At 69.6% G+C, this 56,492-nt stretch carries 56 protein-coding genes, 1 tRNA gene and 1 pseudogene (1 of these 58 running past the window's edge); 21 read left to right on the top strand and 37 right to left on the bottom strand.

Annotated features, from left to right (window positions below):
* Positions 1 to 157: pseudogene (locus tag AWB89_RS28470) on the bottom strand (PE family protein); its annotated part reaches 137 nt to the left of the window's first position; the annotation flags it as partial.
* A gap of 187 nt (positions 158 to 344) precedes the next feature.
* Between AWB89_RS28470 and AWB89_RS15955 the strand changes: the two are divergent.
* Complete coding sequence (locus tag AWB89_RS15955) at positions 345 to 698, top strand: hypothetical protein (protein WP_085103339.1); 354 nt, start codon at positions 345 to 347, stop codon at positions 696 to 698.
* A 54-nt stretch (positions 699 to 752) separates the two neighbouring features.
* Here the strand turns inward: AWB89_RS15955 and AWB89_RS15950 are convergent, their stop codons facing one another.
* The 3 genes from AWB89_RS15950 to AWB89_RS15940 form a co-directional block, all read right to left on the bottom strand.
* Positions 753 to 995 carry a hypothetical protein gene (locus tag AWB89_RS15950; RefSeq protein WP_142282552.1) on the bottom strand — a complete coding sequence of 81 codons (243 nt, stop codon included), beginning with the start codon at positions 993 to 995 and terminating at the stop codon, positions 753 to 755.
* 265 nt (positions 996 to 1,260) lie between these two features.
* Positions 1,261 to 2,481: a PPE family protein gene (locus tag AWB89_RS15945; protein WP_085174946.1), complete on the bottom strand. Its 1,221-nt coding sequence runs from the start codon at positions 2,479 to 2,481 to the stop codon at positions 1,261 to 1,263.
* Positions 2,482 to 2,494: 13 nt separating this feature from the next.
* Positions 2,495 to 2,794 carry a PE family protein gene (locus AWB89_RS15940; RefSeq protein WP_085174944.1) on the bottom strand — a complete coding sequence of 100 codons (300 nt, stop codon included), beginning with the start codon at positions 2,792 to 2,794 and terminating at the stop codon, positions 2,495 to 2,497.
* Positions 2,795 to 3,076: 282 nt separating this feature from the next.
* Here AWB89_RS15940 and AWB89_RS15935 point away from each other — a divergent pair, with 282 nt between their 5' ends.
* Positions 3,077 to 3,802 carry an SIMPL domain-containing protein gene (locus AWB89_RS15935; RefSeq protein ID WP_085174942.1) on the top strand — a complete coding sequence of 242 codons (726 nt, stop codon included), beginning with the start codon at positions 3,077 to 3,079 and terminating at the stop codon, positions 3,800 to 3,802.
* Between the two features lie 4 nt (positions 3,803 to 3,806).
* On the opposite strand, the gene hpt is transcribed toward AWB89_RS15935, so the two are convergent.
* From hpt to dacB, 4 genes are read right to left on the bottom strand one after another with little or no spacing between them, the layout of a single operon-like run.
* Positions 3,807 to 4,418, bottom strand: a complete 612-nt coding sequence (gene hpt / locus AWB89_RS15930; protein ID WP_085103348.1) for a hypoxanthine phosphoribosyltransferase — start codon at positions 4,416 to 4,418, stop codon at positions 3,807 to 3,809.
* A gap of 43 nt (positions 4,419 to 4,461) precedes the next feature.
* Entirely contained in the window at positions 4,462 to 5,421 is a 960-nt protein-coding gene (gene tilS / locus AWB89_RS15925) for a tRNA lysidine(34) synthetase TilS (protein ID WP_085174940.1), read from the bottom strand.
* The gene (locus AWB89_RS15920) at positions 5,400 to 6,461 is read right to left on the bottom strand and encodes a zinc-dependent metalloprotease (protein ID WP_085103426.1); all 1,062 of its coding nucleotides are present in this window, start codon (positions 6,459 to 6,461) and stop codon (positions 5,400 to 5,402) included. The genes tilS and AWB89_RS15920 overlap by 22 nt, the downstream gene beginning before the upstream one ends.
* Complete coding sequence (gene dacB, locus AWB89_RS15915) at positions 6,458 to 7,843, bottom strand: D-alanyl-D-alanine carboxypeptidase/D-alanyl-D-alanine endopeptidase (protein ID WP_139830859.1); 1,386 nt, start codon at positions 7,841 to 7,843, stop codon at positions 6,458 to 6,460. Before dacB ends, AWB89_RS15920 begins: the two co-directional genes overlap by 4 nt.
* Before the next feature lie 114 nt (positions 7,844 to 7,957).
* Here dacB and AWB89_RS15910 point away from each other — a divergent pair, with 114 nt between their 5' ends.
* On the top strand, positions 7,958 to 8,449 hold the full coding sequence (locus tag AWB89_RS15910) for an inorganic diphosphatase (RefSeq protein ID WP_085103354.1): 492 nt from the start codon (positions 7,958 to 7,960) through the stop codon (positions 8,447 to 8,449).
* 57 nt (positions 8,450 to 8,506) lie between these two features.
* Positions 8,507 to 9,199: a hypothetical protein gene (locus tag AWB89_RS15905; protein ID WP_085103356.1), complete on the top strand. Its 693-nt coding sequence runs from the start codon at positions 8,507 to 8,509 to the stop codon at positions 9,197 to 9,199.
* On the opposite strand, the gene AWB89_RS15900 is transcribed toward AWB89_RS15905, so the two are convergent.
* Positions 9,184 to 10,284 carry a DUF475 domain-containing protein gene (locus AWB89_RS15900; protein WP_085174938.1) on the bottom strand — a complete coding sequence of 367 codons (1,101 nt, stop codon included), beginning with the start codon at positions 10,282 to 10,284 and terminating at the stop codon, positions 9,184 to 9,186. The genes AWB89_RS15905 and AWB89_RS15900 overlap by 16 nt on opposite strands.
* Positions 10,285 to 10,338: 54 nt before the next feature.
* Between AWB89_RS15900 and AWB89_RS15895 the strand changes: the two genes are divergently transcribed.
* From AWB89_RS15895 to AWB89_RS15885, 3 genes are read left to right on the top strand one after another with little or no spacing between them, the layout of a single operon-like run.
* Positions 10,339 to 11,652 (top strand): hypothetical protein, encoded by a 1,314-nt coding sequence (locus AWB89_RS15895; protein WP_174627840.1) that lies wholly within the window; start codon positions 10,339 to 10,341, stop codon positions 11,650 to 11,652.
* Positions 11,652 to 12,368, top strand: coding sequence for a glycosyltransferase family 2 protein (locus AWB89_RS15890; RefSeq protein ID WP_372515158.1), 717 nt, complete (start codon positions 11,652 to 11,654; stop codon positions 12,366 to 12,368). The genes AWB89_RS15895 and AWB89_RS15890 overlap by 1 nt, the downstream gene beginning before the upstream one ends.
* A complete protein-coding gene (locus AWB89_RS15885) occupies positions 12,365 to 12,715 on the top strand; it encodes a DUF2304 domain-containing protein (protein WP_085103364.1) in 351 nt (116 codons plus the stop codon). The genes AWB89_RS15890 and AWB89_RS15885 overlap by 4 nt, the downstream gene beginning before the upstream one ends.
* Before the next feature lie 221 nt (positions 12,716 to 12,936).
* On the opposite strand, the gene AWB89_RS15880 is transcribed toward AWB89_RS15885, so the two are convergent.
* Positions 12,937 to 13,887: an NAD-dependent epimerase/dehydratase family protein gene (locus AWB89_RS15880; protein ID WP_085174973.1), complete on the bottom strand. Its 951-nt coding sequence runs from the start codon at positions 13,885 to 13,887 to the stop codon at positions 12,937 to 12,939.
* A gap of 25 nt (positions 13,888 to 13,912) precedes the next feature.
* Between AWB89_RS15880 and AWB89_RS15875 the strand changes: the two genes are divergently transcribed.
* Positions 13,913 to 15,670, top strand: a complete 1,758-nt coding sequence (locus AWB89_RS15875) for a hypothetical protein (RefSeq protein WP_162293320.1) — start codon at positions 13,913 to 13,915, stop codon at positions 15,668 to 15,670.
* 28 nt (positions 15,671 to 15,698) lie between these two features.
* Here AWB89_RS15875 and AWB89_RS15870 read toward each other — a convergent pair.
* Positions 15,699 to 15,771: transfer RNA gene (locus AWB89_RS15870), tRNA-Thr, on the bottom strand.
* 42 nt (positions 15,772 to 15,813) lie between these two features.
* Entirely contained in the window at positions 15,814 to 17,019 is a 1,206-nt protein-coding gene (locus AWB89_RS15865; RefSeq protein ID WP_085174933.1) for a DNA polymerase III subunit delta', read from the bottom strand.
* 79 nt (positions 17,020 to 17,098) lie between these two features.
* Between AWB89_RS15865 and AWB89_RS15860 the strand changes: the two genes are divergently transcribed.
* Positions 17,099 to 18,778, top strand: a complete 1,680-nt coding sequence (locus AWB89_RS15860) for an adenylate/guanylate cyclase domain-containing protein (protein ID WP_276073405.1) — start codon at positions 17,099 to 17,101, stop codon at positions 18,776 to 18,778.
* Here the strand turns inward: AWB89_RS15860 and topA are convergent.
* The 3 genes from topA to cspA form a co-directional block, all read right to left on the bottom strand.
* The gene (topA, locus tag AWB89_RS15855; protein WP_085174929.1) at positions 18,775 to 21,591 is read right to left on the bottom strand and encodes a type I DNA topoisomerase; all 2,817 of its coding nucleotides are present in this window, start codon (positions 21,589 to 21,591) and stop codon (positions 18,775 to 18,777) included. The genes AWB89_RS15860 and topA overlap by 4 nt on opposite strands.
* Before the next feature lie 196 nt (positions 21,592 to 21,787).
* Entirely contained in the window at positions 21,788 to 22,396 is a 609-nt protein-coding gene (locus tag AWB89_RS15850) for a hypothetical protein (protein WP_085174927.1), read from the bottom strand.
* A gap of 154 nt (positions 22,397 to 22,550) precedes the next feature.
* Positions 22,551 to 22,754 (bottom strand): cold shock protein CspA, encoded by a 204-nt coding sequence (gene cspA, locus AWB89_RS15845; protein ID WP_007166602.1) that lies wholly within the window; start codon positions 22,752 to 22,754, stop codon positions 22,551 to 22,553.
* Positions 22,755 to 23,013: 259 nt separating this feature from the next.
* Here cspA and AWB89_RS15840 point away from each other — a divergent pair, with 259 nt between their 5' ends.
* Both AWB89_RS15840 and AWB89_RS15835 read left to right on the top strand, forming a co-directional pair.
* The gene (locus AWB89_RS15840; protein ID WP_085174925.1) at positions 23,014 to 25,329 is read left to right on the top strand and encodes a DEAD/DEAH box helicase; all 2,316 of its coding nucleotides are present in this window, start codon (positions 23,014 to 23,016) and stop codon (positions 25,327 to 25,329) included.
* 202 nt (positions 25,330 to 25,531) lie between these two features.
* Positions 25,532 to 26,548, top strand: a complete 1,017-nt coding sequence (locus AWB89_RS15835; protein WP_085174923.1) for a PAS domain-containing protein — start codon at positions 25,532 to 25,534, stop codon at positions 26,546 to 26,548.
* On the opposite strand, the gene AWB89_RS15830 is transcribed toward AWB89_RS15835, so the two are convergent.
* Genes AWB89_RS15830 through ssd form a run of 7 tightly spaced genes read right to left on the bottom strand, consistent with a single transcriptional unit; the run spans position 26,545 to position 31,014 of the window.
* Positions 26,545 to 26,850, bottom strand: coding sequence for an Rv3654c family TadE-like protein (locus AWB89_RS15830; RefSeq protein ID WP_085174922.1), 306 nt, complete (start codon positions 26,848 to 26,850; stop codon positions 26,545 to 26,547). The two genes, AWB89_RS15835 and AWB89_RS15830, sit on opposite strands and share 4 nt — an antisense overlap.
* A 16-nt stretch (positions 26,851 to 26,866) precedes the next feature.
* Entirely contained in the window at positions 26,867 to 27,157 is a 291-nt protein-coding gene (locus tag AWB89_RS15825; protein WP_139830862.1) for a TadE family type IV pilus minor pilin, read from the bottom strand.
* A gap of 35 nt (positions 27,158 to 27,192) precedes the next feature.
* Complete coding sequence (locus AWB89_RS15820) at positions 27,193 to 27,393, bottom strand: DUF4244 domain-containing protein (RefSeq protein WP_085103380.1); 201 nt, start codon at positions 27,391 to 27,393, stop codon at positions 27,193 to 27,195.
* Positions 27,394 to 27,411: 18 nt separating this feature from the next.
* Positions 27,412 to 28,014: a type II secretion system F family protein gene (locus AWB89_RS15815; RefSeq protein ID WP_193791365.1), complete on the bottom strand. Its 603-nt coding sequence runs from the start codon at positions 28,012 to 28,014 to the stop codon at positions 27,412 to 27,414.
* Positions 28,011 to 28,808 carry a type II secretion system F family protein gene (locus tag AWB89_RS15810; protein ID WP_085174920.1) on the bottom strand — a complete coding sequence of 266 codons (798 nt, stop codon included), beginning with the start codon at positions 28,806 to 28,808 and terminating at the stop codon, positions 28,011 to 28,013. Before AWB89_RS15810 ends, AWB89_RS15815 begins: the two co-directional genes overlap by 4 nt.
* Positions 28,805 to 29,968 carry a TadA family conjugal transfer-associated ATPase gene (locus AWB89_RS15805; RefSeq protein WP_085174918.1) on the bottom strand — a complete coding sequence of 388 codons (1,164 nt, stop codon included), beginning with the start codon at positions 29,966 to 29,968 and terminating at the stop codon, positions 28,805 to 28,807. Before AWB89_RS15805 ends, AWB89_RS15810 begins: the two co-directional genes overlap by 4 nt.
* Complete coding sequence (gene ssd, locus AWB89_RS15800; RefSeq protein ID WP_085174969.1) at positions 29,965 to 31,014, bottom strand: septum site-determining protein Ssd; 1,050 nt, start codon at positions 31,012 to 31,014, stop codon at positions 29,965 to 29,967. The genes AWB89_RS15805 and ssd overlap by 4 nt, the downstream gene beginning before the upstream one ends.
* A gap of 492 nt (positions 31,015 to 31,506) precedes the next feature.
* On the opposite strand from ssd, the gene AWB89_RS15790 reads away from it, so the two are divergent.
* Positions 31,507 to 32,364 carry an HAD-IB family hydrolase gene (locus AWB89_RS15790; RefSeq protein ID WP_085174914.1) on the top strand — a complete coding sequence of 286 codons (858 nt, stop codon included), beginning with the start codon at positions 31,507 to 31,509 and terminating at the stop codon, positions 32,362 to 32,364.
* 430 nt (positions 32,365 to 32,794) lie between these two features.
* Here AWB89_RS15790 and AWB89_RS15780 read toward each other — a convergent pair whose 3' ends face one another.
* Genes AWB89_RS15780 through AWB89_RS15760 form a run of 5 tightly spaced genes read right to left on the bottom strand, consistent with a single transcriptional unit; the run spans position 32,795 to position 38,632 of the window.
* A complete protein-coding gene (locus AWB89_RS15780) occupies positions 32,795 to 33,565 on the bottom strand; it encodes an oxidoreductase (protein WP_085103390.1) in 771 nt (256 codons plus the stop codon).
* A 44-nt stretch (positions 33,566 to 33,609) separates the two neighbouring features.
* A complete protein-coding gene (locus tag AWB89_RS15775) occupies positions 33,610 to 35,223 on the bottom strand; it encodes a dipeptide ABC transporter ATP-binding protein (RefSeq protein ID WP_085174912.1) in 1,614 nt (537 codons plus the stop codon).
* Positions 35,220 to 36,095 (bottom strand): ABC transporter permease, encoded by an 876-nt coding sequence (locus AWB89_RS15770; RefSeq protein WP_085174910.1) that lies wholly within the window; start codon positions 36,093 to 36,095, stop codon positions 35,220 to 35,222. Before AWB89_RS15770 ends, AWB89_RS15775 begins: the two co-directional genes overlap by 4 nt.
* The gene (locus AWB89_RS15765) at positions 36,088 to 37,014 is read right to left on the bottom strand and encodes an ABC transporter permease (protein WP_085103396.1); all 927 of its coding nucleotides are present in this window, start codon (positions 37,012 to 37,014) and stop codon (positions 36,088 to 36,090) included. Before AWB89_RS15765 ends, AWB89_RS15770 begins: the two co-directional genes overlap by 8 nt.
* Before the next feature lies 1 nt (position 37,015).
* The gene (locus tag AWB89_RS15760; protein ID WP_085174908.1) at positions 37,016 to 38,632 is read right to left on the bottom strand and encodes a peptide ABC transporter substrate-binding protein; all 1,617 of its coding nucleotides are present in this window, start codon (positions 38,630 to 38,632) and stop codon (positions 37,016 to 37,018) included.
* 100 nt (positions 38,633 to 38,732) lie between these two features.
* On the opposite strand from AWB89_RS15760, the gene AWB89_RS15755 reads away from it, so the two are divergent.
* Complete coding sequence (locus tag AWB89_RS15755) at positions 38,733 to 39,383, top strand: LppU/SCO3897 family protein (protein ID WP_085174906.1); 651 nt, start codon at positions 38,733 to 38,735, stop codon at positions 39,381 to 39,383.
* Positions 39,384 to 39,394: 11 nt separating this feature from the next.
* On the opposite strand, the gene AWB89_RS15750 is transcribed toward AWB89_RS15755, so the two are convergent.
* Positions 39,395 to 39,889, bottom strand: coding sequence for a DUF4232 domain-containing protein (locus AWB89_RS15750; protein WP_241520512.1), 495 nt, complete (start codon positions 39,887 to 39,889; stop codon positions 39,395 to 39,397).
* 216 nt (positions 39,890 to 40,105) lie between these two features.
* Here AWB89_RS15750 and acs point away from each other — a divergent pair, with 216 nt between their 5' ends.
* Positions 40,106 to 42,064, top strand: a complete 1,959-nt coding sequence (gene acs, locus AWB89_RS15745; RefSeq protein WP_085103402.1) for an acetate--CoA ligase — start codon at positions 40,106 to 40,108, stop codon at positions 42,062 to 42,064.
* A gap of 6 nt (positions 42,065 to 42,070) precedes the next feature.
* Here acs and AWB89_RS15740 read toward each other — a convergent pair whose 3' ends face one another.
* Positions 42,071 to 42,766 carry a chymotrypsin family serine protease gene (locus tag AWB89_RS15740; RefSeq protein WP_139830856.1) on the bottom strand — a complete coding sequence of 232 codons (696 nt, stop codon included), beginning with the start codon at positions 42,764 to 42,766 and terminating at the stop codon, positions 42,071 to 42,073.
* A 259-nt stretch (positions 42,767 to 43,025) separates the two neighbouring features.
* Between AWB89_RS15740 and AWB89_RS15735 the strand changes: the two genes are divergently transcribed.
* Together AWB89_RS15735 and AWB89_RS15730 are read left to right on the top strand one after the other, a co-directional pair.
* The gene (locus AWB89_RS15735) at positions 43,026 to 43,556 is read left to right on the top strand and encodes a phage holin family protein (protein WP_085174904.1); all 531 of its coding nucleotides are present in this window, start codon (positions 43,026 to 43,028) and stop codon (positions 43,554 to 43,556) included.
* On the top strand, positions 43,557 to 44,534 hold the full coding sequence (locus tag AWB89_RS15730) for an alpha/beta fold hydrolase (protein WP_085174902.1): 978 nt from the start codon (positions 43,557 to 43,559) through the stop codon (positions 44,532 to 44,534).
* On the opposite strand, the gene marP is transcribed toward AWB89_RS15730, so the two are convergent.
* The 4 genes from marP to nth are packed head-to-tail and all read right to left on the bottom strand — an operon-like array spanning position 44,527 to position 47,922.
* Positions 44,527 to 45,720 (bottom strand): acid resistance serine protease MarP, encoded by a 1,194-nt coding sequence (gene marP, locus AWB89_RS15725; protein WP_142282549.1) that lies wholly within the window; start codon positions 45,718 to 45,720, stop codon positions 44,527 to 44,529. The two genes, AWB89_RS15730 and marP, sit on opposite strands and share 8 nt — an antisense overlap.
* A gap of 11 nt (positions 45,721 to 45,731) precedes the next feature.
* On the bottom strand, positions 45,732 to 46,553 hold the full coding sequence (locus AWB89_RS15720; RefSeq protein WP_085103440.1) for an NUDIX hydrolase: 822 nt from the start codon (positions 46,551 to 46,553) through the stop codon (positions 45,732 to 45,734).
* A gap of 17 nt (positions 46,554 to 46,570) precedes the next feature.
* Entirely contained in the window at positions 46,571 to 47,224 is a 654-nt protein-coding gene (locus AWB89_RS15715) for a TlpA family protein disulfide reductase (RefSeq protein WP_085174898.1), read from the bottom strand.
* A gap of 17 nt (positions 47,225 to 47,241) precedes the next feature.
* On the bottom strand, positions 47,242 to 47,922 hold the full coding sequence (gene nth, locus AWB89_RS15710; protein WP_162293319.1) for an endonuclease III: 681 nt from the start codon (positions 47,920 to 47,922) through the stop codon (positions 47,242 to 47,244).
* Between the two features lie 173 nt (positions 47,923 to 48,095).
* On the opposite strand from nth, the gene AWB89_RS15705 reads away from it, so the two are divergent.
* Both AWB89_RS15705 and crp read left to right on the top strand, forming a co-directional pair.
* Positions 48,096 to 48,479 (top strand): hypothetical protein, encoded by a 384-nt coding sequence (locus AWB89_RS15705; protein ID WP_085174896.1) that lies wholly within the window; start codon positions 48,096 to 48,098, stop codon positions 48,477 to 48,479.
* A 97-nt stretch (positions 48,480 to 48,576) separates the two neighbouring features.
* Positions 48,577 to 49,251, top strand: coding sequence for a cAMP-activated global transcriptional regulator CRP (crp, locus tag AWB89_RS15700; RefSeq protein WP_036465140.1), 675 nt, complete (start codon positions 48,577 to 48,579; stop codon positions 49,249 to 49,251).
* A 60-nt stretch (positions 49,252 to 49,311) separates the two neighbouring features.
* Here crp and AWB89_RS15695 read toward each other — a convergent pair whose 3' ends face one another.
* The 3 genes from AWB89_RS15695 to AWB89_RS27020 are packed head-to-tail and all read right to left on the bottom strand — an operon-like array spanning position 49,312 to position 50,731.
* Positions 49,312 to 50,106, bottom strand: a complete 795-nt coding sequence (locus AWB89_RS15695; protein ID WP_085174894.1) for an MBL fold metallo-hydrolase — start codon at positions 50,104 to 50,106, stop codon at positions 49,312 to 49,314.
* On the bottom strand, positions 50,103 to 50,567 hold the full coding sequence (locus AWB89_RS15690) for a RidA family protein (protein ID WP_085174892.1): 465 nt from the start codon (positions 50,565 to 50,567) through the stop codon (positions 50,103 to 50,105). Before AWB89_RS15690 ends, AWB89_RS15695 begins: the two co-directional genes overlap by 4 nt.
* Before the next feature lie 2 nt (positions 50,568 to 50,569).
* Entirely contained in the window at positions 50,570 to 50,731 is a 162-nt protein-coding gene (locus AWB89_RS27020; RefSeq protein WP_007166633.1) for a Sp36 family protein, read from the bottom strand.
* Between the two features lie 74 nt (positions 50,732 to 50,805).
* Here AWB89_RS27020 and bagA point away from each other — a divergent pair, with 74 nt between their 5' ends.
* Positions 50,806 to 51,831 carry an ATPase BagA gene (gene bagA / locus AWB89_RS15685; RefSeq protein WP_085174890.1) on the top strand — a complete coding sequence of 342 codons (1,026 nt, stop codon included), beginning with the start codon at positions 50,806 to 50,808 and terminating at the stop codon, positions 51,829 to 51,831.
* On the top strand, positions 51,828 to 52,982 hold the full coding sequence (gene bagB, locus AWB89_RS15680; protein ID WP_085174888.1) for an ATPase BagB: 1,155 nt from the start codon (positions 51,828 to 51,830) through the stop codon (positions 52,980 to 52,982). The genes bagA and bagB overlap by 4 nt, the downstream gene beginning before the upstream one ends.
* A 381-nt stretch (positions 52,983 to 53,363) precedes the next feature.
* On the opposite strand, the gene AWB89_RS15675 is transcribed toward bagB, so the two are convergent.
* A complete protein-coding gene (locus AWB89_RS15675) occupies positions 53,364 to 53,714 on the bottom strand; it encodes a WhiB family transcriptional regulator (protein ID WP_085103424.1) in 351 nt (116 codons plus the stop codon).
* 361 nt (positions 53,715 to 54,075) lie between these two features.
* Between AWB89_RS15675 and ponA2 the strand changes: the two genes are divergently transcribed.
* On the top strand, positions 54,076 to 56,492 hold a 2,417-nt coding region (gene ponA2 / locus AWB89_RS15670; protein WP_085243738.1), incomplete at its 3' end, for a transglycosylase/D,D-transpeptidase PonA2.

Genomic DNA, 56,492 nt, shown 5'->3' with positions numbered 1-56,492 from the left:
CCGCCGTCGCCGCAGAAACCTCGTCGGCCGCCGCCGGGATCACGCCGGTGATCGGAAATGCGGCCGTCGCGTTGGCCGCGCTGATGGTCGAACCGATCACCTGCAGCCGACCGGCCGCCGCTGAGAGCAGGTCCGGCACTGTGACGACAAAGGACATTCGTGTTCCTCCTGATGAGAACCGCGTGCCGGGGTCCGGCGGCGGGCTTGTTCGTACTCAGTGCGGACACTGTGTCATAAATTATGAATCTCTGTCTAGTTCTAGACTGATATTTGTTAAAAAAATCGGATAATTCGCAGATCGCGACCTTTTGACCATGTTTTGGCATCCGGTTACTCTGGGAGGCATGCCGAGAACGAACGCAGCCGGCTGGGGCCTCAAGCGCCTGCTCGAAGCCACGCTGAACCGTGACATCACCGTCGAGCAGTTGCGCGATGCCTGCGGCGTCACCAAGGGCCGTTGGTACGGCGGGGTCGGGCGCGCCAACGCCGACGACTTCCCGGACGCCGAGGAAGCCAGGCGCGCCGCTCACGCGTTCGGTCTGAGCGCCACGTGGCTGCAGGTCGAATTAGGGCTCATCACGCTCGACGACGTGCGCGAGGCCCTCGACGAGTCGCAATCCCTGGACCCGTTCCGGATGACGACCCGACAGCGGGTGCTTCAGATTCCCAATCCGGCGGCAGATCCGCCGCGCGAGTAGATCGGCGACGGCGAAGCGCGCTGCGCCCGGCCGCCGGCCGTCGGGGTCTTTGGGCTATTGCCAGTACTGCGGCATGTCGCCCGCGTGGTTCGGGCACACGTCACGCGTGGCGGCCCGCAGGGTGTGCGCCGCATCCAGCGGCGGCATCTCCTTGGAGAGCACCGAGAACGCGTACTCGCTGGGATACGACGAATAGCCCATGCGTACAGCGGTGGCGTGATCGTCCATCAGCGCGCACGCCTGCTGCTCGTAGTTGGGTGCGGCGTGGGCGACGCCGGAGCCACACCAAAAGGCCACGCCGACCGTCGCCGTGGTCGCTACGAGCCTGATTGCGTGTCGGCCGGTGGCCTTGATTCGCTGCGCGCGCGGAATGCCGGGAGAGTACTGGCGTGTGTGTAATTGCTTGGGGGACATACGAAGTTGTACCCAGGCGGGTGGGAATTAAACCGAAAATTCCTCGATCCGAATCTTCTTGAGCGTCAATTTACTTCCAGCCGTTGCGATCTCGCAAATACCAATTATCGCGTGCGTAAATATGTTCCGGTTACCGATCCCGCCCGCCTCATCCCCCGACAGACGGCTGCGGTACGACCGTCGGCTTGAATCCGTATCGGGGAGCGGCGAAGTGGGCCACGCCGCGGCCGCCTCCGCCCATCAGCGGCAGCCCGCCCAACGCGTTCGTCGCGGGTTCGACGGACGCACCGGCCGAAAGTCCGTTGAGCGTCACGATGGCGGGGCCGGCGGCCGGAGGCACGCCCGTCCAGGAGGCCGGAACCGACAATCCCCCCACCGACGCCGCCTTGCCCACGGCCCCCGCGGCGCCGCCCACCGCGCCCGACATGGCGTGCGGCAGCGCCTCCACGGCCTTGGCGGCGCCCTCGGCGGCCTTGGCGGCCTGCGGCACCATCGCCTGAGCCAATCCCTGGATGTCCTTGAACGCGGTGGTGAAAAGCCTTGTGGGCGAGATCAATCGGATGAACGCGTCGAAGCCGGTGCTGGCGTCCACGGTGGCCGAGCCCGTCAGTCCCTCTACCAGGTCTCCGAGGACCCCGGCCACGACGATGCCGTCGCCATTGCTGTTCCACACGTGTCCGGTCAACCCGAGCGCGGCCGCCGGGTTGGCAAGCCAGGGCGGCGAATTCGTCAGGCCGGCCAGACTCAGCAGCGCGGTGGGCACGCCGTAGAGCCCCTGCGCGTTGGCGGCCGTCCCCGCCGCGTGGGCGACCGCGGCGGCCTGGCCCGCCAGCCCCGCCGGGTCGGTCGTGGGCGCCGCGGGGGTGAACGGCGTCAGCATCGACGCCACCGCCGACGCACCCGCGTAGCCGTACATCGCGGCGGCGTCCTGGGCCCACATTTCGGCGTAGTGCGCCTCGGTGGCTGCGATCGCCGCCGTGTTCTGGCCCAGGAAGTTCGTCGCCAGGAGCGTCGCCAACAGCGCGCGGTTGGCCGCGATCTCCGGCGGCGGCACGGTCGCTGCGAACGCTGCCTCATACGCGCTCGCCGCGGCCCCGGCTTGCGTCGCCGCTTGTTCCGCCAGCGCGGCCGTGCTGCCCAGCCAACCGACCTGGGAGCCTGCCGCGGCCGCCATGGACAGCGCCGCGGGACCTTGCCACGGCCCGTCGGTCAGGCCGGTGATCAGCGAGCGGTAGGCGGCCGCCGTGTTGTGCAACTCGGCGGCCAGACCCTCCCAGGCCGACGCGGCGGCCAGCATCGGCGCCGAGCCCGGCCCGGTGTACATCAGCGCGGAGTTGATCTCCGGTGGCAATTGCGCGAAGTCCAGCATGGTTGCCGCTCGCCTAACTGACCGTGGTGGTGTTCGCCGCTTCGGTGGCGTCATACGAGCCGGCGCTGACGCCCAGCGTGGTCGCCAGCAGCTCGCGGAGCGCTGCGGCCTGCGCGCTCACCTCCTGGTAAAGCCTTGCGTGCGAGGCGAAGTGAGCCGCGGTCAGCATCGACACCACGTCCGCGGCGGCGGGTACCACGCCGGTCGTCGGTGCCGCCGCGGCCTCATTTCCGGCCGCCACCAAGGCATTCAGGGAATGCATTTCGGCGGCGGCCGCCGCGAGCAACTCGGGCCGTGCGATCACCATCGACATGTCTCTCCTCAAAAGCGCTTTTGACCAATGGATTTCGGCGACCGGGTCGTCACCTGAGCAGCTCAGAGGTTAGGCCGGACGGGTCCGGGTACCACAACCCTTCACCGCGCGTATTCATTGCCGAGTCGAAAACTGTTCACTTAGCTGGCGCAGCACCCTGCGACTTCTGCAGACGACATGAAAGATGTTGTGAATCAATATGATTAGAGTTCGACATGAACTTTGACGGGATCGCCGCAATGCGCACTATGCTTTGCGGGCCGCTGGCGCTAGTGTCCACACATGCCGATCGCACCGAAGTTCGCCCGCACGTCGATTGCCTTGGCCGCCGCCGGCTTGACCGTCGCCACTCTGTCCGCGTGCGACAAACACAACGCGACGCCACCGGGCGCGAACCCCCGCCAAGTGACCGTCGTCGGCTCGGGTCAGGTCCAAGGCGTCCCCGACACCCTGACCGCCAACGCCGGCATCGAGTTCACCGCCCCCGACGTCACCACCGCGATGAACCAGACGAACGACCGCCAGCAAGCGGTGATCAGCGCGCTGGTCGGTGCGGGGCTGGACCGCAAAGACATCAGCACGACCACGGTCACCCTGGAACCCCAGTACAGCAACGGCGCCGCGACGATCACCGGCTACCGCGCCACCAACGCGATCCAGGTCAAGATCCACCCGACCGACGCCGCGTCCCGGATGCTGGCCGTCATCGTCGGCACCGGCGGCGACGCCACCCGGATCAGCTCGGTCAGCTACTCCATCGCCGACGACTCGCAGCTGGTCAAGGACGCCCGCACACGGGCGTTCAACGACGCCAAGGCCCGCGCCGACCAGTACGCCCAGCTATCCGGCCTGCGGCTGGGCAGGGTGCTCTCGATTTCGGAAGTCTCCGGCGGCGCGCCCGCGCCCGGCGGCCCGCCGGCGCCGCCCCGCAGCATGGCGGCGGTGCCGCTGGAGCCCGGTCAGCAGACGGTCAGCTTCTCGGTGACCGCGGTGTGGGAGCTCGACTAGCCGGCTACTCCTCGTAGACCCGCGGATCCAGGGTGCCGATGTAGGACAGGTCGCGGTAGCGCTCGTCGTAGTCCAGGCCGTAGCCCACGACGAAGTCATTCGGAATGTCGAAGCCGACATAGGCGATCTCGACCTTGGCGCGCACCGCGTCGGGCTTGCGGAGCAACGTGCACACCCGCAGCGAGCGCGGGCGCCGGCTCTTCAGGTTGCGCAGCAACCACGACAAGGTCAGCCCCGAGTCGACGACGTCCTCGACGATCAGCACATCGCGGTCGTTGATGTCGCGGTCCAGGTCCTTGAGGATCCGCACCACGCCGGACGACGACGTGGAGGACCCGTAGGAGCTGACGGCCATGAACTCGAACTGGGTCGGCACCGGAATCGCGCGGGCCAGGTCGGTGACGAAGATCACCGCCCCCTTGAGCACGGTGATCAGCAGCAAATCCTGGCCCGACTGGGCGGCAAGCTCGCGGTAGTGGTTGCCGATCTCCTCGCCGAGTTCGGCGATGCGGGCCTGAATCTGCTCCGCGGTGAGCAGCACCGACTTGATATCCCCGGGATACAGCTCCGCGGGCTGCGCCGGGGTGATCGGCGGCGACGTCTGGGCCACGACCACAGAGTGCCACGCCAGCGGCCGAATAACCAACGGCGGTCCCCGTTTACACAGACTCGCGCCACATGGTGAGCACGCCGTCCCGCCGCCCGGCGATCAACCGTTCACCGCGCAGCGCGGAGCCCACCGCCACCCCGCCCTGGCCGCGCCACGCCGTGACGAGCGTGTCCACGCCGCGAATCTGCTTGTCGGTCAACCCGGTCGCTCCCCCGGCCAGCAGCCAGCCGCGGATCACCCGCCGCCGAAGCGGGTCCGGCAGCTCGGCCAGCGCCCGGGCCGCTAAGCCGGCCCCCGCCCGCACGCCGGGCAGCGCCTGCGCGGCGAGGGCGTCGATCATCTCGGTGTCCTCACGCAACGCGGTCGCGGTGCGGGCCAACGCCTCGGCCACGCCCCCGCCGAGCACGTCCTCCAGCAGCGGCAGCACCTCCAGGCGCAGCCGGGTTCGCGTGAAGCGGCGGTCGCTGTTGTGCGGATCCTGCCAGGCCGTCAGGCCCAGTTCGGCGCACGCGGCGTGCGTCGCCGCACGCCGCACCCCCAACAGCGGCCGGCACCACGGCGGGTCGTGCGGGCGCATCCCGGCGATCGAACGCACGCCCGAGCCGCGGCCCAGCCCCAGCAGCACCGTCTCCGCCTGATCGTCGAGCGTGTGAGCCAACAGCACCGGGCCGTCCGCGGACCCGCGCAACGCGGCGTAGCGGGCCGAGCGCGCTGCCGCCTCCGGGCCGCCGTCCCTGCCCACCTGCACGCAAAGCACTTGCGCGTCAACGCATCCCAGCGCGACCGCCTGCTGGCGCGCGGTCTGGGCGACGGCGGCGGAACCCTCCTGCAGGCCGTGGTCGACGATCAGCGCGGTGGTCGGCCGAAGCCGGGCCGCGACGGCGGTGAGCGCCAGCGAGTCCGGGCCGCCGGACAGCGCCACGCACCACGGCGCCTCGGTGGGGAAGTAGGTGTGGGCGAACGCCTCGACAGCCGTGCGCAGCTGCCCTACAGCACCCGGTCGATCCATCGCTGGGGATCTTCGATCTCGGCGGGCAGCGGCAGCGTATCGGGGCCCGACCAGACGGTGTTGAACCGCTGCATCCCCACCTTGCCCACCACGTGGTCGACGAACGCCTTGCCGCGGGTGTATTGGCTGAGCTTGGCGTCGAGCCCGAGCAGCGCGCGCAGCAGGCGCTGCAGCGGGGGTTGCTTGCGGTGGCGGCGCTCGTCGAATCGGCGGCGGATGGTGGCCACCGACGGCACGACGACCGGCCCGACCGCGTCCATCACGTGGTCGGCGTGGCCCTCCAGCAGGGTGCCGAGGACCAGCAGCTGGTCCAGGGCCTTGCGCTGCGGCTCGGACTGCACGGCGCGCACCAGCCCGATGATCCCCGACGCGCCGCCGTCGGATTCCGCGGCGCCGCGGTTGCGCACGTAGTCGGCCAGCCGGGCCGCCACCTGGCCGACGTCCTCCCCCACGTCCTGCGTCAGCAGCCCCAACGCCTCGGACATGTAACCGGACAGCCACGGGTTGGCGGTGAACTGGACCCGGTGGGTGACCTCGTGCAGGCACACCCACAACCGGAAGTCGGAGGGTTCGACCCGAAGCTGACGCTCGACGGCGATGACGTTCGGATACACCAGCAGCAGGCTTCCTACTTTGGTGGCCCCTTGGCCGCTGGCGAACGGGTCGTACTGGCCGAGGATCCCCGATGACACGAACGCCAGCACGGCACCCGTCTGCGCACCGGTGATGCGGCCCGTCAGGAAACCCCGCGGCTGCTCGGTGCCGTTGGTCATCACCCGCATCGACTCGGCGGCGGCGCCGATCCACTGCGAGCGGTCGACGATCCGGGCCGCCGGCACCGCCCCGTCGGTGATCAGGCCGGTGACTTCGCGCACCGGCGGTTCGGCCTTGGCCGCCGCGCTGGTCAGCTCCTCGATCACCTGCCGGCGGGTGTAGTCGCTGGAGGCCGGGCCCGGGCGGGCCAGCCGCTGGCCGACCGTCGCCGCGAATCGCCAGTCGACGGCGGTACCGAGGGTCAGGGTGGACGACGACGGCGTCATGCGCACCCGCAGAACCACAGCTTGGTGGCCAGCGCGTCCATCGCGTTGCGGCCGTTCGGGCCCGCGTCGTTGGACAGGAACGCGAACGTGAGCACCCGCCCGCTGCGATCGGTGAGCACCCCGACCAACGAGTTGACGGCGGTCAACGAGCCGGTCTTGGCGCGCAGCCAGCCGGCGGGACCTCGGTCGGTGCCCGCGTCGAGGAACCGGTCGCCCAGCGTCCCGCTGCCGCCGGCGATCGGAAGAAGGTCCAGCAACGCCCGCAGCGCCGGCTGGTCGGGCCCGGCGGCCGCCTGCACCGCGCCGTCGAGCGTCTTGGCCGTCAACCGGTCGTCGACCGAGAGCCCGCTGGAATCCACCAGCCTGGCACCGGCGGTGTCGACGTGCGCGACGCTCAAGCGGTTGGTCACCGCGTCGACCGCCCCGGCGAAGCTCTGCGGCCGGTTGATCGCGGCCGCCACCTCGCGGGCGATGCACTCGGCCAGCACGTTGTCGGAGTGGTCCATCATCTCGGACAGCCGCTGGATCAGCGGCGCCGACTGCACGACCGCGAGCTGCCGCGCCCCCGACGGCGCCGTGCCGATCGTCACCGCGTTCGGATCCAGCCCGAGGCCCTTGGCCAGCTCCCGACCGGCGTCCAGCGCCGGCGTCTTGGACCGCCGCGAGTTGACCGTGGTCGGCTGGATGCGGCCCGCATCGATCATCACCGACTCGATCGGCGCGATGTCGCCGTTGTCGACGTCGGCCGGGTCCCAGCCCTGGGCCATGGTCGGCCCGCTGTACGCCGAGGTGTCCACCTGCACCGCGGTCGGGGTCACGCCGCTGCGCCGGACCTGCTCGACCAGGTCGCTGATGCGCGCCGACCCCCGGTACCAGGTGTCCACGCCCGGCGGCGCCGCCGACAGCACCGGGTCCCCGGCGCCCACCAGCACGACGGGGCCCTGCGCGTTCTGGCTGCCGGCGACCACCCGGGTGCTGATCCGGGCCTGACGGTCCAGCGTCAGCAACGCCGCCGCGGCGGTCAGGACCTTGTTGGTCGACGCGGGCACCAGCGGCAGGTCGGGGGCCACCTGCCAGAGCTCTTTTCCGGTGAGGGCGTCGGTGATCCGGCCACCCAGCTTGCCCAGGTTGGGATCGGCGGCGACGGGTCCCAGCGCGGCGGCGACACCACCCGGGCTGGGCGTCTCCGCGGTGTCGGGCACGGCGACCATCCCCGGCTTGACCGTCGGGGGGCGCGGCGGCGGCACCGGGACATGTGCGGCGCCGGCGCCGTGCCCGCCCGTGGTGAAAAACGTCGCCGCCGCCACCACCGCGGCGACGAACGCCAGCACGGCCAGCCCGATGAACACCTGGGTGGATTTCCGCCAGCGAGTAGGACCCATCACTCTCCCGACTGTTTGGACCCATTCTGCCGAATCGGCCGCAAGACGCTCGACTAGGGTGATGCCCGGCGTACTGACCTACCAAGACCCACCCCTCGTGAAGGAGCCGGCGCGGTGCAATTCGACGTGACCATCGAGATTCCGAAAGGCCAACGCAACAAGTACGAGGTCGATCACGAGACGGGCCGGGTGCGTCTGGACCGCTACCTCTACACCTCGATGGCCTACCCCACGGATTACGGCTTCATCGAGGACACGCTGGGCGAGGACGGCGACCCGCTGGACGCGCTGGTGCTGCTGCCGCAGTCGGTGTTCCCCGGCGTGATCGTGGAGGCCCGGCCGGTCGGCATGTTCAAGATGGTCGACGAGGCGGGCGGCGACGACAAGGTGTTGTGCGTGCCGGCCGGCGACCATCGCTGGGACCACATCCAGGACATCGGCGACGTGCCGGAATTCGAACTGGATGTGATCAAGCACTTCTTCTCGCAGTACAAGGCGCTGGAGCCGGGCAAGTTCGTCAAGGCGGCCGATTGGGTCGACCGCGCCGAGGCCGAAGCGGAGGTGCAGCGTTCGGTGGAGCGGTTCAAGGCCTCCGGCGGGCACTGACCGGCACTCACGCTGTCGGCGTAACCGCGCCCCGCGGAGCGGTGGCATCCTGGCGATGTGACCCCGCTGCTGCACTTCGCCGGCAACTTCTGGTGGCTGATCTTCCCGCTGGGCGGCTCGATCGGCGCGGGCATCAGGGCGGTCGCGGCGGCCAACGAGCGCCGCGCCGAACGGCGCCTCGAGCGCTACCGGCTCAAGCAGCAGGCCAAGATCGCGGCGGCCGAGGCCTCCGTGCGCGCCCGCAGCAACGAGGAAGTCTCGCGCCGCGAGCTCGCCAAACTGATTGCGGCGCATGACCGTACCGACGCGCGGTGGTTCGACTACGAATTCGACATCGCCAAGCTGCTGGACTTCCCGATGATGACCGACATGCGCAACCCCCTGACGGTCGAGTTTCACCGGGCGAAGGGGCGCGCGGACCTGCTGCGTCCGGAGCGCGCCGAGGACCTCGCCGGCGACCCGGCCGCGCAGCGCGACTACCGCGACGCCGTCCACGAGTACATCAGCGCGTTCGAGATCGCCGAGGCCGAGGCGATCCGCCGTCGCCGCAGCGACTTCTCCGAGGACGACCAGCAACGGCTGGCCCGAGCGCAGAACCTGCTGCACCTGGCCCAGGACGAGGCGGCCACGCGCGACGAACGGCAGAACGCCTACCTGCGGGCGCGCAAGGAACTCGACGGGCTCATCGTGCTGCCGGCGCCGGCCCGCGCCGCGATCGAGCGGCGGATCGCCGGTCAGATCGAGGCCTGAGCCTCCCTCGCCGCGGCGTTGCGCCGATTGCGCAGCACACTCCAGCCCAACGCCGCCGCGATGAACACCACGCCCACCGACGCGGTGACCGCCTCGGGCACCTGGAAGCGCGGCTCGATGGAGAACAACATGATCGCGGCCAGCACGCCGATCGCCCAGTGCGCGCCGTGTTCCAGGTACACGTAGCGGTCCAAGGTGTCCTGTTGGACGAGATAAATGGTGATCGACCGGACGAACATCGAGCCGACCAGCCCCAGGCCCAGCGCGATAAGGATCGGGTCGGAGGTGATCGCGAACGCGCCGGTGACCCCGTCGAAGGAGAAGGCGGCGTCGAGCATTTCGAGATACAGGAACAGCGTCAGCCCCGCCTTGCCGACCGCCCCCCCGGCGGTCTTGCCCGCCGTCACCGCCTCCACGTCCGGGGGCCGAAACGCCCGGCTCAAACCGTTGACGATGAGGTAGGCGATCAAACCCAGCAGCCCGGCGATCAACACGGTCGCGCGTTCGTCGCTGGAGTGCGTCAGCCGCGTCGCGGCGAGGACCAGCGCGACGCCGGCCACCACCACCGACACCTGACCGAGGCGCCCGATGCGCGCGAACGGAATCTCAATCCATTTGAGCCACTTGATATCCCGATCGTGAAAGACGAAATCCAAAAACAGCATCAGCAGAAAGATTCCGCCGAACGCCGCGATCTGGGGATGGGCGGCGGTGATCAGCTTTTCGTAGCTGGGTGACCCGTCCGGAAATTCCTGCGCGCCGTGCGGCGGCGGGTTGAGCGCCAACTCGAACGCGCGCACCGGTCCCAGGCCCGCGGTCGCCCACACGATGAGCAACGGGAAGAACAGGCGCATGCCGAAAACGGCGATCAGGATCCCGATCGTCAGGAACATCTGCCGCCAGAACCGGCTCATTCGCTGCAGGATCGCTGCGTTGATGATCGCGTTGTCGAACGACAGCGACACCTCGAGGACGGCCAGCACCAGCAACACGAACAGAGCGTTCGGTCCGCCGTGGGCGTACCCGGCGGCCAGCGCCGCCACGGTGATTAACAGCGAAATCCCGAAGATGCGGAACGCGGCCATGGATCCTTCCCCGACAGCCGCCCACGATAGCGAACCGCCTCGCCGCCGCGGTCCATCGGTGCTCGGCACTTACTATTTTCAAATTGTGGGGATACAGGCGCTGTCCCGGTGACCGAAGTCGGGGCCTCGAGGGGGCCGGTCGCGCGTGGCAGCGTCGCCCGGGTCGGCACCGCCACCGCGCTGACCGCGCTGTGCGGGTACGCGGTGATCTACCTGGCGGCCCGGGACCTGGCGCCGCGCGGCTTCTCGATCTTCGGGGTGTTTTGGGGCGCGTTCGGCCTGGTGACCGGCGCCGCCAACGGGCTGCTGCAGGAGGCCACCCGGGAGGTCCGCTCCGCGAGCTACCTCGGGGACATCGGTGCGGCCCCGCTCGGGCGCACCCATCCGCTGCGCGTCGCCGCAATGGTCGGGGTGGCCGCGGCCGTCGTGATCGCCGGCACCTCGCCGTTGTGGAGCGCACGGGTTTTCGTCGAGGCGCGCTGGCTGTCGGTGGCGCTGCTCAGCGTCGGGCTGGCCGGCTTCTGCCTGCACGCCACCCTGCTCGGCATGCTGGCCGGCACCAACCACTGGACCTCATACGGGGCGCTGATGGTGACCGATGCGGTCATCCGGGTGGCGGTGGCCGCGGCGACGTTCGCGATCGGCTGGGGCCTGGCCGGGTTCCTGTGGGCCACCGTGGCCGGTGCGACGGCGTGGCTGATCACGCTGGCCGTCTCGCCGACGGCGCGCGCCGCGGCCCGGCTGCTGACGCCGGGCGACACCGCGACCTTCCTGCGCGGGGCCGCGCACTCGATCACCGCGGCCGGTGCCAGCGCGATCCTGGTGATGGGATTCCCGGTCCTGCTGAAGCTGACCAGCACCGACCTGGGCGCCGAGGGTGGGGTGATCATCCTGGCGGTGACCTTGACCCGCGCGCCGCTGCTGGTGCCGCTGACCGCCATGCAGGGCAATCTCATCGCTCACTTCGTCGACGAGCGCAGCGACCGGCTCCGGGCGCTGGTCCGCCCGGCGGCGATCATCGGCGGCGTAGGCGCGCTCGGCGTGCTCGCGGCCGGGCTGATCGGGCCCTGGTTGCTACGCGTCTTCTTCGGGCCGCAGTACCAGGCGAGCAGCGCGCTGCTGGCCTGGCTGACGGCGGCCGCCGTGGCGATCGCCATGCTGACGCTGACCGGCGCCGCCACCGTCGCCGCCGCGCTGCATCGGGCCTACGCGCTGGGGTGGGTCGGGGCGACCGTGGCATCCGGGCTGTTGTTGCTGTTGCCGCTGCCGCTGCAGACGCGCACCGTGGTCGGCCTGCTGTGCGGCCCGCTGGTGGGAATCGGTGTCCACCTGGTGGCGCTGGCGCGCGCCGGGCGCTTAACCGGCTGATGCTGGCTAACCTAGTGGGCATCGAAACGCAATACTCCGGCGTCTGGATCGTCATTCCCGCCTTCAACGAAGCCGCGGTCATCGGCGAGGTGATCGCCGACGTCCGCTCGGTCTTCGATCACGTCGTCTGCGTGGACGACGGCAGCACCGACGGCACCGGCGAGATCGCGCTGCGCGCCGGGGCCCATCTGGTGCGCCACCCCGTCAACCTGGGCCAGGGCGCGGCCATCCAGACCGGCGTCGAGTACGCCCGCAAGCAGCCCGGGGCGCAGGTGTTCGCCACGTTCGACGCCGACGGCCAGCACCGCGTCAAGGACGTGGCCGCGATGATCGACCGGCTCGGCGCGGGCGACGTCGACGTCGTCATCGGGACCCGGTTCGGTACCCAGGAGGGCAGTCGGCCGCCGTTCTTCAAGCGGATCGTGCTGCAGACCGCGGCTCGGCTCAGCCGCCGCGGGCGCCGACTTGGCTTGACCGACACCAACAATGGGCTGCGCGTGTTCAACAAGCGGGTCGCCGACGGGCTCGACATCACCATGAGCGGCATGAGCCACGCCAATGAGTTCGTCTCATTGATCGCCGAAAACCATTGGCGCGTGGCGGAACAACCTGTCGAGGTGCTGTACACCGAATACTCCAAGTCCAAGGGGCAGCCCTTGCTCAACGGCGTCAACATCATTTTCGACGGGTTCCTGCGAGGGAGGACTTCGAGATGAACTGGATCCAGGTGCTGCTGATCGGGGCGATCGTCGCGCTGCTGGTGTATCTGCTGCGGTCGCGCCGGAGCTCGCGGTCCAAGGCGTGGGTCAAGGTCGGGTACGTCCTGTTCGTGCTGGCCGGCATCTACGCCGTGCTGCGGCCCGACGACACGACGGTGGTGGCGCACTGGTTCGGCGTGCGCCGCGGCACGGACCTGATGCTCTACGCGCTGATCATGGCGTTCAGCTTCACCACGCTGAGCACCTACATGCGGTTCAAGGACCTGGAGTTGCGCTACGCGCGGCTGGCCCGGGCCGTTGCGCTGGAGGGCGCGCGGGAACCCGAGCAGTCGTCGAACGTTTAGCCAGTGCCCGGAGTTTCGTGTGCACTGACGGTTTTGAGTGTGAAGCCACGGCCGGATTTCGGCGAATTGCCCGCCGTCAGTTAACACTCAAAGCCATAAATGCACGCTCGAGCAGCAACCACCGTTCTGCGGCCAGCCACTCTCCCCGAGCAGTCGTCGAACGTGTAACCGCTGCGGAAGATCCGCCGGATTTTCGCCGTCAGTTCACGCTCGGCGCGGGATCAGCCGGTGCGGGCGTCGCTGTCGCGGAAGTACTCGACGGTGCGGCGCACGCCCTCGTCGAGCGCAATGTGCGGGCGCCAGCCCAAAACCTGGGCGGCCAAGCCGATGTCGAGGCACGACCGCTGCAGGTCACCCAGGCGATCGGGGTGAAACTCCGGGTCGTCGGGCCCCCCGACGGCCGCGGCCACCGCCGAATGCAGTTGGCGGTCCGAGGTTTCGATCCCGGTGCCGACGTTGAAGCGCTGCCCACCGCCCGCTTCGCCGGCGGCCTTCACGAAGGCGTCCACCACGTCGTCGACGTACACGTAGTCGCGGGTCTTTCCGCCGTCGCCGAACACCTTGGTGGGCTTCCCGGACAGCAGCGCCTGCGCGAAGATCGCCACCACGCCCGCCTCGCCGTGCGGGTCCTGGCGGGGGCCGTACACGTTGGCGGGTGCGATGTGCGAGCAGTCCAGGCCGTACAGGTGGCGGAAGGTGTTCAGGTAGATCTCGCCCGCCACCTTGCCCGCCGCGTACGGCGACGCCGGGTCCGTGGGCACCGTCTCGGGCGTCGGATACACCGGCGGCGTGCCGTAGATGGATCCGCCCGACGAGGTGTGCACGATCTTGCGCACCCCGGTCAGGCGGGCCGCTTCGGCCAGGCGGATGGTGCCGATGACGTTGACCGACGCGTCGAACTGGGGGTCGGCCACCGAGTGCCGCACGTCGATCTGGGCGGCGAGGTGAAACACCACCTCCGGGCGGTGCTCGTCCAGGATCGCGTGCAGGTCGGCGGTGACGATGTCGGCCTCGACGAACACGTGCGCCGGGTTGTCGGCCAGGTGCTCGAGGTTGGTCGCGCGGCCGCTCGCGAAATTGTCCAGCCCCACCACCGTGTGACCGTCGGCCAGCAGGCGGTCGACTAGCGTCGACCCGATGAATCCGGCTCCCCCGGTGACCAGTGCGCGCACCGGCCCACCATACAAGCGGGGGGTCATGGCGGCGGCCGCCGCATTGATCGTCGTGCAGTTGGGGATCCGCGCGGTGCTGGCGTTCCGGGGCTATTTCTATTGGGACGACCTGATCCTCGTCGGCAAGGCCGGCACCGAGGGCCTGCTGTCGCCGTCGTACCTGTTCGACGACCACGACGGTCACGTGATGCCGGCCGCGTTCCTGGTCGCGGGCGCCATCACCCGGCTGGCGCCGCTGGACTGGACGCTGCCGGCGATCAGCCTGGTGGTGTTGCAGCTGGTGGCCTCGCTGGCCCTGCTGCGTGCGCTGTACGTCATCCTCGGCTGGCGCTGGGTGCTGCTGATCCCGTTGACGTTCGCGCTGTTCACGCCGCTGGGAGTGCCGGGCTTCGCGTGGTGGGCGGCGGCGCTGAACGCGCTGCCCATGCTGGCGGCCCTGGCGTGGGTGGCCGGCGACTCGATCCTGCTCGTCCGCACCGGCAACCAGCGCTACGCGCTGACCGGCGTGCTGATCTATTTCGGCGGTCTGCTGTTCTTCGAGAAGGCCGCGGTCATCCCGTTCGTCGCGTTCGCGGTGGCCGCCCTGCTGTGGCACGTGTCCGGTGACGGGTCCGCGCTGCGGACGGTATGGCGGGCCGGCCTGCGGTTGTGGATCGCATCGCTGGCGTTGACCGCCGCGTGGGTCGCGCTGTACCTCGGCGTGGTCAATCAGCAGCGGTGGAGTTCCGACCTGGCGATGACGGGTGATCTGCTGTGGCGATCGATCACCCATGGGATCGTGCCGGGACTGGCCGGCGGGCCGTGGCACTGGGATCGGTGGGCGCCGGCCTCGCCGTGGGCCACGCCCCCGCCGTCGGTGATGGCGCTCGGCTGGCTGGTGTTGGCCGGGGCGGTTGGCCTGTCGCTGTGGCGCAAGCGCCGCATCGGGCCGGTGTGGCTGACCGCGGCCGGATACGCCGTCGCCTGTCAGGTGCCGATCTACCTGATGCGCTCGTCGAAGCAGACGGCGCTGGAGCTGGCGCAGACGCTGCGCTATCTGCCGGATCTCGTCGTCGTGCTGGCACTGCTGGCGGCCGTCGCGTTGTGCGCCCCGAACCGGCCCTCGACGGCGCGGTGGCTGGACGCGTCGCCGAAACGCCTCGCGGCGACGGCGGTTCTGGCGGCGGCCTTCGTGGTGAGCAGCCTGTACTCGACGGCGACCTTCCTGACCAGCTGGCGGGACAACCCCACCAAGCCCTACCTGCAGAACGCCAGGGCCGGTCTGGCCGCCGCGCGCGCGGCGTCGGATGCGCCGCTGCTGGATCAGGAGGTCGACCCGCTGATCCTGCAGCGGGTCGCCGCGCCGCAGAACCTGGCCAGCCACATGTTCGCGCTGCTGCGGGACAGGCCCGAATTCGATTCGGCGACAACGCAATTGCGGATGATCGACGGCACGGGCCGGGTGATCAACGCGCGCGTGACCTGGATCCGCGCCATCGCGCCGGGGCCGATGCCGCAGTGCGGCTATTTCGCCCAGCCGGACAAGCCGGCGCGACTGGTCCTCGACGGCCCGCTGCTGCCCGCCGATTGGACGGTCGAGCTCAATTACCTTGCCAATAGCGACGGTTCGATGACGCTGGCGCTGTCCGAGGGCCGCGACGTGAAGGTTCTGGTGCATCCGGGTCTGAATCGGGTCTTCGTGCGGCTGCCCGGCGCCGGGGACGCGATCACCGTGCGGGCCAACACGACCGCGCTGGCGTTGTGCCTCGCGTCGGGGCCGGTCGGGTTCGTCGCGCCGGCCTAGCGCATCCGGGCGCGATGCCCGATGTCGGAGCCACCTAGGAGAATCGAACTCCTGACCTGCTCATTACGAGTGAGCCGCTCTACCGACTGAGCTAAGGTGGCGTGCCCTGTCGGGCGGCACGAGTCTACGGCAGGCGGGCCAACTCACCCAAGTTCCTGGCCGATGCTCGCGACCATCGCGTCGACGGCGAACTTGGGCTTGACGTTGATCGCCAGCGCCTCGCGGCATGCCAGTACCGCCTCGATGCAGCGCAGCAGCCGCTCGGGTGAGGCGTGGTCGGCCAGCGCGGCCACCCGATCGGCCATGTCCGGATGATTCGCCCGGACGCCGGCGGCCTCCGCCGACACCACCAGCGCGTCCCGAAAGTAGGTCGCGAGGTCGATCAGCGCACGGTCCAGCGCATCGCGCGACGCCCGCGTCTGGCGTGACTTCTGCCGCCGCTCGAGGTCCTTCATCGCGCCGGTGGCACCCCGCAGCGCGCCCGCGGTGCCCTTGCCCGTCCCGCCGGCGCCCAGCGCCGTCCGCAGCTCCTCGGTCTCGGCCTCGGCCCGATCCGCCGTCAGCACCACGGCCTCGGCCTCGGCGGCCGCCACCAGCTCCTCGGCGGCGGCGTAGGCGCGCGACGGGGTCGCGGCGTCCCGCACCAGGCCCAGCGCGCGCTCCCGTCGCTGCCGGGCCTCGGGGTCGGTGGCCAGCCGGCGCGCCCGCCCGACGTGCCCGCCGCTGACCGACGCCGCCCAGTTGGCCGTGTCGACGTCCAGGCCGTCGCTGTCGATGAGGACTTGCGCGATCGCCTCGGTCGGCGGGGTGACCAGCGCGACGTGCCGGCAGCGGGATCGCAGCGTGACCGCGATGTCCTCGGGGTCCACCGACGGCGCGCACAGCAGGAACACCGTCGACGGCGGCGGCTCCTCGACGACCTTCAGCAGCGCGTTCGCCGCACCCTCGGTCAACCGGTCGGCGTCCTCGATCACCACGATCTGCCGGTGCCCGGTGGTGGGGCGGCGCGACGCGATCTGCACGATGCCGCGCATCTCGTCCACGCCGATGGACAGGCCTTCCGGGATCACCCGGCGCACATCGGCGTGGGTGCCGGCCATGGTCGTCGTGCATGCCCGGCAGCTCCCGCACCCCGGCTCGCCATCGGAAGTGCATTGCAGCGCGGCCGCGAAGCACAGCGCCGCAACCGAGCGGCCGGAACCGGGCGGACCGGTGATCAGCCACGCGTGTGTCATAGTCCCGTCGGCCGCATCGCTGTGAGCGGGATCACCGCGGGCCGCCCGGGCGGCGGCCAGCAGCCCGGCCACCACGGCCTCCTGGCCTACCAGCCGTGTAAACACTCCCGACATCACCGGCAACAGTAGTGACACGGTCCGACAGATACCGATCGGCCACCGTATTGGGACAATTCCGTTACCTGACGCCCGTTTGGGCAGGTGCCGGCAACTTGCCGAGATACTTAATGTTTTCCGCCAAGTCGGCCCTGCCCGATACGGTGGATTGGTGGCAACCGAGGCAGCACTGCCCGGGCGAATAGGCGCGTTCGTCCGGTGGGTGGTGCGTACCCCGTGGCCGCTGTTCGCGCTGAGCATGCTGCAGGCCGACATCATCGGCGGCCTTTTCGTGCTGGGCTTCCTGCGCTACGGGCTGCCACCCCAGGACCGCATCCAGCTGCAGGATCTCCCGCCGGTCAACCTGGCCGTCTTCGTCAGCGTCGTGATCAGCCTGTTCCTGGCCGGGATCGTGTTCAACCTCAGGCTGATGCTGCCGGTGTTCCGCTGGCAGCGCCGCGACAACCTGCTCGCCGACGCCGATCCGGCCGACACCGAGCTGGCCCGCAGCCGCGCACTGCGGATGCCGTTCTACCGGACGCTCACCAGCGGGGTGGCGTGGTGCATCGGCGGCGTGGTGTTCATCGTCGCCAGCTGGTCGGTGGCCAAGTACACCGCGCCCGTCGTGGCGGTCGCCACGGCGCTGGGCGCCGCCGCGACGGCGATCATCGGTTACCTCCAGTCCGAGCGGGTGCTGCGCCCGGTGGCGGTCGCGGCCCTGCGCAGCGGCGTGCCGGAGAACGTCAAGGCGCCCGGCGTCATCCTGCGCCAGATGCTGAGCTGGATGCTGTCCACGGCCGTGCCGCTGCTGGCGATCGTGCTGGCCGTGGTGGCCGACAAGACCTCGCTGCTGCACGCCACGCCCGAGAAGCTGTTCAACCCCATCCTGCTGCTGGCGCTGGCGGCACTCGGCGTCGGTCTGGTCAGCACGCTGCTGGTGGCGATGTCCATCGCCGACCCGCTGCGCCAGCTGCGCTGGGCGCTGTCGGAGGTGCAGCGCGGAAACTACAACGCGCACATGCAGATCTACGACGCCAGCGAACTGGGCCTGCTGCAGGCGGGCTTCAACGACATGGTCCGCGACCTGTCCGAGCGGCAGCGGCTGCGCGACCTGTTCGGCCGCTACGTCGGCGAGGATGTGGCCCGCCGCGCCCTGGAGCGCGGCACCGAGCTGGGCGGGCAGGAGCGCGACGTCGCGGTGCTGTTCGTGGACCTGGTCGGCTCCACGCAGTTGGCCGCGACGCGGCCGCCCGCCGAGGTGGTTCACCTGCTCAACGAGTTCTTCCGCGTGGTGGTGGACACCGTCGGCAGGCACGGCGGGTTCGTCAACAAGTTCCAGGGCGACGCGGCGCTGGCCATCTTCGGTGCGCCGATCGAGCACCCCGACGCTTCGGGCGGCGCGCTGGCGGCCGCCCGCGAGCTGCACGACGAAATCCTCCCCGTGATCGGGTCGGCGGAGTTCGGCATCGGGGTGTCGGCCGGCCGGGCCATCGCCGGCCACATCGGCGCGCAGGCCCGCTTCGAGTACACGGTGATCGGCGACCCGGTCAACGAGGCCGCCCGGCTCACCGAGCTGGCCAAGCTCGAGGCCGGGCACGTGCTCGCCTCGGCGATCGCGGTCAGCGGCGCGCTGGACGCCGAGGCGCTGTGCTGGGACGTCGGCGAGGTGGTGTATCTGCGCGGGCGCGCGGCGCCCACCCAGCTTGCGCGGCCGGTGAAACTGGCCAGCCCGGAAGAGGTTGCCGGCGAACAGGTTTCGAGCGAAGTCAGCGGCTAGGCGCGCTTGGTGGCCTTCTTCGCCGGCGCCCTGCGGGTCGATTTCTTCGCGGGCCGCTTGGCGGGGCCCCGGGCTCGCCGGTCGGCCAGCAGCTCCGCGGCGCGCTCGTCGGTAATCGACATCACGTCGTCGCCCTTGCGCAGGCTGGCGTTGGTTTCGCCGTCGGTGACGTACGGCCCGAATCGGCCGTCCTTGATCACCATCGGCTTGCCCGACGCCGGATCGGCGCCCAACTCGCGCAGCGGCGGCGCCGAAGCGCTTTGCCTGCCACGGCGTTTGGGCTCGGCGTAAATCTTCAGCGCCTCGTCGAGGGTGATGTCGAAGATCTGATCCTCGGTCGACAGCGAACGAGAGTCGTTGCCGCGCTTCAGGTATGGGCCGTAGCGGCCGTTCTGCGCGGTGATCTCCTCACCGGACTCGGGATCCACGCCGACCACGCGGGGCAGCGACAGCAGCTTGAGCGCATCCTCGAGCGTCACCGTCTGCAGATCCATGCTGCGCAGCAGCGAACCGGTCCGCGGTTTGGGCCCGGTCGGCTTTTTGCCCTTCTTCGCCGGCGCTCCGCTGTCGGGGCCGCCGTCGCCCGAGTCGGGCTCCGGGGGCAGGACCTCGGTCACGTATGGCCCGTACCGGCCGTCCTTGGCGACGATCTCGTGCCCGGTTTGCGGATCGACACCCAGGACGCGCCCCTCTTGCGGGGTGGCGAACAGCTCTTCGGCCACCTCGAGGGTCAGCTCGTCGGGGGTCAGCGAGTCGTTGAGGTTGGCCCGCTGCGGGGTGGGCTCGCCCTCGTCGTTGGTCACGATGCGCTCGAGGTAGGGCCCGTTCTTGCCCACCCGGACGTACACGGGCCGACCCTCAGCGTCGTCAAACACCCTGATGGAGTTCACTTCTCGCGCGTCGATGCCCTCGAGGTTGACGCCGACGAGTTTCTTCAGGCCGCCGGAGCGGGCCACCGAGTCGGGCACGCCGTGGTCGCCGCCGAAGTAGAAGTTGTTGAGCCAGTTGGTGCGTCGCTCGGTGCCCGACGCGATCGCGTCGAGCTCGTCTTCCATCGCCGCGGTGAAGCCGTAATCGACGAGGCGGCCGAAATGCTGTTCCAGCAGCCCGGTGACGGCGAACGCGACCCACGAGGGCACCAGCGCGCTGCCCTTCTTGTACACGTAACCACGGTCCTGGATGGTCTTGATGATCGACGAGTACGTCGACGGCCGGCCGATGCCCAGCTCCTCGAGCGCCTTGACCAGCGACGCCTCGGTGTAGCGCGCCGGCGGGTTGGTGGCGTGGCCGTCCGGGGTGAGCTCGAGGGCCTCGAGCCGCTGACCCTCGCTGAGGTGGGGCAGCCGCCGCTCGGCGTCGTCGGCCTCGCCGCCGGCCAGCTCGTCCACCGTTTCCACGTAGGCCTTGAGGAAGCCGGCGAACGTGATGGTGCGCCCGGTCGCGGAGAACACCACCGGCGTCTCGCCGGCGGGACCGCCCGCCGTGCCCGCGATGCGCAGGCTCAGCGTGGTGCCGCGCGCGTCGGCCATCTGCGAGGCGACGGTGCGCTGCCAAATCAGTTCGTACAGCCGGAATTCGTCACCGTCGAGCTCGCGGCGCACCGCGTCCGGTGTCGCGAACGTCTCACCGGCCGGCCGGATCGCCTCGTGCGCCTCCTGGGCGTTCTTCACCTTGCGGGTGTACTGCCGCGGCGAGGGCGACACGTACTCCGCGCCGTACAGCTGCCGCGCCTGGGTGCGCGCCGCGTTGATCGCCGACTCCGACAGCGTGGTGGAGTCGGTACGCATATAAGTGATGTAGCCGTTCTCGTAGAGGCGCTGCGCGATGCTCATCGTGCGCTCGGAGGAGAACCGCAACTTGCGCCCGGCCTCCTGCTGCAGCGTCGACGTCATGAACGGCGCGTACGGGCGCCGGGTGTAGGGCTTTTCCTCCACCGAGGCGACCGACAGCTGGGCGCCGCGCAATCCCGCCGCCAGCTGGGTCGCGCCGGCCTCGTCCAGGATCACCACCTCGTCGGCCTTGCGCAGCTGGCCCAGCGAGTCGAAATCGCGGCCGGTGGCCACGCGCAGGCCGTTGACGCCTGCCAGCCGGGCCGTGAAGGTCGGCGGTGAGGCCTGCGGGTCGGACACGCTGGCGTCCAGTTGGGCGACGATGTCCCAGTACGACGCGCTGCGGAAGGCCATGCGGTCGCGCTCGCGCTGCACGATGATGCGGGTGGCCACCGACTGGACCCGGCCCGCCGACAGCTTGGGCGCGACCTTCTTCCACAGCACGGGGCTGACCTCGTAGCCGTACAGCCGGTCCAGGATGCGGCGGGTCTCCTGGGCGTCGACCAGGTCGATGTCGAGGTCGCGGGGATTTTCCGCGGCCTCCAGGATCGCCGGTTCGGTGATCTCGTGGAACACCATCCGCTTGACCGGGATGTTGGGCTTGAGCGTTTCGAGCAGGTGCCAGGCGATGGCTTCGCCCTCGCGGTCACCATCCGTGGCCAGGTAGAGCTCGTCGACGTCCTTCAACAGGCCCTTGAGCTCGCTGACGGTGTGCTTCTTCTCCGGGCTGATGATGTAGAGCGGCTCGAAGTCGGCGTCGACGTTGACCCCGAGCCTGGCCCACGGCTCGGACTTGAACTTCGCGGGCACGTCGGCCGCAGCGCGGGGCAGGTCACGGATGTGGCCACGCGAGGACTCGACGATGTAGCTGGAGCCCAGGTAGCCGGCCAGTTTGCGCGCCTTGGTGGGCGACTCGACAATCACGAGCCGCCGACGGCTGCCATTTCCGCCGCTGACGCGGTCTTTTAGCTTCGGGTCAGCCAACTGCGCTTACGCTCCATCTCTTATCCCGGCCCCACTTGCGAGACCGCCCTGCAGGAAGAATGACAGGCCAGCGTCCGAAATTCCGGTGAAATCAGATACGCCAGCGTTCCTTCGCCCTTCAGGGCATCTGACAATTTCGCACCCTCGGGCGGGCCTGCGCAAACCGGCTGCCGAAATTTTTGGCGGTCGAGCCCGGCTAGACGCGGGGCCACAGCGACAACGCCTCGTCGCCGTCCGGCGGTTCCCCCACGTTCTCTACCAGGCGCGATAGCCTGCGCCGGCCGCTGATCCGCAGCGCCGGGCGCCCGCCGCGGGTGCCGATCAGCGTGGGCGCAATTCCGACCCGCATCAACGCCGACGCGAGCGGGGAATGGGTGTCGGGCGCGTGCGGGTCGAGGCCCAGCAGATAGTGGTCGCCCTCCGGGTTGCCGGCCGCCAGCGTCCACGCCCGCAGCTCCCGCGGCCCGGGCAGCCATCGCGGGGGCACCGTCTTGACCGCGCCGCGTGTCCATTCGGCGGCGAGCGTCGCCAGGGAGGGGGTCACCTCCGTCCGCACCAAGGGGGTGTCCTCGTCGGTGCGGCCGATCTCGGCCACCAGACCCGCGTCGCGGATCATCTCGGCCAGCGCCGAGGCCCGCCAAACGTGGTCGACGACCACCGAAAGGCGGGCAAGGCGGGCGCCCTCTCCGCGGTTTTCCGACGGTGCGCCCACCAGCACGATCTGCCCTGAGGCCGCCAGCACCCCGGAGAGATCGGCGACCGCGGGCGGCACCGACTCCGCTGTGAAGAAGGAAAGCTGGCTCACGCCACCGACAGTAGGCCAGGTGGTCCGTCCGCGTCTTCAGGTATTCGGCGCGGCGGGTTGGGCAACTGCCGACAGGGTCCAGACAGAATGAAAACCCCCCGGCGGGACCGCTAGGCGGGTCGCGCGGGGGGCTCTCGTGGAGAGTCTGCTCGTCTCAGACGGAGCGGACTCCGGTGGCCTGGGGGCCCTTAGGGCTGTGGCCGATCTCGAACTCGACCTTCTGGTTTTCTTCGAGGGTGCGGAAGCCCGAACCCTGGATCTCCGTGTAGTGGACAAAAACATCTGCGGAACCGTCTTCAGGCGCAATGAACCCGAAACCCTTCTCCGCGTTGAACCACTTCACAGTTCCCTGTGGCATCTCTCGATCTTTCCTTTTCTTTTGGATGCGGGGCACCGCCTTTCGGTGCCCCGGGCCGAGTACGACCGCCATACCTCGCTGAGTCGCCGGAACTTCACCCGACCGATAACCTCGCAGGAACCGCGGCCGCAACGTTGTTCCTGCGAAAGTTTGACACGAACACAGAAGCTGCGACCGCAAATAGTCAACCATGTTCATGGCGTCGGCGACAGACTTGTGTCCAGGACTGATTCTTGGCTTGATTCTTGGAGGGCGTGAGGTGGCCAGTTTCGGCGCCGACCTGCTGGCCGTCGCGCTCGCCGGCACCGCGCCGGACGAGCGTCCGCTGCGCCACGTCGCCGAGTTGCCCGCGCGCAGTGGCCGGCCGCACAGCTGGCCCGAATGGGCCGACCCCGACGTCGTCCGCGCCTTCGCGCAACGCGGCATCAATGACCCCTGGTCACATCAGGCGGCGGCCGCGGAGCTGGCCCACGCCGGCCGCCACGTGGTCATCAGCACCGGCACCGCATCGGGCAAGTCGCTGGCCTATCAGCTTCCCGTCCTCACCGCGCTCGCGACGGACCCGCGCGCCCGGGTGCTGTACTTGTCGCCGACCAAGGCGCTGGGTCACGATCAGTTGCGCGCCGCGCACGCGTTGACCGCGGCCGTTCCGCGGCTGCACGACGTCGCGCCCACCGCCTACGACGGCGACAGCCCGGCCGAGGTGCGCCGCTTCGCCCGCGAGCGCTCCCGATGGCTGTTTTCCAACCCGGACATGATCCACTTGTCGATCCTGCGCAACCACGCCCGCTGGGCCGTGCTGTTGCGCGGCCTTCGATTCGTCATCGTCGACGAATGCCATTACTACCGTGGCGTTTTCGGATCGAACGTGGCGATGGTGCTGCGCCGGTTGTTGCGGCTGTGCGAGCGCTACTCCTCGGCGCCCACGGTCGTTTTCGCCAGCGCGACAACCGATTCGCCGGGTGCGACGGCGGCCGAACTCATCGGCCGCCCGGTAGCGGAGGTCACCGAAGACGGCTCGCCGCAAGGCGCCCGGACCGTGGCGTTGTGGGAGCCCGCGCTGCGGGCCGACCTGACCGGCGAGAACGGCGCGCCGGTGCGCCGCTCCGCCGGCGCCGAGGCGGCGCGCGTGATGGCCGACCTGATCGCCGAGGGGGCGCAAACGCTGACGTTCGTCCGGTCGCGGCGCGCAGCGGAATTGACCGCGCTGGCGACGCGGGCGCGGCTCGACGACATCGCCCCGGAGCTGTCTTCGAAGGTCGCGTCGTACCGGGCCGGCTACCTCGCCGAGGACCGCAGCGCGCTGGAGCGCGCTCTGGCCGAGGGCCGGCTGCGGGGCCTGGCGACCACCAACGCGCTGGAGCTCGGTGTCGACATCGCCGGCCTCGACGCGGTGGTGCTCGCCGGTTTCCCCGGGACGGTCGCCTCGTTCTGGCAGCAGGCCGGCCGGTCGGGGCGGCGGGGCCAGGGCGCGCTGGTCGTGCTGATCGCGCGCGACGACCCCTTGGACACGTACCTGGTGCACAACCCGGCGGCGCTGCTGGGCAAGCCGGTCGAGCGGGTCGTCATCGATCCCGGCAACCCCTACATCCTCGGTCCGCAGCTGCTCTGCGCGGCGACCGAGATGCCGCTCGACGAGGCCGAGGTGCGGAGTTTCGGCGCCGTCGACGTCGCGCAGGGCTTGATCGACGACGGGCTGCTGCGGCGGCGCAACGACAAGTACTTCCCCGCGGCGGGCATCCAACCGCATGGCGCGGTGGACATTCGGGGCTCGTCCGGCGGCCAGATCGTCATCGTGGAGGCGGACACCGGGCGGCTGCTGGGCAGCGCCGGGGTGGACCAGGCCCCGGCCTCGGTCCATCCGGGAGCGGTGTATTTGCATCAGGGCGAGACCTACGTCGTCGACTCCCTGGACATCCAGGACGGGATCGCGTTCGTCCACGCCGAGGATCCCGGCTACGCGACGTTCGCCCGCGAGCTCACCGACATCGTGGTCACCGGGACCGGCGAGCGCCGCGAGTTCGGGCCCGTCAGTTTGGGCTTGGTGCCGGTTCGGGTCACCCACCGGGTGGTGGGCTACCTGCGGCGCCGGCTGTCCGGGGAGGTCATCGATTTCATCGAGCTGGATATGCCCGAGCACGTGCTGCCCACCACCGCCGCCATGTACACGATCGAGCCGGATGCCTTGTTGCGCACCGGCATTGAGGCGCCGCGCGTTCCCGGCTCGTTGCACGCCGCCGAGCACGCCGCCATCGGGCTGCTGCCCCTGGTGGCCAGCTGCGACCGCGGTGACATCGGCGGGCTGTCCACCGCGATCGGTCCGGAGGGGCTGCCCACCGTGTTCGTCTACGACGGCTACCCGGGCGGGGCGGGTTTCGCCGAACGGGGCTTCCACCGGGCCCGCACCTGGCTGGGCGCCACGGCCGCGGCGATCGAAGCGTGCGAATGCCCGAACGGTTGCCCGTCGTGCGTGCAGTCGCCCAAATGCGGCAACGGCAACGACCCGCTGGACAAGGCGGGGGCGATAAGGGTGCTGCGCCTGGTGCTCGCGGAGCTGGGTCGCGACATGCGCTGACCGTCTCGGGATGGCGACCGACCCCTCAACGGCCGACCCCCAACAACCCGCGTCTGACAGGCGCCGCCAGAACACGTGTTTCCTCACTGCTGAAGAAATGCCAACATACCACCGCGCACCGCGAAGACGTGGGCAAATGACACTTCACGACCAACCGCACCCGGGCCCCATCGCAGCCGCCGGCCGCCGTAAAATCGGCCGCATGGCCCACGACTGGTTGCTCGTGGAGACGCTCGGGGGCGAACCCGCCGTAGTGGCACAGGGACGGCAACTCAAAAACCTCGTACCGATCACCACCTTCCTGCGCCGCAGCCCCCACCTCGCGGCCGTCCGGACCGCGATCGCCGAGTCCGTCCAGACTGGCCAGAGCCTGACCAGCATCACCACCAAGCGCGACCGCGTCATCCGCACCGAACCGGTGGTGATGTCCGACGGCCGCGTCCACGGCGTCCACATCTGGACCGGCCCCGCCGACGGCGAACCGTCCCAACGGCCCGTCCCCGGGCCGCTGAAGTGGGACCTGACCCTCGGTGTGGCCACCGATACCACCGAATCGCTGGCCAACAGCGGCAAGAATCCCGACGTCGAAGTGACCTTGGGCAGGGCCTTTGCGGAAGACCTGCCGTCGCGCGAACTCAATCCGAACGAAGCCAAAGTGCTTGCCATGGCGGTACGGGCCAAGCCCGACCAAACGATCTGCAGCACATGGGATGTCAACGACTGGCAGGGCAAACCGATCCGGATCGGTTTCGTCGCGCGCACCTTATTGGAGCCGGGCCCGGACGGCCGCGACCACCTGATCGCCCGGGCGATGAACTGGCGGTCGGTCCTCAAGGGCCCGGTGGTTTCCACCGACGATCTGGCGCAACGGATCCTGAACGGATTGGCCCAGGCCGGGGTTCACCGGGCGCTCGTCGATCTCGACAACTGGGCCCTGCTGAAGTGGCTCGACGACCCCTGCACGTTCTACGACTGGCGCGGCCACAAGACGGACAGGCCCAAGGTCCACCCCGACGACGAACACCTAAAAGCCACTATGACAAAGGAATTCGTCGACGGCCCGACCAGTCGGGTATTGCGCATGCGGGGACACAACGACGAGTGGGTTCCGGTGCACGTCACCGTCAACAAGGTGGAGCTGGAACCGGACACCTTCGTCGGACTGGTCTCGCTGCGGTTGCCGACCGACGAGGAACTCGCCGCCGCGGGACTGGCCTAAGCGGCGGGGCCCGCCCGCGCGGCGGCCCGCGCCGCGCCGCCCAGCGCGACGGCCACCCGGACGGCGACGACGACGTCGAGCTCGTCCACCTCGCATCGCGCGTCATTGACGCGCATCTCGCGCGCGACCGCCGTCGCACGGTCGCAGGCCGCCGCGGCTCCGGCCGGCAGCCGCGCCGCACCGGCCAGCGCGGCCAGGTCGGCCGCGGCCTGCGCACGATGGCGCGCCAGCACCGCCGAGCCGACATAGGCGCCCGCCCCGGTGACCGACAGCAGCACCACCACCATCGCCGCGGCGAGCACGCTCGCCGAGCCGCGATCATCGCCCGGGCTCGGCCGCCGCGACCGCCCGGGCCTGAATGTCCAAGGACGGCAAGAGCTTTGACCGGGCGACGACCGTGGCCATGAGGAAGTCGCCGTCCCGGCGCAGCTGCACCCGCGCGCCGGCCGGAGCGACGCGGCGGGCGGCGTCGAGCGCCGACCGTTCGTCGCCGCGCGCGGCCAGCCGGGCCGCCTCGCGGGCGGCGTCGACGCAGCGCACCTGCATCGACACCGCGGTGACGCCGGCCAGGCAGAGCACCAGCACCACGACCAGCGCGGCGATCGCCAGCGCCGCCTCGACGGTGCTCGACCCGGCACAGCTCGCTAGACCTTGGTGTTGAGCGCGCGACCGATGATGTTGGTCAACGCCGAGACGATGGAATCGCCCGTCACGACGGTGTAGAGGATCGCGCCGAACGCGGCCGCGGCTATGGTGCCGATCGCGTATTCGACGGTCGACATCCCCGACTCGTCGGTCGCCAGCACGGCGAGGCGCGCCAGCAAGACGCGGAACATGTTGGCCATCAATGCCTTCCTTTCGTTTCACAGCAGGCCCGATTGCAAGACATCCCCGGCCAGCCCCGCCACCACCGGCACGATGCCCAGGCACACGAACGCCGGAAGGAAGCACAGACCCAGCGGTCCGGCGATCAGAACCCCGGCCCGTTCGGCGGCCGCCGTGGCGGCATGCGCGGCGTCCTGGCGGGATTGGTCGGCCAGCTCGGCGACGCCGCGGGCCAGGGCCGAGCCGGAGGACGCCGAACGCCGCGCCAGCCGCAGCAGCGCGTCGATGTGTGCGCCGGGCTCGCCGGCCGACTGATCCCGCGGAACCGACCATGCCACAGCGGGATCCGCGCCCAGCGCCAGCAGATCGGCGGCGCGGCGCAACACCCCGGCCAGCTGCGGTGGTGCGGACGGGGCGGTCGCCGCCGCGGCCGTCGACACCGCCATGCCCGCCTCCAGGCACACGGCCAGCACATCGAGGCTGGCCGCCACCGCCAGCGGGTCTTGGTCCTGTCGCGGCCGCACGGAGACCGCCTGCCGCCGGCGACGAGCGCGGGACGGAAGCCCCGCGCGCGCCCGCACCACCGACGGGCCGGGGCCGACCCACAGCGCGGCGGCCAGCATCGCCGCGGCCGCGTTCAAGTCCCGAGCCGATCGGTGATGCGATCCGACCACAACAGGCCGGCGCAGGCCAGGGCCGAGCCGACGACCAGCAGCCAGCCGCCGATGTGCCCGCCGAGCAGAAAGCTCAGCGGCCGAGCCCCGATCAGCTGGCCCAGCAGGACGCCGAGCACCGGCAGGCCGGCCAGTATCGTTGCGGTGGACCGCGCTCCGGCCATGCTCGAGGTGACGCGCGCCGAAAAGCGTTGCCGCTCCTCGATATCGCGCTGTGCGGCGTGCATCAGCGTAGCTATCGCGAGCCCGTGCTCGCTGGCCAGCTGCCAGCACACAGCCAGTCGATCCCATTGCGCCGGCAGGCTCGACGAGCGCGACGCGGCGCGCAGGCCGGCCGTGACGTCGGCGCCCAGTCTGGCCCGCGCCGCGACCGCGCGCAACGACGCGGCAACCGCCCCGACGCTTTCCCCGGCGGCGACGTGGAACGCGCGCACCGGATGGGCGCCCACGCGCAACTCGCCGACCAGCACATCGAGGGCAGCTTCCAGGTTCGCGCCCTCGTGGGCGGCGCGCCGGGCGCGGCGGCGACGGCGATAGCGCAGGCCCGCGGTCGCGCCCACCACCGCGGCCGCGAGCACCGCCGTCGCCGGCAGCAGGACGGCGGCGGCCACGAAGGCGCAGGCGGCGAGGTAGGACGCCCCGCGGCGGACGGCGTCCCTCCGGCGAACCCGCGCCGGGCTCGCCAGCCGGTGCCGCGGTGGCGGCGGAAGAGCCAGCAGCGCAAGGGATAACAGCAGGGCGGCGATCGCGAGGCCATTCACGCCGGGCCCCGGCTCCGCAGCAGGCGATGCAGCTCGCCCGCGTCGTCGGTCAGCCCCCGGCCCGCGACCCATGCGGTGACCGCGCGGACCCGGCCGTCGACGTGGCGCAGCACGGCTATCTCGGCGAGTCGGCGCCGCCCCGCCCGGTCCCGCGCGACGTGCAGCAGCACCTGAACCGCGGCGGCGAGCTGGCTGTGCAGCGCCGCCCGGCCGAGGCCGCCGAGGGCGCCCAGTGCCTCCAGCCGGGCGGGCACCTCGCCGGGCCTGTTGGCATGCACGGTGCCCGCGCCGCCGTCGTGGCCGGTATTGAGCGCCGCCAGCAGGTCGACCACCTCGGCTCCCCTGACCTCGCCGACGACGATGCGGTCGGGCCGCATCCGCAGCGCCTGCCGGACGAGCTCGCGCAGCGGAACCTCGCCGACGCCCTCGACGTTGGCGCACCTGGCGACCAGCTTGACCAGATGCGGATGCCGGGGCGCCAGCTCGGCGGCGTCCTCGACGCACACGATCCGCTCGGTGGGCGGCACGGCGGCCAGCATCGCCGCCAGCAACGTCGTCTTGCCGGCCCCGGTGCCGCCGCACACGAGGAAGGCCAGCCGGGCGGCGATGATGTCGGCGAGCAACGCGTTGGCCCGCGGGTCGATCGCGCCGGCCGCGGTGAGGGCGGTCAGGTCCTGTGTGGCCGGCCGCAATACCCGCAATGAAATGCAGGTGCCGCCGGCCGCGATCGGCGGTAACACCGCGTGCAGCCGCACCGCGAAACCGCCCGAACCGATTCCGGTGAGCTGGCCGTCCACCCAGGGCTGGGCGTCGTCGAGACGCCGACCGGCGGCCAACGCCAGCCGCTGCGCCAACCGCCGCACCGCGGCCTCGTCGGCGAATCGAATGTCGGTGCGCCGCAGCCCGTTTCCGTCGTCGACCCATACGGCGTCGGGCGCGGTGACCAACACGTCGCTGGTGCCGTCGGCGCACAACAACGGTTCGAGGATGCCGGCTCCGGTGAGTTCGGTTTCCAACACCCGGAGATTGGCCAGGACCTCGGTGTCGCCGAGCATTCCGCCGGACTCGGCGCGGATCGCGGCTGCCACCACGCCGGGACGCAGCGGGGCGGCCTCGGACGCCAGCCGCTCGCGCACCCGTTCGATCAGTGAGCCACTCACGCCGCCCTGCCGTTCGGCGCCGCGCCGGCCGACGGCAACACGGCCAGCACCCGGCGGGCCGCCACCAGGAGGGGACCGCGCCGGCCCAGCCGCAGGCCACCGTGTTCGGACTGCCGGGCGAGTTGCGGCTGAGCTTTGATGGACGCGACGAGCGGCAGGCCCGCGATGTCGGCGACTTCGGTCGCCCGCAGACCCCCGGGCGACGGGCCGCGCACGACGAGCCCGAGATTGGGGTTCGCCCCGGCCAGCACGGGTGCCATGGCCGCGGTCGCCGCGCACGCCCGCACGTCGCAGCGGCTGACCACCACGACGAGATCGGCGGCGTCCAGCGCGGCTTGCGTCGCATCGGTGAGACGGCGCGGAAGGTCGCAGACGACGGCGGCTCCACCGCGGCGCCCGGCATCGACCACGGCGTCCACCGGCGCGCCGCCAAGCTCGTAGCCGTGGCGGGCCCCGGAGAGCACGCTGATGCCGCGGTGTCGCGGCAGCGCCTCGCGGACCGCCGACCAGTTCAGCCGGCCGCCCTCCAACGCCAGATCGGGCCACCGCAGGCCGGGCGCGCTCTCGCCACCCATCAGCAAATCGATGCCGCCGCCCCACGGGTCGAGGTCCACCAGGAGCGCATCGCCGGCGGCATGGGCCACGGCGGCCGCGAACGAGGACGCGCCGGCCCCACCGCAACCCCCGACCACGGCGACGACCCGGCCCCGCGGCCCGTCGTCGCGCGCCGATTCGCCGGCCTCGGCGAGCACGCGGATCAATTCGCGTTCGTGCCCGGGCAGCGTCAGCACGCGTTCGGCGCCGACGGCGACGGCCGCCGCCCAGGTCGCCGTCTCGGGCGGCGCGGGGGCCACGACGCTGACGTGGGTGCGCCGCGGCAGGCCCAGCTGCCCGCATCGCTGCGCCGCCGCCTCGTCCAGCACCACCGCCGCGGCCGCCGACCACGTCTTGCGGCTCACCGCGGAGGCGCCGACATGAACCACCCGAACGCCGACCGCCGCGGCCACCCGGTCCGTCTCGTCGCGCAGTTCCGGGTCGGTCACCATCGCCAACACGGCCGAGGATCCCGCCGCTCTGGCACCCGTAGTGCTGGTCATCCACCCACCCTGCAGGGCCGTGACCTTGGCACACCAGTCCCAAAGCCGGATTTGTGGATAGAGACGCCAGTGTGTACAAACGCCGCGCCGCCGGGCTCGCCGGCGGGCGCGAAGGTGCCTTTCCCGCAACGCGCGGCGGGCGGCGGGACGACGCCCGAGCGGGCGGGAAAACTTACCCGAGAAAAGGGACGACCCCCGCCAGGGGGGGAGGAGGCGAGGGTCGTCGTGTATCAGCCCCGGGGGGTCGGGCTGATGCACCCTCGGCTCAGGCCGAGTAATGCTTACTATACACATGACAGTCCGCACTAACGCAAGTAGTTGTTCCGGCGAAAAGCGCGTTGAGCCGCAAAAATACCGACGGTATGTTCTTTGAGGCGCGATGAGCGGCTGTTTTCGCCCTAACTCCCCGGCGCCGCCGGACGACCGACCTATGCTGGATCGGTGACCGTATCCGACTCGGCCGCACGGCAGCAAACCTCACTGGAAACAGCTGCAACTACCGGTCCGCACGCCCGTACCGCCGCCTTCTTCGACCTCGACAAGACCATCATCGCCAAGTCCAGCACGCTGGCTTTCAGCAAACCCTTTTTCAACCAGGGACTGCTCAACCGCCGCGCGGTGCTCAAGTCCAGCTACGCCCAGTTCATCTATCTGCTCTCCGGTGCTGATCATGACCAGATGGACCGGATGCGCCTGCACATGACCAACATGGTCGCCGGTTGGGACGTGGAACAGGTCAAGTCGATCGTCAACGAAACGCTGCACGACATCGTGACCCCGCTGGTGTTCGCCGAAGCCGCGGACCTCATCGCCGCGCACAAGCTGTGCGGCCGCGACGTCGTCGTGGTCTCGGCGTCCGGCGAGGAAATCGTGGCCCCCATCGCCCGGGCGCTCGGCGCCACGCACGCGATGGCGACCCGGATGGTGGTCGATGACGGCAAGTACACCGGGGAGATCGCGTTCTACTGCTACGGCGAAGGCAAGGTGCAAGCGATCCGCGAGCTGGCCGCGCGCGAGGGCTATCCCCTCGAGCACTGCTACGCCTACTCCGACTCGATCACCGATCTGCCCATGCTCGAGATCGTCGGACACCCGAGCGTGGTCAATCCGGACCGGGCTTTGCGCAAAGAGGCGGTCGAGCGCGGCTGGCCCGTGTTGATGTTTTCCCGCCCGGTATCGCTGCGCGACCGGATCCCCGCTCCGTCGGGCGCGGCGATCGCGACCACCGCCGCGGTGGGCGTCACAGCGCTCGCCGCAGGGGCAGTCACCTACTCATTGCTGCGCCGCTACGCCTTTTAGGCGTGACAGCAAACATGCCATTCGCGCAATACATTTTTGCTTCGCATTTGGGCCTTGATGTGGTTCGGGTCTAGTAGTACAAAGGAACCACGGAAGCCCGGTGAGGCCTAGGTCGATCCGGAAGAGAAGGATCGTTCTCCCGAGTCGGGCGCCCAGCATGGAACCCGGCACCCACGCGGAGTCATAGCCGCGATAATGGCAGAAGTGTTGCGGGCCTGCGTAATTGCGAAAAGTGGAAGGTATCGACAGCCCTTTGGGTGGGGTTGCAACCGGAAGCGTCGCAAGATCGCCGAGGCCAACCCACGTAGCCCAGAAATGCACGCTTGGTAACCGAGTTCCGTGCTAGCGGGCGGCGGACCGAATATTTCGGAACGTCGCCCGCTTTACATTTGTGAAACAAATTCTTTGGCGCCGGTTCGAGGCCTCTCGGCTACCGATTCGCGAGCGACTCGGCGATCGACAAAGCCTCCTGCGCACCGGCTTGCAGCGACCGGCAACACAGCACCACCCAGGCGCCAACACCGCCCGGTGTGCCCTCGGCGAATCCCTCCGCGGCATCGCGATAGTCGGCAGGCTGACGCATCCAGCTCACCTCGGGCACACCCAACCCGTGTGGGTCAAGCCCGCTGGCGATCGTCACGAGCCGCGACACCGCGCGGGCCACGACGCCGTCCGCGCTGCCAAACGGCTTGAGCGTCAGCAACTCCCCGTGCGCGACCGCGGCCACCACCGGCGCCGGAGCCGACGTGCGCCCGGTCACCAACTCCCCCAGCAACTCCAGCCGAGGCCCCACCTCGGCGTCGGCCCGGGGGCGGCCCAGCCGATCGTCATCGACCTGGTCGGCCGCCGCGAGCGCGTGCAGGCGGGCCAGCGCCTGCAACGGCGCCCGCTGCCAGATTCCGATCAGAGGCCCGCCCCCACCCTCGAGCTCCTGCGCCACCCGCAGCGCCCCGCCGAACACCGGGTCGCTGATGCCCTTGTTGGGCGATGCGGCCTCGGCGAGGTCATCCAGCCGCACCGGACCGCCGTCGAGCACCGACGAGGCGCGCGCGGCCCGCAGCGCCGCTTCGGCGGCGGTCACCGGCCACCGCCGCAGGTTCGCCGGATGGCGGTGGGCGCGACCCAGCGCGTCGCGGGCCCGGTCGCTGGCCTCGGCGACGCCGGGTAGCTCCAGCAGCGGGGCCAACGGGTCGGACGTCACGGCTTGCAACCTATCGGGGCGGCGCCGCGGCCTTCCGGCCGGTCTCAGGACGGCCTGGGGATGGCCTCCAACAACCGGCGCGTGTAGTCGTGGGCGGGCCGGGTGAACAGCTCCTCGGTGGGCGCCTGTTCCACCACCCGGCCGGCGCGCATCACCAGGACGTCGTCGGCGATCTGGCGGATCACCGCCAGGTCATGGCTGATGAACAGGTACGTCAGCCCCAATTCGGCCTGCAGGTCGGCCAGCAGGTCCAGTATCTGCGCCTGCACCAGCACGTCGAGCGCCGAGACGGCCTCGTCGCACACCAGGACGTCGGGTCGCAGCGCCAGCGCCCGAGCGATCGCGACCCGCTGCCGTTGGCCACCCGACAGTTCGCGCGGCAGCCGCCCCAGAACCGAGGGCGGCAGCGCCACGTGGTCGACGAGCTCGCGCACGGCGCGCTCGCGCTGCTTGCGGTCGCCCACGCGGTGGATCCGCAACGGCTCCTCGACGGCCCGGAACACCGAATACCTGGGATCCAAACTGCTGTAAGGGTTCTGGAACACCGGCTGCACCCGCCGGCGAAACGCCAGGGCCCGCTCGCGGTCCATCGAGTGGTCGATCGGGGTCCCGTCGAAGACCACCGTGCCGGAAGTGGGTGACAGCAGACCCAGCACCATCCGCGCCAGCGTCGATTTTCCCGAACCCGACTCTCCCGCGATCGCCAACGTGCTCCCCCGCCGCAGCCGAAACGACACGTCGTCGACGGCGCGGAATTCGGTGCGGCGCCATGGCGCCCCGTGCGACTCGCGGTAGACCTTGGTCAGCCCGGAGACGACGAGTATGTCGTCCGACCGCCCGTTCGGCGCGCTCGCGCTGGGCCGTGACCTGCTCGGCGCCAGCGACGGGGCGGCCGCCACCAATCGTTGGGTGTATTCGTGTCGCGGCCGCTGCAGGATTTCCTGCGCCGCACCGGATTCCACCACCAGACCGCGATGGACGACGACCACCGACTCGGCCCGTTCGGCGGCCAGCGCCAGGTCGTGGGTGATCAACAGCAGCGCGGTTCCGAGTTCGGCCGTGAGCCCCTGCAGATGGTCCAGCACCTGCCGTTGCACGGTGACGTCGAGCGCGGACGTCGGCTCGTCGGCGATGAGCAGCTTCGGCCGCCCGGCCAGGCCGATGGCGATCAGCGCCCGTTGACACATCCCGCCCGACAGCTGATGGGGATACCGGGCGGCCTGCCGGGCCGGATCCGGCATGCCCGCCTCGGCGAGCAGCTCGAGCGCGCGTCGTCGCGCGTCGCGGGTAGCGGTGTTGGCCCGCAACGCTTCCCGGACCTGAAACCCGACCTTCCAGACCGGGTTGAGGTTGGTCATCGGATCCTGGGGGACGTAGCCGATGGCGCGTCCCCGGATGGACAGCAGCAGCCGGCGGTCTGCCCCGGTGATGTCGCGCCCGTCGAAAACGATGCGGCCGGCGGAAATTCGCCCCCCTGGCGGCAGCAGCCCGAGGATCGCGGCGGCCGTCGTCGATTTCCCCGATCCCGATTCCCCGACCACCGCGACGGTTTGGCCGCGCCGCACGGTCAGGTCCACGCCGCACACCGCGGGCGGATGGCCGCCGAACCTGACTTCCAGCCCCTCGACCGACAGCAGCGGCGCCTCCGGGGTGCTCATGCGCGCCGCGCCCGCGAGCCGGGGTCCAGGGCGTCGCGCAGCGCATCGCCCATCATCATGAACGCGAGCACCGTAATCGCCAGCGCGCCGGCCGGATAGAACAGGATCGGCGAGCCCGACCGCAGCCGGCTCTGCGCCAGGTTGATATCGCCGCCCCAGGACACCACCGACGCCGGCAGGCCGACGCCGAGGTAGGACAGCGACGCCTCGGTGACGATGAACACGCCGAAGGCCAGCGTGCACACCGCGAAGACCGGGCCCAGCGCGTTGGGCAGCACGTGCCGGATCAGGGTCTGAAAGTCCGTCAGCCCCAGGGCTTTCGCCGCGACGACATAGTCGCTGGCGCGCACCTCGAGCACCGCACCGCGCGCAACCCTGGCGACCTGCGGCCAGCCGAACAGCGCGAGGATGGCGACCACCGTCCACACCCGGCGGTGGTGCATGACGCCCATGATCACGATCGCGGCCAGCAGCAGGGGCAGCCCGAAGAACACGTCGGTGATGCGCGACACGACCGCGTCCACCCAGCCCCCGTAGAAGCCGGCCAGCGCGCCCAGCGCCCCGCCGACGACGAACACGAGCAGGGTGGCGCCGAGCCCGACGGTCAGCGAGGCCCGCGCCCCGTACACGGTTCGCGCGTAAATGTCGTGGCCCTGCAGATCGGTGCCGAACCAGTGCGCGGCCGACGGCGGCAGCAGGCTCTGGCTCGGATCGGCGTAGGCGGGGTCGATGCCGGTGAACAGCGCGGGGAACAACGCGACGACGACGATCAGCGCGATCAGCGCGGCGGCGACGACGAACTTCGGCCGCCGGCGCAGCTTGCGCCAGGTGTCGCGCCAGAAGCCGTGGCGAACGGCGCTGCGTTCAGCCATAGCGGATCCGGGGATCGAGGGCGGCGTACAGCAGGTCCACCGCCAAGTTGGCGACCAGGTAGATGACCACCAGCACCGTGACGATCGAGACGACGGTCGGCGCCTCCTGCCTGGTGACGGCCTGATACAAGACGCCGCCGACGCCGTGGATGTTGAAGATGCCCTCGGTCACGATGGCCCCGCCCATCAGCGACCCGAGGTCGGCGCCGAGGAATGTCACCACCGGGATCAGCGAGTTGCGCAGGATGTGCACCGTCACGACCCGTCGCCGCGAGAGCCCCTTGGCGGCCGCGGTGCGGACGTAGTCGGCGTGCGCGTTGGCGGCCACGGCGGATCGGGTCAGCCGGACGACGTACGCGAAGGAGACTGCGCCCAGCACGATCCCGGGCAGCAGCAGCCGCGCGAAGGTCGCCCTCTCGCCGACGGTGACGGGCGCGAGTCCCAGCCGGACACCGAACACGAATTGCGCGATGAAGCCCAGGACGAAGATCGGGATGGCGATGATGACCAGGCCGGCGATCAGCACCGTGGAATCGAAGATGCCACCCTCGCGCAGGCCGGCGACCACGCCGAAGCCGATCCCGAACACCGTTTCCACCGCCACCGCGATCAGCGCCAGCCGAATGGTGACCGGAAAGGCGTGGGCCAGTACGGCGCTGACCGGCAGCCCGGAATAGGAGCGCCCCAGGTCGCCGCGCAGGATGCCGCCCAGATAGCGCAGGTATTGCAGGATGAACGGATCGTCGAGGTGGTAGCGGGCGCGCAGCGCGGCGGCCACCGCGGGGGTCAGCGGCCGGTCCCCCGCCATCGCCGCGACCGGATCGCCGGGCAGCAGGAAGACCATGCCGTAGATCAGCAGCGTGGCGCCCAGGAAGACCGGCACCATGATGGCGATCCGGCGCGCGATGTACCAACCCATCTCAGCCCTTCACGATGTTCTCGTAGTCGGGCAGGCCGTTCCAGGTGACCGTGACATTGTTGACCTCCGTCGACCACCCCACCACGCCGATGTTGTCCCATAGCGGCACAACGGGCATGTCGTGGAACAGGATTCGCTGCGCGGAGTTGACCAACGCGTTCGCCTGCGGGATGTCCGGCGCGGCCTCGGCAGCCGCCAGCGCCGCGTCGAATTCGGGATTGGCGTACCCGACGTCGTTGGACCCCGCGCCGGTGGCGAACAGCGGGGCGAGGAACTCGATCATGGACGGGTAGTCGCCCTGCCAGGCGGCGCGAAAGGCTGTCGTGATGGTGTGATTGGTGATCTCGGTGCGAAACCCGGCGAACGTCGGCTGTGGGGCGCCGACGGCGTCGATGCCCAGCACGTTCTTGATGCTGTTGGCCACCGCGTCCACCCACTCCTGGTTTCCGGCGTCGGCGTTGTAGGCGATGGCGTATTGGCCACCCCATGCAGAGATGGCGTTGGCTTGCGCCCAGAGTTGGCGCGCGCGATCGGGATCGAAATTCAGGACGTCGTTGCCCGGCAGGTTCGGGTCGAACCCGGGCAGCGACCGCGCGGTGAAATCGCGCGACGGTGTGCGGGTGCCCATGAAGATCCGCTGACAGATTTGTTCGCGGTTGACGGCGGCCGACAGCGCAAGCCTGCGCAGGCGGCCCTCCTCGCCGCCGAAATGCGGTAGCCGCAGCGGGGTGTCGAGGCTGTGCTTGACGGCCACCGGCCCGCTGGTGAAATTGCCACCCAGGTCGCGCTTGTAGACCGGCAGCGCGCTCGGCGGAATCGTGTCCAGCACATCGAGATTGCCGGAGAGCAAGTCGGCGTAGGCGGTGTCGAGATTGGCGTAGAACTCGAACCGCAGGCCCTTGTTGTGCGGTCTCCGGTTGCCGTGGTAATCGGGGTTGGGCCGCAAGTCGATCTTGACGTTGTGCTCCCAGGCCGGCCCGTCGGGGCTGTCGGCGAGCCGGTAAGGACCGTCGCCAAAAGGGTTGCGGCCGAATGCGGCCATGTCGCGAAATGCGGCGTCCGGCAACGGATAGAACGCGCTGTGGCCCAACCGCAACACGAAGTCGATGGTCGGCGACTTGAGCCGCACACTGAACTCGAGGTCGCTGACCACGCGCAGCCCGGACATGGTGCTTCGCTTTGCGTCACTGCCGGCGACCTCGTCGAACCCGTCGATCGGGCTGAAAAAGCTTTGCTGCAGTTGGGCATTGGTGCTCAGGGCCCCGTAGTTCCACGCGTCGACGAACGAGTGGGCGGTGACCGGCGAGCCGTCGGTGAATTTCCAGCCCGGTTTGAGGACGACGCGGTAGTTGACGTTGTCGGTCGTCTCGATCGACTGGGCCACCTCGTTTGTGGGGTGTCCGGCGGCGTCGTAGGACACCAGCCCGGCGAAGAGCCGGTCGATGATCCGGCCGCCGTTGCTGTCGTTGGTGCTGGTCGGGACCAGTGGATACGGCGGTTCCCCGCCGTTGACCAGTACGAGATCGGGGCTCAAGAAGCCGCCGCCGCAGGCCGACAGCGACCCGGCCGCCAGCGCCCCGGCGGCGAGGACGGCCAGCGCGGCCCGGATCGGACGCATGCCAGCGACCCTAGCGGCGATCGCGAGCGCGGCGAAGCGGCGCGCGCCGGTGAAACCGACGGCGGGTGGCCGCGCGGGGTGCCGCGGCTAGGATGGCGCCGTGGCGTCGCACGAACTCGCTGTTCAGCTGTGGTATCTGATCGCGTTGTTCGGCGTCGGCGCTGTCGGATTGGTCTGTCTGATCGCCGGGCTGCGCGCGCGGCGGCGCCGAAACGGTGCGCCTGCCACCCGGCTGATCGTCGTCGGTGTCGTATTGCTGAACGTGGGCGGGCTGGGAATCGCGGGAAACCTGGTGACGGCGTACTACCCGAGCCCGTTCGACACCGACAAGTCCATGCGGGTAGGCCAGTGCGTCGACCAAAACACCTTTCTGGCAACGCGTTTCAGTTCAAACCCGGAAAACTCCTGCGCCAACCCGGCGAATACCTTTGAACTCGCCTTCCGGGGCGGTCCCAAGGACACCTGCCCGGACGGCAAAAGGGATGGCTCGATTTACAACCGGTACACCGACAACTACACGATCCTGTGCTTTGCGCTCAATCTCAAGCAGGGCAAGTGCTACCAGCTGACCAACGGCGCCGAGACCTTGACGATGACGCTGGGCGACTGCAAGGTGCCACGAGCTCCGCAGACCAAAGTCCTCCAGCGCATCGATGGCAGCACGGACGCAACGCGATGCCCGCCGGGCGACAAGGCCATCGCCTACCCCGCACCGCCGCGCGTCTACTGCCTGACGCCGACCGCCTCCTGACCAGCGCGCCATCAGCCGGCGATGACGGGGTGAACCTCCAGTCGGCAGGCGTCGATGGTGGCGGGCACGATGAAGACCTGGATGATGTCGGGCGGGCTGACGGCCAGGTCGGTGTAGGTCGGGCACGCGTTGCCGTCGGCGTCGAAGCCCAGGCCCTCGACGATCGCGTGGCCCTGCGTCGACAGCGACAGGGTGACGCTCGGCGGCGCATCGACTCCGGCCGGCAGGCCGCCCATGTACCCGCGGGGCGTGGGCTGAGCGTGGAGGGGCGGCCCGCCGCTACCCGAGTCGACCCCCGGATAACCGGTGAGGGTGCAGGGATCCGCGCCGCCGGCGAGGGTGAACATCAGCGTCAGCCCGCGGTGGCCCGCGGCGCCCTGCGTCGGGGACGAGCTGACGGCGACCTGGTCCGACCAGCAGGGCGCCGGCTGGTCGAGGATGTCGGCCGGCTCGGCCCACGCGGTGGGTGCCAGCAGGGTGGTAGCCGCGTAACCCGTTGCGGCCACGGCGAAGCTGGTGAACCGCGGCGATCGCAAGCGCCGCGTAGCCGGGCGTGGCCGGCCGCCGCCATGAAGTCGGTGGCAGAGGCACCCGCGCGGTCTCGGCACACCGGTGATTATCCGCCGGCGCGGCACGTTTGACCCGGGATTGGCGAGCGGCTTTTCACCTCCAAGGTCTAGGCTCACTGACGGTTGACGCGCCTCGACATTAGGAGGAAACCAGTGACCGCCACCCACACCGAGGGCCCGTCGTCGTATCCGCCGCCGCCGCAGTTCGTCGAGCAGGCCAACGCCGGTGAGGAGCTGTACCGCGAGGCGGACGAGGACCGTCTGGCGTTCTGGGCCAAGCAGGCCAACCGGCTCACCTGGGCGACGCCATTCACCGAGGTGCTGGACTGGTCGCAGGCGCCGTTCGCCAAGTGGTTCGCCGACGGCAAGCTCAACGTCGCCTACAACTGCGTCGACCGCCACGTGGAGGCCGGCCACGGGGATCGGGTCGCGATCCACTGGGAGGGCGAACCAGGCGACAGCCGCAACCTCACCTATTCCGATCTGCAGGCCGAGGTGTGCAAGGCGGCCAACGCGCTGACCGACCTGGGTCTGGTCGCCGGCGACCGCGTCGCGATCTACCTGCCGTTGATCCCCGAGGCCGTGATCGCGATGCTGGCCTGCGCGCGCCTGGGCATCATGCACAGCGTCGTGTTCGCCGGGTTCACCGCCAAGGCGCTGCGGGCGCGGATCGCCGACGCCCAGGCCAAGCTGCTGATCACCGCCGACGGCCAGTTCCGCCGCGGCAAGCCCGCGCCGCTGAAGGACGCGGCCGACGAGGCCATTGAAAACGCGGGCGATTCCGACAGTCCCATCGAGCGCGTTCTGGTGGTGCGGCGCACCGGAATTGACGTGTCCTGGAACGACGATCGCGATCTGTGGTGGCATGACGTCGTCGACGCCGCGTCGCCCGAACACACCCCGCAGCCGTTCGACGCCGAGCAGCCGTTGTTCCTGCTGTACACCTCCGGCACCACCGGCAAGCCGAAGGGCATCGTCCACACCAGCGGCGGTTACCTGACTCAGTGCTCCTACACGCACTACTACGTCTTCGACATCAAGCCCGAAACGGACGTCTTCTGGTGCACCGCCGACATCGGCTGGGTGACCGGACACACCTACGGCGTCTACGGTCCGCTGTCCAACGGCGTCACCGAGGTCCTCTACGAGGGCACGCCCGACTCCCCCACCCAGCACCGGCATTTCGAGATCATCGAAAAGTACGGCGTGACAATCTATTACACCGCACCCACCCTCATCCGCACGTTCATGAAGTGGGGGCGCGAGATCCCCGACGCGCACGACCTGTCCAGCCTGCGCCTACTAGGGACGGTCGGCGAGCCGATCAACCCCGAGGCGTGGCGCTGGTACCGCAAGGTGATCGGCGCCGAGCGCCTGCCCATCGTCGACACGTGGTGGCAGACCGAAACGGGCGCCGCGATGATCACCCCGCTGCCCGGGGTGGCCGCGGCCAAGCCGGGCTCGGCGATGCGGCCGCTGCCGGGCATCTCGGCCAAGATCGTCGACGACCACGGCGACGAGATCCCACCGGCGGATGCCAAGGGCGAGCACGCCAGCGGCTACCTGGTCCTGGACCAGCCGTGGCCGGCGATGCTGCGCGGCATCTGGGGCGACCCGGACCGGTACGTCGAGACCTACTGGTCCCGATTCGCGGAGCAGGGCTGGTATTTCGCCGGCGACAGCGCCTATTACGACTCCGACGGCGCCATCTGGGTCGTTGGCCGCATCGACGACGTCATGAACGTGTCGGGGCATCGGCTCTCGACCGCCGAGGTGGAGTCCGCGCTGGTCGGTCACGTCGCGGTGGCCGAGGCGGCCGTTGTCGGCATGACGGACGAAACCACCGGCCAGGCGATCTGCGCGTTCGTCGTGCTGTGCGCCGACTTCGAGGTGCACGACGGGATCGTCGACGAGCTGCGCGTGGAAGTCGCGCGGGAGATCTCGCCCATCGCCAAGCCGCGCGAGGTCCACGTCGTGCCGGAACTGCCCAAGACCCGCAGCGGCAAGATCATGCGCAGGCTGCTGCGCGACGTCGCCGAGAACCGCGAGTTGGGCGACACCTCGACGCTGCTGGATCCCGGCGTGTTCGACGCGATCAGGGCCGGGAAGTAGGACCCGTCAGCCCGGCAGCGGCACGAATCCGGCGCCGGGCCGGTGCTTGGCGTTGATGTCGGCGAGGTCGGCGTTGATCGACATCACCACCGCCGGGGTGTGCAGCGGGATGTACTTGATGATGCACGACGGCAGGTTGTCGCTGAACGCTCCGTGAATCATTCCGACCAGCAGGTTGTTGACGGTCACCGGCGCGCCGGAGTCACCCGGCTGGCCGCACACCTGCATGACGATGGTGCCGGGGTCCTGGCCCGGCCCCCAGGTGACGCCGCAGGAGTTGCCGGTCGTGCGGCCCTGTTTGCAGGCGATCTGACCGAAGGCCGGGTCCGGGCCGATGCCGCTGATCACAAACCCGTTGTAGTTGGCCACCGGAGCCACCTTGGCGGGATCGAACTTGATCACCGCGTAGTCGAGGACGTCGTTGCCCGCGACCATGACGCCCAGCGTGCCCCGGTTCTGCGCGGCCTCGGCGGCGACCTGCGCGCCAGGACCGCCGCAGTGCGCGGAGGTGAAGCCGATCATGTCGCCGGCCGCGTCGGTGCCGATCGTCGTCAGGGTGCACATGGTGTCCCCGTTGATGACGATGCCGGCCCCACCACCCATCGGGACCCTGTCGTCGGCTCCCGCGTGGGCGGGCATGGCCAGGAAGGACACCAGCACGGCCACCATCGCCGCCCGGTAGCAACGGTAGGCCGTCTGCAACGCAACACTCCCATCGAGCGGTCGGGCATCCCCAGTGGCCCGGTCAGTCTAGTCGGCTAAGGTGTGCGGTTCGCCAAGCTCGATGTCGTGGCTGCGCCGCTTTCCTTATTCCTTTCCCGCTCAAGGGGATCGCTCACTGTACCTCCCCGCCGTCGAATTCGCTGTCTGGAAGCCCCGCCCCCGGCCTTCAGCTGCCCTCGTCTGGCCCGGCACCGCATGGCAACATAAACCGCGACGAGAGAACCGAGAGGACGGGTCTGTGAGCAAAGACGATCGCAACAACGGTGTGCCCAGCACGCTGACCACGATTCCGTTGGCCGACCCGCACGCCAGGCCCGCCGAGCCGTCGATCGGCGACCTCATCAAAGACGCCTCGGCCCAGGTGTCCACGCTGGTGCGCGCCGAGGTCGAACTGGCCCGCTCGGAGATCACCCGCGACGTCAAGAAGGGCCTGACGGGCAGCGTCTATTTCATCGCCGCTTTGGTGGTGCTGTTCTACTCCACGTTCTTTTTCTTCTTCTTCCTCGCCGAACTCCTCGACACCTGGCTGTGGCGCTGGGTGTCGTACCTGATCGTGTTCGGGATCATGGTGGTGGTCGGGGCCGCGCTGGGGCTGCTGGGCTTCCTCAAGGTCCGCCGCATCCGCGGGCCGCGGGAAACGATCGAATCGGTCAGGGAGACGCGCACGGCGCTGACGCCGGGCCACGACAAGGCCGCCGCCGAGGCCAAGCAGCTTCCCGAATCCTCCGGCGGTCGGCACGAAAAACCCACGGATCCCTCGGGTTGGTAGATGCCGGCACCAGATCCGTCGGTCACCCGCATCGACGGGCCGTGGCGCCACCTGGACGTGCACGCCAACGGCATCCGATTCCACGTCGTCGAAGCCTTGCCGGACGGACAGGATCCGGCGGTTCCGCCCTCCGAGCCGGCGACGGCGCGGCCGCTGGTGATGCTGCTGCACGGGTTCGGGTCGTTCTGGTGGTCCTGGCGTCATCAGCTGCGCGGGCTGACCGGGGCGCGGGTGGTGGCGGTCGACCTGCGCGGCTACGGCGGCAGCGACAAGCCGCCCCGCGGTTACGACGGCTGGACGCTCGCCGGTGACGCGGCCGGGCTGATCCGTGCGCTGGGGCACTCCTCGGCGACCCTGGTCGGCCACGCCGACGGCGGGCTGGCCTGCTGGGCGACCGCGCTGCTGCATTCGCGGCTGGTGCGCGCCATCGCCCTGATCAGCTCCCCGCACCCCGCCGCGCTGCGGCGATCCACGCTGATGCGCCGCGATCAGGGTTACGCGCTGCTGCCGACGTTGCTGGCCTACCAGCTGCCCCTGTGGCCGGAACGGGTGTTGACCCGCGACGACGCGGCGGAGATCGAGCGCCTGGTCCGGAGCCGCAGCTGCGCCAAATGGCTTGCCTCCGAAGATTTCTCACAGACCATCGGTTACCTGCGGACCGCGATCCAGATTCCCGGTGCCGCGCACTGCGCGCTGGAGTACCAGCGCTGGGCGGTGCGCAGCCAGCTACGCGGCGAAGGCCGGCGGTTCATGCGGTCGATGAGCCAACAGCTCGGTATGCCGTTGCTGCACCTACGCGGTGACGCCGATCCGTACGTGCTGGCCGACCCCGTCGATCACACCCAGCGCTACGCGCCCCAGGGCCGTTATCTATCCGTCACGGGCGCAGGGCATTTCAGCCACGAGGAGGCGCCGGAGGAAATCAATCGGCACCTGATGAAGTTCCTCGAGCAGGTGCACGGGCCCCGCATCAGCTGACGCAGGAGCCGGTGGTCACCTGTTGGGTCTCACCGATCTTGGAAAGCTGGGAGGCCACCTCGTCGGCCGTCAGCACGAACCCCGTGTCGGGGTCGTCGACGGCCGCTCCGAACACCACCCCGAGCACGTGGCCGTTGAGGTCGATCAACGGTCCACCCGAATTGCCCTGCTCCACACTGGCTCTGATCGTGTAGACATCGCGGGTGACCGGCGCCGGATCCCGGTAGATGTCGGGGCCGCTGAGCCTGATGGCCTCGCGAATCCGGGCCGGAGTCGCGGTGAAGTTGCCGCCGCCCGGATAGCCAAGCACCACAACGCTTTCCCCGCTCTTCGCCTCGCCCTGGGCGAAGGCCAACGGCGGGGCCGACAGGTTCGGGACGGCCAGGATCGCGATGTCGACCGACGGGTCATAGGACACCACGGTGGCGTCCAGCGGGTTGCCGCTGGCGTAGATCTGAACGCTGTTGGACCCGGCCACCACGTGCGCATTGGTCATCACGCGGTCGGGGGCGATCACGAATCCGCTGCCCTCCAACACTTTTTGGCAGCTCGGCGCCAGGCTGCGCACCTTGACGACGCTGGGCGCGGTGCTGGTCACCACCGGGTTGCTGGCCAGGGCGGGGTCCGGTGAGGCGACCGGGATGACCGGCGTGCGGCTGAACGGCTCGAGCACCGCGGGCAGCCCGGAGGTGTTCAGCAGCGCCGAAAGCCGCTTGGGCACCGTCTTCAGCCAGGGCGGCGCCAGCTCATTGACCTGGGCGAGGACCCGCGAGCCCTTGACCGCGGAAGCAAGTTCGGGCTGGTCCTTGGACTGGGTCAGCGGCGTCGCCAACAACCACGCCGCGGTCAGCACCACGACGAGCTGGACGCCCACCCCGATGACCGAGTCGACCAATCGTATTGTGCGGCTGCGGATTGCACCCCGAACGGCGCGGCCGAGCACCACGCCGGCGACCTCGCCGACGACGACCAGCGCGAGTATCAAAAACAGCGCGGTGAACAGTTTCGCGCGGGGCGCGGCGATGTGGCTGACGATGTGGGGGGCCAGCAGCACGCCGGCGATGGCGCCCAGCAGGACGCCGACGAACGACAGCAGGGAGCCCAGCGCGCCCGAGCGCCAACCCGAAATGGCCGCGATGAACGCGACCGCCAGGACGGCGATGTCCAGCCACTGCGACGGGGTCATCGAGTTCATGTTCATCGACGACGCCCACCCTCGTTGCCGACCAGCACCATCGCCTCGTCCAACTCGCGGATGTCGCAGGTGTCCCAGGGCTGGGCCCAGCCGGCGACGTCGAGCACCGCGGAGATCACCTGGCCCGTGAATCCCCAGACCAGCATCTGGTTCAGCAGAAACGCCGGCCCGGCCCAACGGCGGCCGAGGTTGCCGCGGTAGACCATCAGCCGGTTCTCGGGATTGATGAAGGCGCGCACCGGAACTCGCGACACGATCGCCGTTTCGGTCTCGTCCATGACGGCCACCGGCCCCGGGTCCGGCGAGTAGGCCAGCACCGGGATGACGTGGAACCGTGACGGCGCGATGAACGTCCGCTCCATGGTGGCGAGGGGATGCAGCCGGCTGACGTCGATCCCGGTTTCTTCGTAGGCCTCGCGCAGGGCGGTGGCCACCGGACCGTCGTCGGTGGGATCGGACGCGCCGCCGGGAAAGGCGGCCTGGCCGGCGTGGTGGCGCAGCGTCGAGGCGCGGACGGTCAGCAACAGATCGGCCTCGTCGGGGAGACCACCGCCGGCCGGCCCGGACTGCGGACCCGAGAACAACACGAGAACGGCCGCCTCACGATCGACGCCGAGTAACGATTCCATCGACGACGCGGCCTTGGCCGCGGTCACCATCGCCAGCACGCCGGCCGGCAGCCGATGCCGGTACGCCTCGGGGATCTGGCCCACGTTGTCGACCAGCGGGCGCAGCCAGGGTGGTGACGCGTCGGGCCTGAGCGGAACCGATGCCCGCCCATGGGTTGGGTCCCCGTTAGGCGGGGGCGTACCCCCAGCGCTCACCGGCACCTCCCTCGGCCTCAACCCGCGTCATTCCCGACGGCAGCCGCGATCTCGTCGGCGTTGGCAAAAGGCCGCGGCAGCATTTTCGCAACGCTACCGTCCGGCCGGAGGACGACCGTCGCAGGCATCACATTTACCACACGCAGCGCAGCGGCGACCCGACGACGACCGTCCTGCAGCGTCGGGAGCCGAACACCCAACTCCGCCAACCGCAGTAATGCGGCCGTCTCGTTCTCGTCCTGGTGGACCGTCACGACCATCGCGTCGGGCCCGACCCGCCGTTGGTACTCGGCCATCGCGGGAAGCTCGGCGGCGCAGGGCCCGCACCAATAGGCCCACAGGTTGAGGACCACCCGGTGTCCGGCCAGCGCGGGGGCCACGTCGACGGGCGAGCCGTCGGCGGCGCACTCCACCGTGATGCCGCGCAGCGCCTCGGGGCCGGGGCCGCCCCCGGCGGCAGGGCACGGCGGCAGGTTCGCGCGCTGCCGGGGACCCGCCAGTGCGGCGGCGGTGTCGGCGTCGCGGTGTTCCCGGGGGGCCGGCGGCTGGTTGGGCCCGACGGGGGGACCGCCCGCTTGCGGGGAACCGTCGTGCAACTGGGCCACCAGGGCCACCACCAACGCCGCCACCACCGCCAGGATCGCGATGGTCCAGCGGGTCGTCCGGGTCAACGTCTCCGGCCCCGGTATTAGAGGCCGACCAGGGACAGCAAGTGCTCGGTCTCCGGACCCTGCACCAGGGGCGCGGCGAGCAGCGGTTCGGTCGGCCCGAGGCCGAACGACGGGCAGTCCTTGGCCAGGATGCAGGCCCCGCATGCCGGTTTGCGGGCGTGGCAGACGCGGCGGCCGTGGAAGATCACCCGGTGGCTCAGCATGGTCCACTCCCGGCGCTCGATCAGTTCCCCGACCGCATGCTCGATCTTGACCGGGTCCTTCTCGGCCGTCCAGCGCCACCTCTGTACCAGCCGCGAGAAGTGGGTGTCGACGGTGATTCCCGGGATGCCGAAGGCGTTTCCCAGGATGACGTTGGCGGTTTTACGCCCCACGCCGGGCAGCGTGACCAGCTCCGCCATGGTCGACGGCACCTCGCCGTCGAATCGTTCGACCAGGGCCTGCCCGAGCCCGATGAGAGAGGAAGCCTTGTTGCGGAAGAAGCCGGTGGGACGGATGAGATTCTCGAGTTCGTCGCGGTCGGCCTGCGCATAATCCAGCGCCGTGCGGTACCGCTTGAACAGCGCAGGCGTCGTCAGGTTGACCCGTTTGTCGGTGCTCTGCGCCGACAGGATCGTCGCCACCGTCAGCTCCAGCGGCGTGGTGAAATCCAGTTCGCAGTGCGCGTCGGGAAACGCTTGCGCCAGTGCGCGATTCATCCTCCGCGCCCGGCGCACCAGACCAACCCGGCTCTCGGGGCTGTCCGATGCCTTGCGGGCGCCGTTGACGGCACCGTCTTGCGTGGTCGGAGTCGACTTCGAGCGCCCGGATGCCTTCGCCGCTGTCACCTACGACAGAGTACTGATTTCGTGATCTGGCTGAGACCTAAGCCATGTTTACTCTCCTTGTGTCATGGTTGCTGGTGGCGTGCGTCCCCGGGCTGCTAATGCTCGTGGCGCTCGGTCTGGGGCGGCTGGAATCCGACCTCGCCCACGACACCGTCACGACTCATGATGTCGACGACTTCCTCGATCATGCGGAGGCCGTCGACGTCCACACGCTGGCACGCGAGGGCATGCCCGAGGCGCTGGAATACCTGCATCGGCGCCAGGCGCTGCGGCTGGCCGAGTCGCCCCCGCCGGGCCCGCGCCACGCCGCGCCGGAGTTTGCCATCACCTTCAGCAACCGCGACGAGCCCGGATTACCGACGCGAGCGGGAGCCCATTCGCATGTCAATCCGCAATTTAGGGGGACTCGACACGTCAATCGTGTGTAGCGTGGCACGTTGGACACAATTCGCTTACCTCTAGACTTACGTCACACGAGCAGGGTCGGCCTGCCCGTACACATAATCGGAAAGCTGAAGAGGCAACGTGGACGAGATCCTGGCAAGGGCCGGAATCTTCCAAGGGGTTGAGCCCGGCGCGGTCACCGCGCTGACCAAGCAGTTGCAACCCGTCGACTTCCCGCGCGGGCACACGGTTTTCGCCGAGGGGGAGCCCGGGGACCGGCTGTACATCATCGTCTCGGGGAAGGTCAAAATCGGGCGGCGTTCGCCCGACGGCCGGGAAAATCTGCTGACGATCATGGGCCCGTCCGACATGTTCGGTGAATTGTCGATCTTTGACCCGGGGCCGCGGACGTCCAGCGCCACCACGATTACCGAGGTGCGGGCGGTGTCGATGGACCGCGACGCGTTGCGGGCGTGGATCGCCGACCGGCCGGAGATCGCCGAGCAGTTGCTGCGGGTGTTGGCCCGGCGGCTGCGGCGGACCAACAACAACCTGGCCGACCTCATTTTCACCGACGTGCCCGGCCGGGTGGCCAAGCAGCTGCTGCAGCTGGCGCAGCGCTTCGGCACCCAGGAGGGCGGCGCGATGCGGGTCACCCACGACCTGACCCAGGAGGAGATCGCCCAGCTGGTGGGCGCGTCCCGGGAGACGGTGAACAAGGCTTTGGCCGATTTCGCCCACCGCGGCTGGATCCGGCTGGAGGGCAAGAGCGTGCTGATCTCGGACTCCGAGAGGCTGGCCAGGCGCGCTCGGTGATCCCAGTGGCGTCGAGCCTGTAATTTCGCAGGCCCCTACTCGTACTTCCCCTGCAAGATTTCAGTCTCGACGCAGGTAAGCCAGCTGCGCCTGCACCGACCACTCGGCCGCGTCCCAGAGTTTCTCGTCGACGTCGACGTAGACGTGTTCGACGACCTGGCGCGCGGTGGCCTCCTCGCCGAGGTCCCGCAACGCCGCGCGCACCTGCTCCAGGCGTTCCTGCCGGTGCGTCAGGTAGCCGGCCGCGACGGCCTCCAGACTGGGCAGATCCGGGCCGTGCCCGGGCAGGACCCTGCGCCTACCCAGGCCGCGTAGCCGCCGCAGCGACTCCAGGTAGTCGGCCAGGCTGCCGTCCTCCTTGTCGATGACGGTGGTGCCGCGGCCCAGCACCGTGTCCGCCGTGAGGACGGCGTCGTCGAGGACGAACGACAGGGAGTCGGCGGTGTGGCCGGGCGTCGCCATCACCTTGATCTTCAGGCCCGCCGCATCGATCACTTCACCATCGGTCAGGTGACCGCCGAGGCCACGCAGAAACCCGCTGCCCGCCGACCGGACGGTCGCTCCCGTGCGTTCGACCAGCTTGTCGATGCCGTCGGTGTGGTCGCCGTGCCGGTGACTGATCAGCACCAACGAGATGCGGCCGGCGGCGGCGACCCGTTCGATGTGCGCGTCGTCCTCCGGGCCGGGATCCACGACGACCAGCTCGTCGCTGCCCGGGCCGCGCAGCACCCAGGTGTTGGTGCCCTCCAGCGTCAGCAGGCCGGGGTTGTCGGCCAACAGGACCGAGACAGTGTCGGTGACCGCCCGCAACCTGCCGTATGCGGGATGGGTCAGCGACTCGGCAACCTCGGTCACGGGCCCGCGCCGACCTCCACGATCAGCTCCACCTCAACCGGCGCGTCCAGCGGCAGCTCGGAGACGCCGACCGCCGAACGCGCGTGCGCACCGGCGTCACCGAACACCTCGGCGAGCAGATCGGACGCGCCGTTGACGACGCTGGGCTGGCCGTTGAAACCCGGAGCCGACGCGACGAACCCGACCACCTTGACCACCCGGGTGACGGCGTCGATGCCCACCACCGAATTCACCGCGGCGAGCGCGTTCAGGGCGCAGATCCGCGCGAGCGCCTTGCCCCGTTCGGGGCTGACCTCGGCGCCGACCTTGCCGGTCCCCGCCAGGTGTCCGGCCTCCATCGGCAACTGACCCGAGGTATAGACCAGGTTGCCGGTTCGCACCGCCGGCACGTACGAGGCCAGCGGCGCAGCGACCCCCGGGAGTGTGACCCCGAGCTGCTCCAGCCGGGCGGAAGCACTCATCTCTATTTGGGGCGCTTCAGATACGCGACGTGCTGTTCACCGGTGGGCCCGGGCAGTACGGACACCAGCTCCCAGCCATCGGCGCCCCACTGGTCGAGGATCTGTTTGGTCGCGTGCGTGAGCAGGGGGACCGTGACGTATTCCCATGCGGTGGGTTGGCTCATGACGCGAGCTTATCGGTCGGCGCTCAACGGCTCTGGCCTGCCCAAGCGCCCTGCGGCGGCCGGGCTAGCATGCGATGGTGGCATCCACTCCTAGCGGCGGCAATTCCGTCGGCTGGCCCTCGCGCCTGTCGAAGGCCCGCTTGCATTTCGTGACCGGCAAGGGCGGAACCGGTAAGTCGACGGTCGCGGCCGCGCTGGCACTGACGCTGGCGGCGGGCGGCCGCAAGGTCCTGCTCGTCGAAGTCGAAGGCCGCCAAGGGATTGCGCAACTTTTCGACGTTCCGCCGCTGCCCTATCAGGAACTCAAGATCGCCACCGCCGAGCGGGGCGGCGAGGTCAACGCGCTGGCGATCGACATCGAGGCCGCGTTCCTGGAGTACCTGGACATGTTCTACAACCTCGGGATCGCGGGCCGGGCGATGCGCCGCATCGGCGCCATCGAGTTCGCGACGACGATCGCGCCGGGCCTGCGCGACGTGCTGCTCACCGGCAAGATCAAGGAGTCGGTGGTGCGCCTGAACAAGGGATCCAAGAACCCCGTCTACGACGCGGTCGTCGTCGACGCCCCGCCGACGGGCCGCATCGCCCGCTTCCTCGACGTCACCAAGGCGGTGAAGGACCTGGCCAAGGGCGGCCCCGTCTTCTCGCAGGCCGAGGGTGTGGTGAAGCTGCTGCACTCCGACCAGACCGCGATCCATCTGGTCACGCTGCTCGAAGCGCTGCCCGTCCAGGAAACGCTCGAAGCCATCGAGGAGCTCGCCGAGATGGAACTGCCGATCGGCAGCGTGATCGTGAACCGCAACATCCCCTCGTTCCTGGAGCCGCGCGACCTGGCCAAGGCCGCCGAGGGCGACGTGGACGCGGACTCGGTGCGGGCCGGCCTGGAGCTGGCCGGAATCAAGCTCAACGACGCCGACTTCGCCGGCCTGCTGACCGAAACCATCGAGCATGCGACCCGGATCACCGCACGCGCCGAGACCGCGCAGCAGCTCGACGCGTTGAAGGTGCCGCGGCTGGAACTGCCCGCGATTTCCGACGGCGTCGACCTCGGCAGCCTGTATGAGCTTTCCGAATCGCTTGCGCAGCAGGGAGTTCGATGAGTACCGTGCCGACAACCCTTGATATGGCGGCGATCCTGGCCGACCGGGCGAACCGGGTGGTCGTGTGCTGCGGCGCCGGCGGCGTCGGCAAGACCACTACCGCGGCGGCCATGGCGCTGCGCGCGGCCGAATACGGCCGCACCGTCTGCGTTTTGACGATCGACCCGGCCAAGCGGCTGGCGCAGGCGCTCGGAGTCAACGACCTGGGCAATACGCCGCAACGGGTGCCGCTGGCGCCCGAGGTGCCCGGCGAGCTGCACGCGATGATGCTCGACATGCGCCGCACGTTCGACGAAATGGTGGTCCAATACTCGGGACCCGGTCGGGCACAAGCGATCTTGGACAACCAGTTCTATCAGACGGTCGCGACCTCACTGGCCGGCACGCAGGAATACATGGCGATGGAAAAGCTCGGCCAACTGCTGGGCGAGGACCGCTGGGACCTGGTGGTGGTGGATACTCCCCCGTCGCGCAACGCGCTCGATTTCTTGGACGCGCCCAAGCGATTGGGCAGTTTCATGGATAGCCGATTGTGGCGGCTGCTGCTCGCCCCCGGCCGGGGCATCGGCAGATTGGTCACCGGCGCAATGGGTTTGGCGATGAAGGCGCTGTCGACGGTGCTCGGCTCGCAGATGCTGGGCGACGCGGCCGCGTTCGTGCAATCGCTGGACGCGACCTTTGGCGGCTTCCGGGAAAAGGCCGACCGCACCTACGCGCTGCTGAAAAGGCGCGGCACTCAGTTTGTGGTGGTGTCGGCCGCCGAGCCGGACGCGCTGCGCGAGGCGGCCTTCTTCGTCGACCGACTGTCGCAGGAGGCCATGCCGCTGGCCGGCCTCGTCTTGAACCGCACGCACCCGACCCTGTGTTCCCTGCCGGTGGAACGGGCCATCGACGGCAGCGAGACCCTGGACGCCTCGGATTCCGAGGCCGCCGCGCTGGCCGCCGCGGTGCTCAGGATTCACGCGGACCGCGCGCAAACAGCGAAACGCGAGGTCAGGCTCCTTTCCCGGTTCACCGGAGCCCACCCGCACGTGCCGGTCATCGGGGTTCCGTCGCTGCCGTTCGACGTTTCGGACCTGGATGCGCTGCGGGCGCTCGCCGACCAGATCACCGCCGCCGGTGACGAGGCGGCCCGCGCCGCGGGGCACTAACGAAACCCGCAGCAGTTGCTGCGGGCGTTGAAATTCAGGCCGACACACGCCGAAAATGCGCTGCGCACTTCACGCTCGCCAATTGTCGTTGACGGCGCCGCCGAGCAGCCGATTCTATTTGTCACACGCCAGTAAGGAGCCGATGCAGCCTATTGGACACGGGCCAGCCTTACCCGGAAAGACTGATTTCGTTGCTGCCGAAATCGTATTAGGCACAAGCCAGCTCGTATTCGACACACGTTAGTCAGCTATTGGACATGGTCCAGCCGAAGGGGCGGACGAAGGCTGTAACAATAGCGTAATTATGAAAACCGTTATTTTCAAAACTATTGGACGGGTTAGGCCGTCCCGTTGCGCAACCGCGTCGTAATAATGGCGGGGTCAGCCGGCGGTGCGGCCGCGGCGCTTTTCGAAGAAGTCCGACCAGGAGATGACCTCGGGGTGCTGCTTGAGCAGAGCCCTGCGCTGGCGCTCGGTCATGCCGCCCCACACGCCGAACTCGACCTTGTTGTCCAACGCGTCGGCGCCGCACTCCTGCATCACCGGGCAATGCCGGCAGATCACCGCCGCCTTGCGCTGGGCGGCGCCGCGAACAAACAGTTCGTCGGGGTCAGTGGTCCGGCACAGCGCTTTTGAGACCCAGGCGATCCGATCTTCCGCGTCAACACTGCGCAGTACCCCCTGTGCAGCCGCAATGTTTGTTCTACGCGCGGCCGGCCGTGAACCTGACACGAGCTGTTCCCTTCCTTCCGACCGCTCGTCGCGGCCGCCCTCCTCGGGTGCAGACCCTGCTTGCGATCTACGCCACACCATGCGATTCGGTGTTATCTGAATCTCACCGTGTGTCTAAGTTAGGTGGTCAGGTGGCAATTGCGCAACAGTCTGATAACGCTTTTTTTGGGACGCGCGTGCAGTCTTGCCGGAAAGCATAAGCCCGCCGGGCCGACCTCGCACTTCACCTCGGTGGATGAGCAGTGACGGCGGCGCAAATTTTTTGCCAATCCCGAGCATAAGTTCGCTGGTCACCGCAGGCGAGAGGCTTTGGTCATCTCATGGCGTGGCTACCTGATCAGGGGCCGCTACCCTTGTACGCATGTCAGACCGCCCCCCGGCCGTGCTCACGATTCTCAAGCTCGCGGGGTGCTGCTTATTGGCCAGCGTCGTGGCCACGGCGCTGATGTTTCCGCTCGCCGGCGGCGTCGGGCTGATGTCCAACCGGGCCTCCGAAGTGGTCGCCAACGGGTCGGCGCAGCTGCTGCAGGGTGAGGTGCCCGCCGTGTCGACGATGGTCGACAAGAAGGGCAACGTCATCGCCTGGCTGTATTCGCAGCGCCGGTTCGAGGTGCCCACCGACAAGATCGCCAACACCATGAAGCTGGCGATCGTCTCGATCGAGGACAAGCGGTTCGCCGACCACAACGGCGTGGACTGGAAGGGCACCCTGACCGGGCTGGCCGGCTACGCCTCCGGCGACGTCGACACCCGCGGCGGCTCGACCATCGAACAGCAGTACGTGAAGAACTACCAACTGCTGGTGACCGCCCAGACCGACGCCGAGAAACGCGCGGCCGTCGAAACCACCCCGGCGCGCAAGCTGCGCGAGATCCGGATGGCGCTCACGCTGGACAAGACGTTCACCAAGCCCGAGATCTTGACCCGGTACCTCAATCTGGTCTCGTTCGGCAACGGCTCGTTCGGCGTGCAGGACGCGGCGCAGACCTACTTCGGCATCAACGCCTCCGACCTGAACTGGCAGCAGGCGGCGCTGCTGGCGGGCATGGTGCAGTCGACCAGCGCGCTGAATCCGTACACCAACCCCGACGGCGCCCTGGCCCGGCGGAACCTGGTCCTGGACACGATGATCGAGAACCTGCCGCAGGAGGCCGACGCCCTGCGGGCGGCCAAGGCCACACCGCTGGGCGTGCTGCCGCAGCCCAATGAGCTGCCCCGCGGCTGCATCGCCGCCGGCGACCGCGCCTTTTTCTGCGACTACGTCCAGGAGTACCTCTCGCGCGCGGGGATCAGTAAGGAACAGGTGGCCCGGGGCGGCTACCTGATCCGCACGACGCTGGATCCGGACGTGCAGATCCCCGTCAAGGCCTCCATCGACAAGTTCGCCAGCCCCACCCTGCCGGGCATCTCGAGCGTGATGAGCGTGATCGAGCCGGGCAAGACCTCCCACCACGTCATGGCGATGGCCAGCAACCGCACCTACGGCCTGGACCTCGACGCCGGCCAAACCATGCGACCGCAACCGTTCTCGCTGGTCGGCGACGGCGCCGGGTCGGTCTTCAAGATCTTCACCACGGCCGCCGCGCTGGACATGGGCATGGGCATCAACGCCACGCTCGAGGTTCCGGGCCGCTTCCAGGCCAAGGGCATGGGCAGCGGCGGCGCCAAGGGCTGCCCCAAGGACACCTGGTGCGTGGTCAACGCCGGCAACTACCGGGGCTCGATGAACGTGACCGACGCGCTGGCCACCTCGCCCAACACCGCGTTCGCAAAGCTGATCCAGCAGGTCGGCGTCACCCGGACCGTGGACATGGCGATCAAGCTCGGGCTGCGGTCCTACGCCGACCCCGGCACCGCTCGCGACTACAACCGCGACAGCAACGAGAGCCTGGCCGACTTCGTCAAGCGGCAGAACATCGGCTCGTTCACCCTCGGCCCGATCGAGGTGAACGCCCTGGAGCTGTCCAACGTCGCGGCCACCCTGGCCTCCGGCGGGGTGTGGTGCCCGCCCAACCCGATCGACAAGCTGATCGACCGCAACGGCAACGAGGTCGCGGTGACCACCGAGACCTGCGATCAGGTGGTGCCCGAGGGGCTGGCCAACACGATGGCCAACGCGATGAGCAAGGACGCGGTGGGCGGCGGCACCGCGGCCGGTTCGGCCGGCGCGGCGGGCTGGGACCTGCCGGTGTCCGCCAAGACGGGCACCACCGAGGCGCACAGGTCGTCCGCTTTCGTGGGCTTCACGAGCCACTACGCGGCCGCCAACTACATCTACGACGACTCCCCCAACCCGACCGACCTGTGCTCCTCCCCGCTGCGCCACTGCGGCGAGGGTGACCTGTACGGCGGTAACGAGCCGGCGCGCACCTGGTTCACCGCGATGAAGCCGATCGCCACCAACTTCGGGCCGGTGGCGTTGCCGCCGACCGACCCGCGCTACGTCGATGGCTCCCCCGGTTCCCGTGTCCCCGCCGTCACCGGGATGGATGTCGACATGGCCCGCCAGCGCCTCAAGGAGGCCGGCTTCCAGGTCGCCGACCAAACCAACTCGGTCAACAGCAGCGCGAAGGCCGGCGAGGTGGTCGGAACGACGCCCAGCGGCGCGACGATCCCGGGCTCGATCATCACGATCCAGGTCAGCAACGGCATCCCGCCGGCGCCGCCGCCACCGCCCGAGGGCGCGCCACCGGTGGTCGGATCGCAGGTCGTCGAGATCCCCGGTCTGCCGCCGATCACGATCCCGCTGCTGGCCCCGCCGCCGCCCCCGGGCGGCCC

The organism is Mycobacterium paraense, from assembly GCF_002101815.1.
Taxonomy (GTDB): domain Bacteria; phylum Actinomycetota; class Actinomycetes; order Mycobacteriales; family Mycobacteriaceae; genus Mycobacterium; species Mycobacterium paraense.
This window is presented reverse-complemented; position numbering and strand designations above follow the sequence as displayed.

Bases quoted from the DNA above. Each gene is read 5' to 3' on its own strand.
- AWB89_RS15875 (WP_162293320.1), top strand. From the start codon at position 13,913: ATGGCGGCGGCCGCCGCATTGATCGTCGTGCAGTTGGGGATCCGCGCG.
- AWB89_RS15820 (WP_085103380.1), bottom strand. From the start codon at position 27,393: ATGGCCAACATGTTCCGCGTCTTGCTGGCGCGCCTCGCCGTGCTGGCG.
- bagA (WP_085174890.1), top strand. From the start codon at position 50,806: ATGGTGGCATCCACTCCTAGCGGCGGCAATTCCGTCGGCTGGCCCTCG.
- cspA (WP_007166602.1), bottom strand. From the start codon at position 22,754: ATGCCACAGGGAACTGTGAAGTGGTTCAACGCGGAGAAGGGTTTCGGG.
- marP (WP_142282549.1), bottom strand. From the start codon at position 45,720: ATGACCCCGTCGCAGTGGCTGGACATCGCCGTCCTGGCGGTCGCGTTC.
- AWB89_RS15770 (WP_085174910.1), bottom strand. From the start codon at position 36,095: ATGGCTGAACGCAGCGCCGTTCGCCACGGCTTCTGGCGCGACACCTGG.
- AWB89_RS15920 (WP_085103426.1), bottom strand. From the start codon at position 6,461: ATGACGCCGTCGTCGTCCACCCTGACCCTCGGTACCGCCGTCGACTGG.
- tilS (WP_085174940.1), bottom strand. From the start codon at position 5,421: ATGGATCGACCGGGTGCTGTAGGGCAGCTGCGCACGGCTGTCGAGGCG.
- dacB (WP_139830859.1), bottom strand. From the start codon at position 7,843: ATGGGTCCTACTCGCTGGCGGAAATCCACCCAGGTGTTCATCGGGCTG.
- AWB89_RS15885 (WP_085103364.1), top strand. From the start codon at position 12,365: ATGAACTGGATCCAGGTGCTGCTGATCGGGGCGATCGTCGCGCTGCTG.
- AWB89_RS15705 (WP_085174896.1), top strand. From the start codon at position 48,096: ATGTTTACTCTCCTTGTGTCATGGTTGCTGGTGGCGTGCGTCCCCGGG.
- AWB89_RS15890 (WP_372515158.1), top strand. From the start codon at position 11,652: ATGCTGGCTAACCTAGTGGGCATCGAAACGCAATACTCCGGCGTCTGG.
- AWB89_RS15835 (WP_085174923.1), top strand. From the start codon at position 25,532: ATGGCCCACGACTGGTTGCTCGTGGAGACGCTCGGGGGCGAACCCGCC.
- nth (WP_162293319.1), bottom strand. From the start codon at position 47,922: ATGAATCGCGCACTGGCGCAAGCGTTTCCCGACGCGCACTGCGAACTG.
- AWB89_RS15955 (WP_085103339.1), top strand. From the start codon at position 345: ATGCCGAGAACGAACGCAGCCGGCTGGGGCCTCAAGCGCCTGCTCGAA.
- AWB89_RS15765 (WP_085103396.1), bottom strand. From the start codon at position 37,014: ATGGGTTGGTACATCGCGCGCCGGATCGCCATCATGGTGCCGGTCTTC.
- AWB89_RS15940 (WP_085174944.1), bottom strand. From the start codon at position 2,794: ATGTCGATGGTGATCGCACGGCCCGAGTTGCTCGCGGCGGCCGCCGCC.
- AWB89_RS27020 (WP_007166633.1), bottom strand. From the start codon at position 50,731: ATGAGCCAACCCACCGCATGGGAATACGTCACGGTCCCCCTGCTCACG.
- AWB89_RS15690 (WP_085174892.1), bottom strand. From the start codon at position 50,567: ATGAGTGCTTCCGCCCGGCTGGAGCAGCTCGGGGTCACACTCCCGGGG.
- AWB89_RS15945 (WP_085174946.1), bottom strand. From the start codon at position 2,481: ATGCTGGACTTCGCGCAATTGCCACCGGAGATCAACTCCGCGCTGATG.
- bagB (WP_085174888.1), top strand. From the start codon at position 51,828: ATGAGTACCGTGCCGACAACCCTTGATATGGCGGCGATCCTGGCCGAC.
- AWB89_RS15900 (WP_085174938.1), bottom strand. From the start codon at position 10,284: ATGGCCGCGTTCCGCATCTTCGGGATTTCGCTGTTAATCACCGTGGCG.
- AWB89_RS15865 (WP_085174933.1), bottom strand. From the start codon at position 17,019: ATGTCGGGAGTGTTTACACGGCTGGTAGGCCAGGAGGCCGTGGTGGCC.
- AWB89_RS15760 (WP_085174908.1), bottom strand. From the start codon at position 38,632: ATGCGTCCGATCCGGGCCGCGCTGGCCGTCCTCGCCGCCGGGGCGCTG.
- ssd (WP_085174969.1), bottom strand. From the start codon at position 31,014: ATGGTGACCGACCCGGAACTGCGCGACGAGACGGACCGGGTGGCCGCG.
- AWB89_RS15935 (WP_085174942.1), top strand. From the start codon at position 3,077: ATGCCGATCGCACCGAAGTTCGCCCGCACGTCGATTGCCTTGGCCGCC.
- AWB89_RS15775 (WP_085174912.1), bottom strand. From the start codon at position 35,223: ATGAGCACCCCGGAGGCGCCGCTGCTGTCGGTCGAGGGGCTGGAAGTC.
- AWB89_RS15730 (WP_085174902.1), top strand. From the start codon at position 43,557: ATGCCGGCACCAGATCCGTCGGTCACCCGCATCGACGGGCCGTGGCGC.